Annotated in this window: 47 protein-coding genes and 2 tRNA genes (2 of these 49 running past the window's edge); 12 read left to right on the top strand and 37 right to left on the bottom strand. The window is 73.1% G+C overall.

Going from position 1 to position 57,671, the window contains the following annotated elements; translation table 11 throughout:
• The 3 genes in view from IG63_RS0115635 to IG63_RS0115625 are tightly spaced (at most 60 nt apart) and all read right to left on the bottom strand, a layout consistent with a single transcriptional unit that may run on beyond the window.
• Nucleotides 1–493: the 5' portion of a TIGR03936 family radical SAM-associated protein gene (locus IG63_RS0115635; RefSeq protein WP_084597241.1), read on the bottom strand. Its footprint begins 251 nt before the window's first position; 493 of the gene's 744 nt are visible here — the first part of the coding sequence; it begins with the start codon at nt 491–493; its stop codon lies beyond the left edge, outside the window.
• Nucleotides 494–553: 60 nt separating this feature from the next.
• Nucleotides 554–1,717 carry a winged helix DNA-binding domain-containing protein gene (locus tag IG63_RS0115630; RefSeq protein WP_030485288.1) on the bottom strand — a complete coding sequence of 388 codons (1,164 nt, stop codon included), beginning with the start codon at nt 1,715–1,717 and terminating at the stop codon, nt 554–556.
• A gap of 44 nt (nt 1,718–1,761) precedes the next feature.
• A complete protein-coding gene (locus tag IG63_RS0115625; RefSeq protein ID WP_030485287.1) occupies nt 1,762–2,085 on the bottom strand; it encodes an SseB family protein in 324 nt (107 codons plus the stop codon).
• A gap of 122 nt (nt 2,086–2,207) precedes the next feature.
• On the opposite strand from IG63_RS0115625, the gene IG63_RS0115620 reads away from it, so the two are divergent.
• The 4 genes from IG63_RS0115620 (at nt 2,208) to IG63_RS21690 (ending at nt 9,208) form a co-directional block, all read left to right on the top strand.
• A complete protein-coding gene (locus tag IG63_RS0115620; protein WP_030485286.1) occupies nt 2,208–3,419 on the top strand; it encodes an MFS transporter in 1,212 nt (403 codons plus the stop codon).
• On the top strand, nt 3,416–4,663 hold the full coding sequence (locus IG63_RS0115615) for an alpha/beta fold hydrolase (RefSeq protein WP_030485285.1): 1,248 nt from the start codon (nt 3,416–3,418) through the stop codon (nt 4,661–4,663). Before IG63_RS0115620 ends, IG63_RS0115615 begins: the two co-directional genes overlap by 4 nt.
• Nucleotides 4,664–4,790: 127 nt before the next feature.
• Nucleotides 4,791–6,887: a glycosyltransferase family 2 protein gene (locus IG63_RS21695; protein ID WP_030485284.1), complete on the top strand. Its 2,097-nt coding sequence runs from the start codon at nt 4,791–4,793 to the stop codon at nt 6,885–6,887.
• Entirely contained in the window at nt 6,884–9,208 is a 2,325-nt protein-coding gene (locus tag IG63_RS21690) for a putative bifunctional diguanylate cyclase/phosphodiesterase (protein ID WP_030485283.1), read from the top strand. The genes IG63_RS21695 and IG63_RS21690 overlap by 4 nt, the downstream gene beginning before the upstream one ends.
• Here the strand turns inward: IG63_RS21690 and IG63_RS0115600 are convergent.
• Both IG63_RS0115600 and IG63_RS0115595 read right to left on the bottom strand, forming a co-directional pair.
• Nucleotides 9,189–10,346 carry an EAL domain-containing protein gene (locus IG63_RS0115600; RefSeq protein WP_084597239.1) on the bottom strand — a complete coding sequence of 386 codons (1,158 nt, stop codon included), beginning with the start codon at nt 10,344–10,346 and terminating at the stop codon, nt 9,189–9,191. The genes IG63_RS21690 and IG63_RS0115600 overlap by 20 nt on opposite strands.
• A gap of 185 nt (nt 10,347–10,531) precedes the next feature.
• On the bottom strand, nt 10,532–12,469 hold the full coding sequence (locus IG63_RS0115595; RefSeq protein WP_030485281.1) for a TIGR03960 family B12-binding radical SAM protein: 1,938 nt from the start codon (nt 12,467–12,469) through the stop codon (nt 10,532–10,534).
• A gap of 92 nt (nt 12,470–12,561) precedes the next feature.
• On the opposite strand from IG63_RS0115595, the gene IG63_RS0115590 reads away from it, so the two are divergent.
• Nucleotides 12,562–14,583 (top strand): sensor histidine kinase, encoded by a 2,022-nt coding sequence (locus IG63_RS0115590; RefSeq protein ID WP_030485280.1) that lies wholly within the window; start codon nt 12,562–12,564, stop codon nt 14,581–14,583.
• Nucleotides 14,584–14,624: 41 nt separating this feature from the next.
• On the opposite strand, the gene mnhG is transcribed toward IG63_RS0115590, so the two are convergent.
• The 6 genes from mnhG to IG63_RS0115560 are packed head-to-tail and all read right to left on the bottom strand — an operon-like array spanning nt 14,625 to nt 21,093.
• Nucleotides 14,625–14,993: a monovalent cation/H(+) antiporter subunit G gene (mnhG, locus tag IG63_RS0115585; protein WP_030485279.1), complete on the bottom strand. Its 369-nt coding sequence runs from the start codon at nt 14,991–14,993 to the stop codon at nt 14,625–14,627.
• Complete coding sequence (locus tag IG63_RS23870; protein ID WP_211249349.1) at nt 14,990–15,433, bottom strand: MrpF/PhaF family protein; 444 nt, start codon at nt 15,431–15,433, stop codon at nt 14,990–14,992. The genes mnhG and IG63_RS23870 overlap by 4 nt, the downstream gene beginning before the upstream one ends.
• Entirely contained in the window at nt 15,430–16,005 is a 576-nt protein-coding gene (locus IG63_RS0115575) for a Na+/H+ antiporter subunit E (protein ID WP_051706964.1), read from the bottom strand. The genes IG63_RS23870 and IG63_RS0115575 overlap by 4 nt, the downstream gene beginning before the upstream one ends.
• On the bottom strand, nt 16,002–17,699 hold the full coding sequence (locus IG63_RS0115570; protein ID WP_030485276.1) for a Na+/H+ antiporter subunit D: 1,698 nt from the start codon (nt 17,697–17,699) through the stop codon (nt 16,002–16,004). Before IG63_RS0115570 ends, IG63_RS0115575 begins: the two co-directional genes overlap by 4 nt.
• Complete coding sequence (locus IG63_RS0115565) at nt 17,696–18,136, bottom strand: Na(+)/H(+) antiporter subunit C (protein WP_036195821.1); 441 nt, start codon at nt 18,134–18,136, stop codon at nt 17,696–17,698. The genes IG63_RS0115570 and IG63_RS0115565 overlap by 4 nt, the downstream gene beginning before the upstream one ends.
• On the bottom strand, nt 18,136–21,093 hold the full coding sequence (locus IG63_RS0115560) for a Na+/H+ antiporter subunit A (protein WP_036195818.1): 2,958 nt from the start codon (nt 21,091–21,093) through the stop codon (nt 18,136–18,138). The genes IG63_RS0115565 and IG63_RS0115560 overlap by 1 nt, the downstream gene beginning before the upstream one ends.
• Before the next feature lie 154 nt (nt 21,094–21,247).
• Here IG63_RS0115560 and IG63_RS0115555 point away from each other — a divergent pair, with 154 nt between their 5' ends.
• Nucleotides 21,248–23,209, top strand: a complete 1,962-nt coding sequence (locus tag IG63_RS0115555; protein WP_169741805.1) for an ATP-binding protein — start codon at nt 21,248–21,250, stop codon at nt 23,207–23,209.
• A 48-nt stretch (nt 23,210–23,257) separates the two neighbouring features.
• Here the strand turns inward: IG63_RS0115555 and rodA are convergent, their stop codons facing one another.
• From rodA to IG63_RS0115515, 8 genes are all read right to left on the bottom strand, one after another.
• Nucleotides 23,258–24,436 (bottom strand): rod shape-determining protein RodA, encoded by a 1,179-nt coding sequence (rodA, locus tag IG63_RS0115550; protein ID WP_051706963.1) that lies wholly within the window; start codon nt 24,434–24,436, stop codon nt 23,258–23,260.
• Between the two features lie 3 nt (nt 24,437–24,439).
• Complete coding sequence (gene mrdA / locus IG63_RS0115545) at nt 24,440–26,563, bottom strand: penicillin-binding protein 2 (protein ID WP_036195816.1); 2,124 nt, start codon at nt 26,561–26,563, stop codon at nt 24,440–24,442.
• 6 nt (nt 26,564–26,569) lie between these two features.
• On the bottom strand, nt 26,570–27,085 hold the full coding sequence (gene mreD, locus IG63_RS0115540; protein WP_036195813.1) for a rod shape-determining protein MreD: 516 nt from the start codon (nt 27,083–27,085) through the stop codon (nt 26,570–26,572).
• The gene (gene mreC, locus IG63_RS0115535) at nt 27,085–28,053 is read right to left on the bottom strand and encodes a rod shape-determining protein MreC (protein ID WP_245604460.1); all 969 of its coding nucleotides are present in this window, start codon (nt 28,051–28,053) and stop codon (nt 27,085–27,087) included. Before mreC ends, mreD begins: the two co-directional genes overlap by 1 nt.
• A gap of 2 nt (nt 28,054–28,055) precedes the next feature.
• Nucleotides 28,056–29,081 carry a rod shape-determining protein gene (locus tag IG63_RS0115530; RefSeq protein ID WP_030485268.1) on the bottom strand — a complete coding sequence of 342 codons (1,026 nt, stop codon included), beginning with the start codon at nt 29,079–29,081 and terminating at the stop codon, nt 28,056–28,058.
• 141 nt (nt 29,082–29,222) lie between these two features.
• Entirely contained in the window at nt 29,223–30,836 is a 1,614-nt protein-coding gene (locus IG63_RS0115525; RefSeq protein WP_030485267.1) for an amidase, read from the bottom strand.
• Nucleotides 30,837–30,917: 81 nt separating this feature from the next.
• The gene (gene ndk / locus IG63_RS0115520; RefSeq protein ID WP_030485266.1) at nt 30,918–31,334 is read right to left on the bottom strand and encodes a nucleoside-diphosphate kinase; all 417 of its coding nucleotides are present in this window, start codon (nt 31,332–31,334) and stop codon (nt 30,918–30,920) included.
• Between the two features lie 9 nt (nt 31,335–31,343).
• Nucleotides 31,344–32,894, bottom strand: coding sequence for an MFS transporter (locus IG63_RS0115515; RefSeq protein ID WP_036195811.1), 1,551 nt, complete (start codon nt 32,892–32,894; stop codon nt 31,344–31,346).
• Nucleotides 32,895–32,983: 89 nt separating this feature from the next.
• Between IG63_RS0115515 and IG63_RS0115510 the strand changes: the two genes are divergently transcribed.
• Entirely contained in the window at nt 32,984–33,586 is a 603-nt protein-coding gene (locus tag IG63_RS0115510; RefSeq protein ID WP_030485264.1) for a TetR/AcrR family transcriptional regulator, read from the top strand.
• Here IG63_RS0115510 and IG63_RS0115505 read toward each other — a convergent pair.
• Nucleotides 33,579–33,953: a DUF4233 domain-containing protein gene (locus tag IG63_RS0115505; protein WP_051706961.1), complete on the bottom strand. Its 375-nt coding sequence runs from the start codon at nt 33,951–33,953 to the stop codon at nt 33,579–33,581. The two genes, IG63_RS0115510 and IG63_RS0115505, sit on opposite strands and share 8 nt — an antisense overlap.
• Nucleotides 33,953–35,317 carry a bifunctional folylpolyglutamate synthase/dihydrofolate synthase gene (locus IG63_RS0115500; RefSeq protein WP_030485262.1) on the bottom strand — a complete coding sequence of 455 codons (1,365 nt, stop codon included), beginning with the start codon at nt 35,315–35,317 and terminating at the stop codon, nt 33,953–33,955. The genes IG63_RS0115505 and IG63_RS0115500 overlap by 1 nt, the downstream gene beginning before the upstream one ends.
• A 95-nt stretch (nt 35,318–35,412) precedes the next feature.
• On the opposite strand from IG63_RS0115500, the gene valS reads away from it, so the two are divergent.
• Nucleotides 35,413–38,040, top strand: a complete 2,628-nt coding sequence (gene valS, locus IG63_RS0115495) for a valine--tRNA ligase (RefSeq protein WP_036195840.1) — start codon at nt 35,413–35,415, stop codon at nt 38,038–38,040.
• Between the two features lie 110 nt (nt 38,041–38,150).
• Here the strand turns inward: valS and IG63_RS21685 are convergent, their stop codons facing one another.
• The 13 genes from IG63_RS21685 to metG form a co-directional block, all read right to left on the bottom strand.
• Complete coding sequence (locus tag IG63_RS21685; RefSeq protein WP_030485260.1) at nt 38,151–39,446, bottom strand: hypothetical protein; 1,296 nt, start codon at nt 39,444–39,446, stop codon at nt 38,151–38,153.
• Between the two features lie 203 nt (nt 39,447–39,649).
• Nucleotides 39,650–40,927 carry an ATP-dependent Clp protease ATP-binding subunit ClpX gene (clpX, locus tag IG63_RS0115485; protein WP_030485259.1) on the bottom strand — a complete coding sequence of 426 codons (1,278 nt, stop codon included), beginning with the start codon at nt 40,925–40,927 and terminating at the stop codon, nt 39,650–39,652.
• Between the two features lie 156 nt (nt 40,928–41,083).
• Nucleotides 41,084–41,773, bottom strand: coding sequence for an ATP-dependent Clp protease proteolytic subunit (locus IG63_RS0115480; protein ID WP_281174304.1), 690 nt, complete (start codon nt 41,771–41,773; stop codon nt 41,084–41,086).
• Nucleotides 41,733–42,335: an ATP-dependent Clp protease proteolytic subunit gene (locus tag IG63_RS0115475; protein WP_030485257.1), complete on the bottom strand. Its 603-nt coding sequence runs from the start codon at nt 42,333–42,335 to the stop codon at nt 41,733–41,735. Before IG63_RS0115475 ends, IG63_RS0115480 begins: the two co-directional genes overlap by 41 nt.
• A 137-nt stretch (nt 42,336–42,472) precedes the next feature.
• Complete coding sequence (locus IG63_RS0115470; RefSeq protein ID WP_051706959.1) at nt 42,473–43,699, bottom strand: PGAP1-like alpha/beta domain-containing protein; 1,227 nt, start codon at nt 43,697–43,699, stop codon at nt 42,473–42,475.
• 61 nt (nt 43,700–43,760) lie between these two features.
• Nucleotides 43,761–45,236: a trigger factor gene (tig, locus tag IG63_RS0115465; protein ID WP_030485255.1), complete on the bottom strand. Its 1,476-nt coding sequence runs from the start codon at nt 45,234–45,236 to the stop codon at nt 43,761–43,763.
• A 37-nt stretch (nt 45,237–45,273) separates the two neighbouring features.
• Nucleotides 45,274–45,346 (bottom strand) — tRNA-Pro (locus IG63_RS0115460).
• Between the two features lie 38 nt (nt 45,347–45,384).
• Nucleotides 45,385–45,455 (bottom strand) — tRNA-Gly (locus IG63_RS0115455).
• A 102-nt stretch (nt 45,456–45,557) separates the two neighbouring features.
• Nucleotides 45,558–46,640 carry a PP2C family protein-serine/threonine phosphatase gene (locus IG63_RS0115450; RefSeq protein WP_030485254.1) on the bottom strand — a complete coding sequence of 361 codons (1,083 nt, stop codon included), beginning with the start codon at nt 46,638–46,640 and terminating at the stop codon, nt 45,558–45,560.
• 41 nt (nt 46,641–46,681) lie between these two features.
• Nucleotides 46,682–47,509 carry an Fpg/Nei family DNA glycosylase gene (locus tag IG63_RS0115445; RefSeq protein ID WP_030485253.1) on the bottom strand — a complete coding sequence of 276 codons (828 nt, stop codon included), beginning with the start codon at nt 47,507–47,509 and terminating at the stop codon, nt 46,682–46,684.
• The gene (locus tag IG63_RS0115440; protein WP_030485252.1) at nt 47,502–47,990 is read right to left on the bottom strand and encodes a ribose-5-phosphate isomerase; all 489 of its coding nucleotides are present in this window, start codon (nt 47,988–47,990) and stop codon (nt 47,502–47,504) included. Before IG63_RS0115440 ends, IG63_RS0115445 begins: the two co-directional genes overlap by 8 nt.
• A 57-nt stretch (nt 47,991–48,047) precedes the next feature.
• The gene (locus IG63_RS0115435; protein ID WP_245604459.1) at nt 48,048–48,935 is read right to left on the bottom strand and encodes an alpha/beta hydrolase; all 888 of its coding nucleotides are present in this window, start codon (nt 48,933–48,935) and stop codon (nt 48,048–48,050) included.
• Nucleotides 48,932–50,728: a methionine--tRNA ligase gene (gene metG / locus IG63_RS0115430; protein ID WP_030485250.1), complete on the bottom strand. Its 1,797-nt coding sequence runs from the start codon at nt 50,726–50,728 to the stop codon at nt 48,932–48,934. The genes IG63_RS0115435 and metG overlap by 4 nt, the downstream gene beginning before the upstream one ends.
• Before the next feature lie 139 nt (nt 50,729–50,867).
• On the opposite strand from metG, the gene IG63_RS0115420 reads away from it, so the two are divergent.
• Nucleotides 50,868–51,683 carry an SDR family oxidoreductase gene (locus tag IG63_RS0115420; protein WP_245604458.1) on the top strand — a complete coding sequence of 272 codons (816 nt, stop codon included), beginning with the start codon at nt 50,868–50,870 and terminating at the stop codon, nt 51,681–51,683.
• 24 nt (nt 51,684–51,707) lie between these two features.
• Here IG63_RS0115420 and IG63_RS0115415 read toward each other — a convergent pair whose 3' ends face one another.
• Nucleotides 51,708–52,358, bottom strand: a complete 651-nt coding sequence (locus IG63_RS0115415; RefSeq protein ID WP_030485248.1) for a mycothiol-dependent nitroreductase Rv2466c family protein — start codon at nt 52,356–52,358, stop codon at nt 51,708–51,710.
• 65 nt (nt 52,359–52,423) lie between these two features.
• Here IG63_RS0115415 and pepN point away from each other — a divergent pair, with 65 nt between their 5' ends.
• Nucleotides 52,424–54,979, top strand: a complete 2,556-nt coding sequence (gene pepN / locus IG63_RS0115410) for an aminopeptidase N (protein ID WP_030485247.1) — start codon at nt 52,424–52,426, stop codon at nt 54,977–54,979.
• 53 nt (nt 54,980–55,032) lie between these two features.
• Here pepN and IG63_RS0115405 read toward each other — a convergent pair whose 3' ends face one another.
• Nucleotides 55,033–55,401: a DUF5130 family protein gene (locus IG63_RS0115405; RefSeq protein ID WP_030485246.1), complete on the bottom strand. Its 369-nt coding sequence runs from the start codon at nt 55,399–55,401 to the stop codon at nt 55,033–55,035.
• Nucleotides 55,388–55,780, bottom strand: a complete 393-nt coding sequence (locus IG63_RS0115400) for a hypothetical protein (RefSeq protein WP_030485245.1) — start codon at nt 55,778–55,780, stop codon at nt 55,388–55,390. The genes IG63_RS0115405 and IG63_RS0115400 overlap by 14 nt, the downstream gene beginning before the upstream one ends.
• A 61-nt stretch (nt 55,781–55,841) precedes the next feature.
• Here IG63_RS0115400 and IG63_RS0115395 point away from each other — a divergent pair, with 61 nt between their 5' ends.
• Nucleotides 55,842–56,963: a mechanosensitive ion channel family protein gene (locus IG63_RS0115395; RefSeq protein WP_084597235.1), complete on the top strand. Its 1,122-nt coding sequence runs from the start codon at nt 55,842–55,844 to the stop codon at nt 56,961–56,963.
• Nucleotides 56,964–57,030: 67 nt separating this feature from the next.
• A protein-coding gene (locus tag IG63_RS0115390; RefSeq protein WP_030485243.1) for an SCO7613 C-terminal domain-containing membrane protein crosses the window boundary here: on the top strand, nt 57,031–57,671 show its 5' end (the start). Its footprint extends 1,975 nt past the window's final position; the window shows 641 of its 2,616 coding nt (coding positions 1–641); its start codon is at nt 57,031–57,033; its stop codon lies off the right edge, out of view.

Raw genomic sequence — 57,671 nt, 5'->3', positions numbered from 1 at the left:
TGGCGTCGAAGCTGCGCAGCCCCTTCTTCGTCATCCGCTCGACCAGCACCTCGGGCGCGTCGAGCAGTGCTGCGACCGCCTCCCGCGCCCGCTCCTCCTCGACGCCGTCGAGCGCCAGCCGCCACACCGAGGCCTCCAGACGGTCGGCGAGCGACCCCCCGGCGCTCTCCACCACCTCGAGGACGTCGAGCCCGTCGGGCAGCGACGACGCGAGCGCCGCGCTGACCTCGGCGGGGTCGAGCCGGTCGGCGAGCCCGATCTCGAGGTACTCCGCCTCGCTCGCCGAGCCGGTCGGTGCCGCGCCGGCGTAGGAGATGCGCGGATGCGGGTTGAAGCCCGAGGAGTAGGCCATCGGCACCCGGGAGCGCACCAGCGCGCGCTCGAAGGCGCGGCTGAAGTCGCGGTGGCTGGTGAAGCGCAGCCGGCCGCGCTTGGCGTAGCGGATCCTCAGCCGCTGCACGGGCGGTGGTTGCTGCGGGGGCTGCTGGCGCACCCGCCGACCCTAGAGGCTGCCCACCGGGGTCGCCGACGTGGCCGTACGCCGGCGACGGGATCAGGGCAGCCGGGCGCCGCGCTGCATCGAGGAGGCGTAGACCGAGTTGACCCGGTCGCCGTCGAGCCACGTGGTGAGTCGCTCCGCCGCCACCTCGAGCGCCCGGAGCGCCTCCGCGCCGGGATCGTGCCGGAGCAGCACCTCGACCCGCCCATCGTCGTCCTGCACCCAGCACCCGACCACGCGGCCGTCCCACCAGGCGGTGGTGCCGCCGTTGCCGTTGGTGTCGAAGAGGTAGGGGACGTCAGCGGGGTCGAGGTAGAAGTCGCGCTCCTTCCAGCCCATCAGGGTGGGGTCGAGCGTCGGCAGCAGCGAGGCCACCGGCCGGGCCTCCCCCACCGGCTCCAGGTCGTCGGGCAGCAGGTAGGCGGTCGCCCCCGAGTCGAGCTGCACGGCGACCGCTTCGAGGTCGGCCAGCGCGCGGCGTACGGCGCCCTTGGTGGCGCCCAGCCACCACACCAGGTCGGTCTCGGTGCCCGGACCGAAGCGGGCCAGCCAACGTCCGACGAGCTCGCGGTAGCCCGCCGCCTCCTCCTCGGGTGCGGGGACCTCGTCGAGCCACTGCTCCGGGAGGCACCAGCGGTGGCGCGCCTGCCGCCAGCCCAGCTCGTTGGCGCCCCGCAGCAGCCGGGCCTCGGCCCCCAGGACGGTCAGCACGCGGCCGGCGATCGGCGAGCTCGCCCCCTGCCAGCCCTCGAAGCGGTGCTCCAGGTCGGGCACCCGTCGGCGCAGCTCGACGGTGGTGGCGGGGCCGTCGTCGCGCAGCGAGGCCAGCACCTGCGCGTCGACCCGCCGCAGCCAGGCGTCGGCGTCGGCGGCGATGCCGAGCTGCACCACCTCCTTGGCCAAGCGGGTGCGCTGCTGCACCGCGACCCGTCGCGAGGCGCTGCCCCAGACCGCCGGCAGCAGCCCCCGCGGGAAGGCGAAGAGGGTGCGGCGCATCGCGAGCTGCTTGACGACCGAGCGCTCGGCGTAGAGCGCGTGCTGGACCGCAGCCGGATCGACGTCGGTGCGGGCCTGGACGGCGAGGAAGACGCTGGCGGGCTCGGTCGCGTGCAGGCACACCACGGCCTCGACCGCCTGCTCGACGCTCGCCGCGGGCGCCGCCAGCGCGTGCCGCGTCACCAGCCGCGCGCGGCGCTCCTGGTCGCTGACCCGTCTCACGGGTGCTGTCTACCGCACGGCGCCGACAGCCCGGGCCGCACCGGTCAGTCGGGAGGGGGCGCGACGACCGAGAGCCGCTGCTCCGGCACCGCCGTCGGGCGCGGGTCGGCGGGCGGCCGGGGGTCGAGGTGGCAGCGGGCCACGCCCTCGGCCTTGATGAGCGCCGCCACCTGCGCCCTGCTCATTCGCCGCCAGGGCGTCGAGGTGCCGTGGAAGTGGCGCAGCAGGTCGGGGCTGGTGAAGCAGAAGAGCTCCGCGCTGCCGTCGAGGTCGCGCGCCAGGGCGGGACGCGCGTCGGGCGCACTCGCGTCGTCGGAGGTCGGCACGTAGACGACCGCGGGCAGCGTCGTGCTGAGCGGGATCGACACGTCACCTCCATGCCGCCAACTGGACATTGCGGGCAGAGTACTCGTCTCGGGCGCGCTCGGACAGTACCCGTCCCGCGTGCCCCGGCACCGGTCGTCCGCCACCCGTGGGACATCATGCGCGGGTGCCTGCGCCGTCCCCCGACCCTCGTCGCTGGCTGGTCGTGGTGGCGATCGTGGCGCTCGGCCTCAACCTGCGGCCGGCGGCCGTGAGCCTGGGGCCGGTGCTCGACGACGTCCGCGCCGACCTCGCCATGTCCGGCGCGGAGGCCGGGCTCCTGACCACGCTGCCGGTGCTCGCCTTCGCCGGCTTCGGCGCGCTCGCCCCGCGCCTCGCCCGCCTGGTGGGCCCGCACCGGCTCACGCTGCTGGCCCTGCTGTGCGTGGTGGTCGGGCTCGGCGCTCGGGTGACGGTCTCCGGCGTGCCGGCCTTCCTGCTGCTCTCGCTCCTCGCGCTCGCGGGCATGGCCACGGCCAACGTGGTGCTGCCCGCCCTCGTCAAGCGGCACTTCCCCGACCGCGTCGGCCTGATGACCTCGGTGTACACCACGTCCCTCGCCGTGGGGCTCACGCTCGCGCTCACCGTCACCGTGCCGGTGGGCGAGGCGCTCGACGGGTGGCGCGACGGCCTGCTCACCTGGGCGCTCGTCGCGGCCGTGGCCGTGCTCCCCTGGGCCGGCCTGCTCGCGCGCGACCGGCGTGACCCGACCGCCACCTCGCAGCGGGCCATCGGCGTGCTCGAGGCCGGGCGCACCTCGCTGGGCCTGCGCATGGGGGTCTTCTTCGGGCTGCAGTCGCTCCAGGCGTACGCCGTCTACGGCTGGTTCGGCGTGGTCTTCCGCGACGCCGGCTTCTCGCCGACCACCGCCGGCCTCCTGCTGGGCGTGATCGGCGGCCTCAGCATCCCGCTCTCGCTGCTCATCCCCTGGCTCGCGGCGCGGATGGACGACCAACGACCGGTCATGTGGGCCCTGATGTCGTGCTACCCGCTCGGCTACGGCGGGCTGATCCTCGCCCCGGCCGCGGGCGCCTGGCTGTGGGCCGCCCTCGTCGGCACCGGCCTGTGCGCCTTCCCGCTCGCGCTGGTGCTGATCGGGCTGCGGGCGCGCACCCCCGACGGCACCGCGGCGCTCTCCGGCTGGACCCAGTCCTTCGGCTACCTCTTCGCCGCGATCGGCCCCTTCGGGATGGGCGTGCTGCACGACGCCACCGGCAGCTGGACGGTGCCGCTGCTGGCCCTGCTCGTGCTCGCGGTGCCGCAGCTGCTGGTGGGGCTCTCGCTGGCGCGCCCCGACCATCTCGAGGACCACCTCGAGCGGCGTACGGTGACGCGGTGACCGACGCCGCCGCGACCCGGGAGCACGACGGGCTGCGCCTCGTCGAGCACCGCCTCGACGTGCCCGTCGACCACGAGCACCCCGACGGCGGGCGGCTCGAGGTCTTCGCCCGCGAGGTCACCGCCGTCGGTGGCGAGCAGCGCCCCTGGCTGCTCTTCCTCCAGGGCGGCCCGGGGCACGAGTCGCCCCGCCCCACCACCTCTCCCACCGCACCCGGGTGGCTCGACCGCGCCCTGCGCGACTACCGGGTGCTGCTGCTCGACCAGCGCGGCACCGGCCTCTCCACCCCCTACCCCTCGTCGTACGCCGCCGCGCGCGACGCCGACCCGCAGGGCGAGGCGGCGTACCTGCGCCACTTCCGAGCCGACGCGATCGTGCGCGACGCCGAGCTGCTGCGCGAGCACCTCGGCGTGCGGCGGTGGAGCCTGCTGGGTCAGTCCTTCGGCGGCTTCTGCGCGCTGCACTACCGCTCCACCTTCCCCGACAGCCTCGCCGAGACCTTCTTCACCGGCGGTCTGCCTCCCGTCGGCCTGCCGCCCGAGGAGATCTACGCCGCGACCTTCCGGCAGGTCGCCGTCCTCGAGGCACGCCACCACGTGCGCTGGCCGGAGGACGCCGCGCGACTGGCGCAGGCACTCGAGGCGTGCGCGGCCGGGGAGGTGCGGCGTCCCGACGGCACCGCCCTGACCCCGCGCCTGCTCCGCACGGTCGGCAACCAGCTCGGCCTGCACGGGGGGAGCGAGGCGCTGCACCACCTGCTCGAGCGCGACCCCCGCTCGGCGGCCTTCGCCGCCGACGCGCTCGCGCTGCTCCCCTTCGGAGCCCGCAACCCGCTCTACGCCGTGGTGCAGGAGTCCTGCTACGCCGACGGCGGCGCGACGCGGTGGGCCGCGGCGCGGGCGCAGCCCGAGGGTCACGAGGGGCTCACCGGTGAGCACGTCTTCCCCTGGCACTTCGACGACGAGCCCGGGCTGGCGCCGTACGCCGAGACGGCGCGGCTGCTGGCCGAGGAGCCGTGGCCGCGGCTCTACGACGCCGACCGGCTGGCCGACGTCGACCTCCCCGGCGCCGCGGCCGTCTACGCCGACGACCCCTTCGTGCTGCGCGAGCACAGCGAGGCGACGCTGCAGGTGCTCCCCGGGGTGCGCGCCTGGACCACGGCGGCGTACCTGCACAACGGGCTGCGGCACGCGGGGCCGGAGGTGCTCGACCGGCTGCTGGCCCTGGCGCGCGACGACGCCTAGATCGGCTGTGCGTCGCGCCCGGTCTAGTTTTCGGGGTCGGGAGTCTCGCATTTTCGTCCGTATTGGATGCATATCGCCCTAGGCTGAGCCCCACGATCGTTCCCCCCACGGTCGAGAGAGGCCTGTCATGACCGTCTGGCGCCACCGCCGACCCCGCTCCGAGGAGACCTCCGCGACCCCCGAGGTGCGCGCCACCTCGGCGAGCGTCACGGTGGACGCGACCCTGGCGGGCTGGGCCTACCTGCTGCGCCCGCCCCGGGCCGAGGCACGCAGCACGCGCACCGCGGCCCACATCGGCGGTCTGCTCGCGCTGACCTCGCTGGTCGTCTACATCGGCTGGCGCGTGCTCTTCACGCTCCCGGCCGGCGGCTACGACCTCGTGGCCGCCTGGCTGCTGGTGGGCTTCGAGGCGGTCGCCATGAGCGGCCTGCTGATCCGCATCGTGACGCTGTGGAACATCGACGCCCGCGCGCCCCGCCGGGTGACCGAGGTCGAGGACGGCCTGCGCGCCGTGGTGATGATCCCGACCTACAACGAGCCGATCGAGGTCATCGCGCCCACGATCGCCGCGGCCACCGAGCTGCAGCCCGCGCACGAGACCTGGGTGCTCGACGACGGCGACCGCGACTGGGTGCGCGCCATGTGCGAGGAGTACGGCGCCCGCTACGTCAGCCGTCCCACCCACGAGCACGCCAAGGCCGGCAACATGAACCACGCCCTGGCCCTGCTGCAGGCCGAGGCCGCCGAGGGTGCCGACCCGCTCGACGTCATCGCCGTGCTCGACTGCGACCACGTGCCGCTGCCGACCTTCCTGACCGACACGCTCGGCTGGTTCGACGACCCCGAGCTGGCCCTGGTGCAGGGCCCGCAGACCTACTACAACTCCGGGGCCTTCGACGACGACGGCGTCACCGGCGAGCAGGGCATCTTCTTCCACGTGCTCCTGGCCGGTCGCAACCACGACGGGGCGGGCCCCTTCTGGTGCGGCTCCACCTCGCTGATCCGGACCTCGGCGCTCGCGGAGATCGGTGGCATCTCCACCGCCACCATCGTCGAGGACATGCACACCACCCTCGGCCTGATCCGGGCCGGGTGGAAGACCGTCTACCACCACCAGACCCTCGCGCTCGGCCTGGCGCCCGCCACCGCCGAGCAGTACCTGCTGCAGCGGCGCCGCTGGGGCATGGGGTCGATGCAGGTGCTGGTGACGGAGAGGCTGTGGAGCGCCAAGAGGTGGCTCTCCTGGCGCAACTTCTACGAGTACCTCGGCGGCACGGTCTGGTGGCTCGAGGGCCTCGCGACGATCGGGCTCTTCATGGTGCCCGCGGTGGTGCTGCTCAGCGGCGCCGAGACCTCCACCGCTCCCCCGCTGGTCTTCGCGGTCGTCTTCGCCTCCATGCTCGCGGTGCGGATGTGGGGCACCAAGAAGCTCTTCCGCGGCCACCTGCACTGGCCCTCGGCCTTCGCGCTGCGGATGTTCCGCATCCCCGTCGGGCTGTCGTGCGCCTGGTGGCTGCTGACGCGCCGCACGCTGACCTTCGAGGTCACCCCGAAGTCCGGCGAGGACGAGCGCACCCGGGGCCGGGCGCCCCTGGTGCTGCTGGTGCTCATCGCCGTGGTGAGCGGCACCCTGCTGTACGCCGCGCTCGGCGCCTTCGGCCTCGTGCCGTGGCGCACCACGCCGTCGGCGACGGTGGCGTCGGCCGCGTGGCTCGTCCTCGCCGACGTGGTGCTGATCCTCGGCACCCGACGCATCAGCCACCCCGACTTCGCCTCCAGCCGCCGCAACGCCCACCGGGTGGCCGTCACCGCCGACGTCGAGATGGCCGGCGTCCGCGGCCAGCTCGTCGACATCTCCGTGGGCGGCGCCGCCGTGCGCTTCCCGGCAGGCAACGCACCCGCCACCGGCCAGGTCGAGCTGCGCCTTCCCGGCGCCGAGCCGGTGCCGATGGCGGTCGTGCGCGTGCGCGAGGTCGACGGCTACGACGTGGTCTCGTGCCGGCTGCTGGCCGACGACTGGGCGTCGTACCGGGTGATGTCGCGCTGGCTCTTCCACACGCCTCCGGGCGCCGTCTCCGGCATCCCCGACGGCGTCCCCGCGGTGGCGGCGACGAAGTGGCGCAAGTCCCCGGGCGCCACCAGCTCCTTCGGCGACCCCGAGTTCGACACGCTGGTCTCCCTGCCGCACACGAGCACGTCGTTCCGAGGCTCCGAGGGCGCATGAGCCCGGACACCAAGCCCTGGGTGGTCCCGATCCGCGACGCCCGCACCCGGGCGCGGCACGCCAAGGCCTGGTGGATCCACCTGCTGCTGGTGGGAACCCTCGTGGCGCTGCAGGCGTCGCTGCCGGCCGAGACCACCGCGCGCAACCTGGTCTACGCCCTGGTCACCCTCTCGGGCGTGCTCGGCACGATCGTCGGGATCCGGCTGCACCGTCCACGCCACGCGCGGTCCTGGTGGTACGTCGCCGCGGGGCTCGGCTGCTGGTTCGTCGGCACCACCTGCGCGCGGCTCGGGTCGGAGGGCGTCGCCTTCTGGGGCTTCTGGCTGCTGATCCTCGGCTACCCGGTGATCGCGGTCGGGCTCTTCGAGATGGCGCGGGCGCGTGCCCCGCGACATGACCGGGCGGGCATCATCGACGCCTGGACCGTGGCGCTCGGCCTGGGCCTGATCGTCTTCGTCTTCCTGGCGCAGCCGTCCTTCGAGTCGGTCCCGGGCCTGCTGGCCTCGCTGCAGGCCAGCGCCTTCCCGCTCGGCAGCATCCTGCTGCTGGCCGGCTTCGTGCGCGTGGCCGTCACCCCGGGCACGCTGACCCTCTCCGCGCGGCTGCTCTTCGCGGCCCTCGGGCTCAAGCTGGTGGCCGACCTGCTGCGGACCACCGGCCTGGTCTACGGCGGGGGGCAGCCCGCGTGGCTCGACACGGTCTGGCTGGTGGCGTGGGCCTGCTGGGGCGCCGCGGCGCTGCACCCCTCGATGATCCGCACCACCGAGCCCGGCGCCTCCTCCGACACCAGGCTCAACCGACCACGCCTCCTCCTGCTCGGACTGGCGGCGGCACTGCCGCCGGCCATGCTCGTCGTCCAGCACCTGCTCGGCCAGGAGATCGCCGTCTGGCCGATCGCGATCGGCTCGCTGCTCATCGTCGCGCTGGTCCTCACCCGCGTCGGCATCGCGCTCCACCGCATCGCCGAGGTCAGCCAGCAGGCCAACGAGCTGCAGGACCAGCTGGCCTTCGAGGCGACCCACGACGCGCTCACGCTGCTGCCCAACCGGGCCCACGGGTTGAAGCTGCTCGAGGACGCCCTCACCCGCGCCCGACGCACGCGCGGCACCACGACGGTGATGTTCCTCGACCTCGACGGCTTCAAGCTGGTCAACGACAGCCTGGGGCACCGCGCCGGTGACCAGCTGCTCCGCCGCATCGGTGAGCGGCTGCAGCGGGCGGTGCGCGGCAGCGACCAGGCGATCCGCCTGGGCGGCGACGAGTTCGTCGTGGTCATGGAGACCTTGACCGACGCCGAGACGGCGCTCCAGGTCGCCGGCCGCCTGATCGCCACGGTCTCCCAACCGGTGCACCTGGGCCCGCAGGGCACGGCGCACGTCGGTGCCAGCATCGGCATCGCCCAGTCGACCGCCGGTGGCACCACCGCCGCCACGCTGCTCAACGAGGCCGACCTGGCGGCGTACCGGGCCAAGCGCGCCGGCAAGGGCCGCGCCGAGGTCTTCGACTCCGACATGCGCGAGGGTCTCAGCTCCCAGGAGCGGCTGGCCGCCGAGCTGCGCGGGGCGCTGGACCGCGACGAGCTGGTGCTGCACTACCAGCCGGTCATCGACTCGGTGACCGGCGAGGTGCGCGGCTACGAGTCGCTGGTGCGGTGGCAGCACCCGACCCGCGGGCTGATGGCGCCCGGCGACTTCCTCCCCCTCGCGGAGACCTCCGAGCTCATCGCCGACATCGACCAGTGGGTGCTGCGGAGCGCGACCGCGCAGCTGCAGCGGTGGGTGGAGGAGCGCGGCTTCGACCGCCTGGTCGTGGCGGTCAACATCTCGCCCGTGACCGCGGCCCGGACGCGGCTGGTCGACGACGTCGCCGAGGCCCTCGAGCTCTCCGGGCTGCGCCCCGACCGGCTGGTCCTCGAGCTGCCCGAGCGGGTGCTGGAGGACACCGGCCGCACGGTGGTCAACCTGCACCGGGTGCGCGCCCTCGGCGTCTCGGTCAGCATCGCCGACTTCGGCTCCGGGCTGGGCGCCCTGGCGCGCCTCGCCGCGCTGCCGGTCAACGTGGTCAAGATCGGCCGCTCGGCGCTCGAGGTCGACACCCCGCTCGGCAGCCGGTTGCTGCAGCTGATGATCCAGGGAGCCCACGCCGTCGGGCTCAGCGCCGTCGCCGAGGGGGTGGAGCGCGACGAGCAGCTGGCGGCGCTGCGCTCCCTCGACTGCGAGATGGTGCAGGGCTACCACATCGCCCGGCCCATGACGGCCGACGACGTCCCGGGCTTCCACTACACCCAGAACGAGGACCGCTTCAGCGGGCTGCTGCGCTGAAGCCCACGGTCCCCGACGCCAGCACGGCGTCGATCTCCTCCGGCGGCACCGCGGGCGACCACAGGAAGCCCTGGGCGACGTCGCAGCCGAGCGCCAGTGCCCGGGTGGCGTGCTCGGGGGTGGAGACCCCCTCGATCACGGTGTCGAGCCCGAGCTCCTCGGCGATGCGCAGCACCGCGCGCACCACGCTGTCGCCGCGCCCGCCGAGCGCCTCGGTGAAGAAGCGGTCGACCTTGATGCCGTCGACCGGCATCTCCACGAGCTGGCGCAGCTCGGACCACCCGGTGCCGAAGTCGTCGAACCAGATCTTGAAGCCGTGCTCGCGGGCGGCCATCAGCTGACCGGCGCTCCGCACCACGTCGGCGGGGCGCGCCGACTCGGTGAGCTCGAGGTCGACCTGCTCCGGCGGGACGCCGGCGCTCTGCACCACGTCGAGGATCGTCTCGACCCAGTCGGGCTCGTCGAGGTGGCGCCCGGAGAGGTTGACCGAGATCCGCAGCTCGGGGCGGGTCCGCTGCCACCGCGCGAGGTGCTCCACGGCGTCGCGGATGACCGCCATGTCGAGCCGGTCGACGAGGCCGGACTGCTCGGCCAGCGGGACGAAGTCGCCCGGCCGGGCGACCTCCTCCTCCCCCACCCGCCAGCGCGCCAGCGCCTCGAAGCCCACCAGCGAGCCGTCGGCGACGTGCACGAGCGGCTGGAACCACGCCTGGATGTGCCCCTGGTCGATCGCGTCGAGCAGGCTGCTGACGGCCGCCGACTGCGGCGGCGGCACCAGCACCCGCATCAGGTCCATCTGGTCCTGCAGCACGGCCGCGAAGGCCCGCAGGGTGTCGACGTCGTCGTCGGTGGCACGGTCGGCGGGCGGCCCGCCCACGCACAGCGCCCCCGCCAGGGCACCGGTGTCGTCGTGGAGCGGCACGGCCAGCAGGTCACGCCGTACGACGGCACCGTCGCGCACCGACCCGGCCGCCTCGAGCAGCTCGGCCTGCAGCTCGGCACCCCGGGAGATGGGCAGCATCTCCTCGCCCACGAGCACGCAGGCGAGCCCGTCGCGGTAGCCCATGCTGCGCGTCGCCAGCGCCACCACCCGCCCTGCGCCACCGTGCAACGAGCGCGCGCGATCAGGCTGGGGCATGGACCTGAGCCTACGCGCCGACTCCCCTCCGCCGACCCTCCCCCGCGCCGTCCGGCACCGCTCCCCCTCCGTCGCAGACGCGCGGGCACAAGTCCCGCTCGCTGTCCGGGTTCGTCCGGCTTCGTGGGGATGTCGTCAGGACTTGTGCCCGCGCGTCTGCGAGATGTCCCGGCCCGTACGACGCCTCAGACCACGCTCAGCGGCAGCAGCTGCTGGCCGGTGGGACCGATCTGGATGTCGGTGCCCATCTCGGGGCAGACGCCGCAGTCGTAGCAGGGGGTCCAGCGGCAGTCCTCGATGTCGACGGAGTCGGGGTCGAGGGCGTCCTCCCAGTCCTGCCAGAGCCAGTCCTTGTCGAGACCGGAGTCGAGGTGGTCCCACGGGAGCACCTCGTCGTAGCCGCGCTCGCGGGTGGTGTACCACCCCAGGTCGACGCCGTACGCCGCCAGCTCGCGCTCGGCGGCACCGGCCCAGCGCTCGTAGGAGAAGTGCTCGCTCCAGCCGTCGAAGCGGGCGCCCTCGCGCCACACGGCCTCGATGACCCGGCCGACGCGCCGGTCGCCGCGCGAGAGCAGTCCCTCGATGATGCCGGGCTTGCCGTCGTGGTAGCGGAAGCCGATCGCACGGCCGTAGCGGCGGTCGGACCGGACCTCCTCGCGGAGCTTGCGCAGCCGCTCGTCGGTGGTCTCGACGTCGAGCTGCGGGGCCCACTGGAAGGGCGTGTGCGGCTTGGGCACGAAGCCGCCGATGGAGACGGTGCAGCGGATGTCGTTGTGGCCCGCGACCTCGCGCCCCTTGGCGATGACCTTCTTGGCGAGGTCGGCGATGGCGAGCACGTCGTCGTCGGTCTCGGTGGGCAGCCCGCACATGAAGTAGAGCTTCACCTGCCGCCAGCCGTGGGAGTACGCCGCCGCGACGGTGCGGATCAGGTCCTCCTCGGTGACCATCTTGTTGATCACCTTGCGCATCCGCTCCGACCCGCCCTCGGGGGCGAAGGTGAGCCCGGAGCGACGGCCGTTGCGGGAGAACTCGTTGGCCAGCGTGATGTTGAAGGCGTCGACGCGGGTCGAGGGCAGCGAGAGCGAGACGTTGGTGCCCTCGTAGCGGTCGGCCAGCCCGCTGGCGACCTCGCCGATCTCGGAGTGGTCGGCGCTGGAGAGCGAGAGCAGGCCGACCTCCTCGAAGCCGCTCTGCCTGATGCCGTTGTCGACCATCTCGCCGATGGTGGTGATCGAGCGCTCCCGGACGGGGCGGGTGATCATGCCGGCCTGGCAGAAGCGGCAGCCGCGGGTGCAGCCGCGGAAGATCTCGACGCTGAAGCGCTCGTGCACCGTCTCGGCGAGCGGCACCAGCGGCTTGCGCGGGTAGGGCCAGGAGTCGAGGTCCATCAGCGTGTGCTTGTGCACCCGGTCGGGGACGCCCGGGCGGTTGGGGCGCGTGCCCAGCAGCGTGCCGTCGGCGGCGTACGCCGCGTCGTAGAAGCGGGGGACGTAGACGCCGCCGCTCGCCGCCAGGCGGAGCAGCAGCCCGTCGCGGCCGCCGGGGCGACCCTCGCGCTTCCACTCGCGGGTCACCTCGCTGATGCCGAGCACGACCTCCTCGCCGTCGCCCAGGACCACGGCGTCGACGAAGTCGGCGATCGGCTCGGGGTTGAAGGCGGCGTGCCCGCCCGCGACCACGACCGGGTCGTCGTCACCGCGGTCAGCGGTGTGGAGCGGGATGCCGGCGAGGTCGAGGGCCGTGAGCATGTTGGTGTAGCCCAGCTCGGTCGCGAAGGAGAGACCGAACAGGTCGAAGTCGCGCACCGAGCGGTGGCCGTCGACGGTGAACTGCGGGATGCCCTCGGCACGCATCACCGCCTCCATGTCGGGCCAGACCGCGTAGGTGCGCTCCGCGAGCACGCCCTCGCACTCGTTGAGCACCTCGTAGAGGATCTGGACGCCCTGGTTGGGCAGACCGACCTCGTAGGCGTCGGGATACATCAGCGTCCACCGGACCTCGGTCGCCGCCCACTCCTTCGTCACGGAGTTGAGCTCGCCGCCGACGTACTGGATGGGCTTGCTGACGTGGGGCAAGTGGGGCTCGAGCCGGGTGAAGAGTGACTCACCAGGTGAGACGGGCATGCATGAACCTTCCACCATGGGGGGAGGGTCCACCCTACGTGTCTGCCCGGACACGTCACAAAACAACCAGTCCCGTGGGGGGTCCGCGACCGGTGGAGGCAGTCACCGCCTGGCGTCCGTCGCGACGCCTCTCCGTCCATGCCCTGTGGGCGCTGTGGACGACCTGCCTCCTGGCGACCCCGCTCACCCACGTCGTCCAGCAGGCGGCGCTGCCCGACGTCGTGATCCTGCGGCTCTCCAGCGTGGTCGCCTTCGTCTGGCTGGTGCTGGTCTGGGTCTGGGCGACGGGCCGCCCCGGCCGGCTGCTGCGGGTCGCTGCCACGGCGCTGTTGTGGGCGGCCCTGTCGGTCCCCACCCTGCTGCTCGTCGGGCTCTCCCTGGAGCAGACGGCCCGCGAGTGCGCGGCCACCCTGGTGCAGGTCGTCGTCGCGCTGGCCTGCTACCGCTGGCGCATCGGCGACGACAACCTGGCGCCCCACCGCCCCGGCGACGTCGCCGCGCTCTTCGTGTCCACCCTCCTCGGCACCGTCGCCGCCACGCCCCTGCTGCCCGGCGGGACCGCCGTGCTGACGGGCCAGGCACAGAGCCTGTCGGTGGCCTCGTGGCTGCTGACCGGCGCCTCCCACACCTTCATCGGCGCCGCCTGCCTGCTCCTGCTCGTGCAGCGGCGGCCCCGGGCCGAGGCCGTGCCCACGCGCCTGCCCGACGTCTACCTGCTGCTCCTGGCCACCGGGGCGGCCGTCGCCCTGGAGGTCAGCTTCCCGGCTCTCTCCCTGTCGTGGCTGGTGCTGCTGCCCGCCGTGTGGGCCGGCCTGCTGATGGGCCCGTGGGCCACGGCCGCCTACAGCCTCGTCACCGCCGTGACGGTGCTGGCGGCGACGTCGGCACAGGTGGCCCTCGGCATGCGCCCGCTCGACCTCGACCTGCTCCTCGACAACTGCCTGATGGCGGCCTTCGTGCTCGTCGCCCTGCTGCTCTCCCAGGTGCGCGACCAGCGTGCCCACCTCAGCCACGAGGTGGTCCGGCGCCGGCAGGAGGCGGTCGACCAGGCCGGCCTGCTCGAGACGCTGCTCGACTCGATCGACGAGGCGCTGGTGCTGGTCGACCCCAGCGGCCGGGTGCAGCTGCACAACCCCGCCGCCGCCAGGCTGCTCGGCGACGAGCGGCTGCTCAGCGAGCCGCGCAAGTGGCTGCGCGGCCCCGGCGAGCTGCCGATCCGCTTCAGCTACACCTTCCACCGCGGGCCCGGCGACGACGCCACCCGGATCCTCGCCGTGCAGCTGGCCGCCGTGCAGTACGCCGGAGCCGACGGCGTCGTGGCCGTCGCCCGCGACGTCACCCACGAGCACCGACGGATCGAGGAGCTCGCCAGCTTCGCCGCCGTCGCGGCCCACGACCTGAAGAGCCCGCTCGCCGCGGTGCAGGGGTGGCTCGAGGTCGCTGAGGAGGTCGTCGGCACCGACCACGTGCGCACCCGGCACGCCGTGCGCCGCGGTCGCAGCGCGGCCCGCCGCATGGTCGCCGAGATCGACGACTGGCTGGCCTACACGGTGGCGCGCGAGGGCGAGCTGCACCCGGAGCGGGTCGCGCTGGAGCCCGTGCTCCACGAGATCGCTGCCAGCCACCAGGACGCCGACTTCCGCTTCGAGGTCGAGCACGTGGTGCTGGCCGACCGCGTGCTGCTGCGCCACCTGCTCTCCAACCTTGTCGGCAACGCCGTGAAGTACACCCGCGCGGGCGAGCGAGCCTCCGTGCACGTCTCGAGCAGCCTCGACGACAGCGGCTGGGTGCGGCTGCTCGTCGTCGACGCCGGCATCGGCATCCCCGCCGGGGAGGAGCTGGCCGTCTTCGAGCCCTTCCGGCGGGCCTCGACCGTCGATTCCTACCAGGGGTCCGGCCTCGGGCTCGCCCTGTGCAAGCGCATCGTGCGGCGCCACGGCGGCAGCATCTCGGCGCGGCGCAACGACTCCGGACCGGGCACCGAGATCGCCGTGACGCTGCCCGCCGACCGGACCCAAGCGGTCGTCGCCGAGGCAGCCGCGGCCGAGCCGGCCGAGGAGTCGGAGCAGGTGCGGCAGCTCGAGGAGCTCGAGCGGGAGAACCCGGGCGCCTGAGCCGACGGGCGCCGGCTCGCGCCTCCGAACGGGGCCGCCGATCAGGGCGCGCCGCGCTCCTCGTCGACGCGCTCGACCACCCCGGTGAGGTCGTCGACGACGAGCAGGTCGCGGTCGACCTGTCCGGCGCGGTAGGACGCCCGGCCCAGCATGTGGCCCGCCACCGGAGCGGTCACCATCTGGGCCATCACCACCAGCCCGAGCAGCGCCGCCACGCGGGCGTCACGCAGCTCCAGCGTCAGCCCCGCGGCCACCAGCATCAGCCCGAGCACCTGCGGCTTGGTGGCCGCGTGCATCCGGGTGAGCAGGTCGGGGAAGCGCAGCACGCCGATCGCGGCCACCAGGCTCAGCAGCGAGCCGAGCAGGAGCAGCAGGGCGCCAAGCACGTCGAGCGCGTCCGGCCAGGTCATCGCGGTCCCTCCCGGTCGGCGCTGGGGCCGGGGTCGACGTCGGGGTCGGCCTCGGGGTCGGCATCGGGGTCGGCGTCGGGAGCAGGGGCGGCGTCGGAGCCCTCGTCCAGCTCCGGGTCGGCCGCTCGGGCCGGGGCGCCGTCGTCCTCGCCCCCGTCGTCGGAATCGAGGTCGTCGCTCCCCGGGCTGAAGCGGGCGACGCTGACCGAGCCGACGAAGCCGAGCAGCGTCGCGACGAGCAGCAGCGGGAGGTTCTCGGCGTCGCGCCGGAGGGCGGCGTCGAGGGCGATCCCCATGATGGTGATGGTGACGAGCACGTCGAAGGACATCGCGCGGTCGAGCATGGTCGGTCCGCGGGTGATCCGGGCGGTGACCATCAGCGCCGAGAGCGCCAGGACCATCGCGCTGGTCAGCAGCAGTGCCGTGACGAGACCGCTCATGAGGGGGTCACCGCCGGCGGCTCCGGCAGCAGCTCGGCCCCGAAGGCGCGCACCACCCGCTGCTCCTGGGCCCACACCCGCTCGCGGAAGCGGTCGATGTCGCGGTCGTCGCGGACGTCGATCACGTGCAGGTAGAGCGTGTGGCTGGCACGGTGCGCCTCCACGACCACGCTGCCGGGCACGAGCGAGAGCAGCTCGGCCACCACCACCTGCACGAAGTCGGACTCCGAGCGCAGCGGCACCCGCACGATGGCGTTGCGCAGCGGCCGGGGCGGCACCACGGTGATCCACGCGACCTGCAGGCTGGCCATCACGACGTCGCCGAGGAAGCGCGCCACCAGCACCACCACCGCGACCGGGCGCACGCGCACGCTCATCCGCAGCGGCGGCAGCGGCAGGACGAAGCACACCAGCACGGCCACGACCACCCCGCCGACCAGGGAGAGCAGGCTGTAGGAGCCCCACAGCACCCACCAGAGCAGCGCCAGCCACAGCACCATCGGCCACTGCACGGCCCGGTAGCGGGTGGGGCGCACGTTGCCGCGGCGCGTGGTCCGGGTGTAGGGGCTCACTCCCCCGCCCCCTGCTCCACGGCGGTGAGGTACGGCGTCCGGCTCGTCAGGTCGGCGGCCGCCCGGTCGGTGTAGCCGTAGAGCGGCCCGGCCAGGACGGTGAGCGCGAGACTGACCCCGATCAGGCCGGCGGTCGGCCAGGTCATCAGCCAGGGCAGCCGGTCGGGCAGCGAGCCCGCCTGGAGCTTCTGGTGCAGGTCGCGCTCGCCGGAGTCGTTGTCGTGCACCTCGCGCGCGGCCGAGACGTCGTCGCGACCGAACGCCACGGCGCCGACGTGCACGTGTCCGCGGTGGGCGACCATGGGCGGCGCGGCGTCGGGGACGTCGTCGGCCTCGGGGTCGGAGAGCAGCCGGGCCATCTCGTGCGCCTGCTCCGGTGAGCGCCAGAAGGCCAGCGCCCACGTCTTCGCGACGGCGTACAGCGTCAGCAGGCTGGTCAGGGTGCCCCCGGCCACCAGCAGCAGCGCCAGCCAGGTGCCCTCGTCGAGACCCGCCTGCAGCAGGCCCACCTTGCCGATGAAGCCCGACATCGGCGGGATGCCCGCGAGGTTCATCGCCGGCACGAAGAAGAGCACGCCGAGCAGCGGGAACAGCCTCGCCAGGCCGCCGAGGCGGAGCAGCGCCGTGCTCCCCGCGCGCCGCTCGATCAGCCCCACGACCAGGAAGAGCGCGGTCTGGATGGTGATGTGGTGCGCGACGTAGAAGATCGCCCCCGACAGGCCGGCCTCGGTGGCCAGGCCGATCCCCAGGATCATGTAGCCGATGTGGCTGACCAGCGTGAAGGAGAGCATGCGCTTGATGTCGGACTGGGCGATGGCGCCCAGGATGCCGATCAGCATGGTCGCGAGCGCCGCCCAGAGCAGCAGCCCCGAGAGCGGACTCTCCGGGAAGAGCAGGGTCTGCACCCGGATGATGGCGTAGACGCCCACCTTGGTCAGCAACCCCGCGAAGACCGCGGTCACGGGCGCGGGCGCGGTGGGATAGCTGTCGGGTAGCCACAGCGAGAGCGGGAAGACCGCCGCCTTGATGGCGAAGGTGGTGAGCAGCAGCAGCTGGATCATCAGGCTGGTCGAGGGGGGCAGCTCGTCGAAGCGCACCGCCACCTGCGCCAGGTTGAGCGTGCCCACGGCGGCGTACGTCGTGGCGATGGCGACCAGGAAGAGCATCGAGGAGAGCACGTTGACGACGACGTAGATCGTGCCCGCGCGCACCCGGGCACTGGTGCCGCCCAGGGTCAGCAGCACGTAGCTGGCGAAGAGCAGCATCTCGAAGCTGACGAAGAGGTTGAAGAGGTCGCCTGCCAGGAAGGCGTTGGCGACGCCGGCGACGAGGGTGAGGAAGGTGGGGTGGTAGATCGACACCGGCGTCTCGGCCTCGTCGCCGGTCATGCCCTGACCGAGGGAGTAGAGCAGCACGGCGAGGGTGACGATGGCCGAGACGAGCAGCATCAGCGCGGCGAGCCGGTCGGCGACCAGGGCGATGCCGAGGTCGCGCCAGCCACCGAGCCACAGCACCTGCGGCCCCTGCTGGTCGGCCGCCCACAGCAGCACCGCGGCGACCACGACGACCGCGGTGAGCACCACGACGCTGACCGTGCGCTGCGCCTTGGGCCAGCGCGACATCATCAGGGCCGCTCCGCTGCCGAGCAGCGGGAGCAGCACGGGGATCGGCACCAGGCCGGCGTACTCGTTCACGAGCCGTCCTCCTCTCCGGGGGTCTCGGCGTCGTCGTCACCGCTGGTGGTGAGGGAGTGGCTGTCGGACGTCGCGTCGCTGATCGCGAGCCGGCGGATGGCGGCGTCCTCGACGTCGTCCTGCACGTCGTCGTGCTCGTTGAGCTGCCAGCTGCGGTGCGCCATCGCCAGCACGAAGGCCACCGTGCCGAGGGTGATCACGATCGCGGTCAGGACCAGGGCCTGCGGCAGCGGGTCGGCCATGTCGGCGGGGTCGGCGCTGCCGTAGAAGGCCGACTCCCCCGCCGGCCCGCTGGCCACGATGAGGGCGAGGTTGATGCCGTTGCTGAGCAGCAGCAGCCCGACGAGCACGCGGGTGAGGCTGCGCTCGAGCATCAGGTAGACGCCCGAGGCGCACAGCACGCCGCAGGTGAGGACCAGCGTGAGGTTGACCTCCATCAGCTGATCGCCCCCTGGTCGCCCGCCTGCTGCGCGACGGCGCGGTCGCCGACCCGCTCGCCCGACCGGTCACGCGCCTGGGCGGCCTCCCGCTCGGCCCGCAGGATCTGTCGGTCCAGCCGCGACCCGAAGGTCCGCAGCAGGTCGAGCACCAGCCCGACCACGACGAGGTAGACCCCGATGTCGAAGCCGACGGACGAGACCAGGTGCACCTCCCCCAGGAGGGGCAGCGAGAGGTAGTAGTCGTTGGTCTGCAGCACCGCGCCCCCGAAGGCGACCGGCCCGAGACCGGAGAGGGCTGCGACGAAGAGGCCCGAGCCGATCAGGGCACCGGCGTCGATGGGGGCGGCCTCGTCGAGCTCGTAGCGCCCGCCGGCCAGGTAGCGCACCATCAGCGCCAGCCCGGAGACCATGCCGGCGGCGAAGCCCCCGCCCGGGAGGTTGTGACCGGCGAGCAGCAGGTAGATCGAGAAGACCACGATGGTGTGGAAGACCAGCCGGGTGACCACCTCGAAGATGATCGAGCGCCGGTCGGGGCTCAGGGTGCGGGGGCCCGGCAGCCACACCCGGCGGCCGGGGCTGGTCGACTGCTTCTGCACGCCCTCCGGGTAGGGGATGTCGAAGACACGTCGGATCGAGGCCGAGCGGGAGTCGAGGAAGATCAGGCTGGCCACGCCGGTGGCCGCGACCACGAGCACCGAGATCTCCCCGAAGGTGTCCCAGGCCCGGATGTCGACCAGCGTGACGTTGACGACGTTGCGGCCGTAGCCGAACTCGTAGGCCGCCTCGGCGAACCTCTCCGAGATCGGTCGCCCGACGCGGTCGCTGCCCGCGACGAGCAGGAAGCCGGCCACCGCGGTCCCGACGCCGGCGGACAGGGCGATCCGCCAGTAGCGGGTGACACTCAGCGGACGGTCGGTGAAGTAGTCGGGGAGCCGGCGGAGCACCATCACGAAGACGACCAGCGTGACGGTCTCGACGAGCACCTGCGTCATGGCGATGTCGGGGGCTCCGTGCAGCAGGAAGAGCACGGCGCAGCCGTAGCCGGAGACGCCGGCCAGCACGACCGCACGGAGCCGTCGCCGCGAGCGCACCGTGAAGATCGCCGCGGCCACCATCACCATCGCGACCATGGCCTGCGCGGGCCGGTCCCACAGCCGCACCGTCAGCCGCTCGGCCCCGCCGTCGAGCAGCCCCAGGACCAGCGCGGAGCCGGGCAGCAGCAGGACCACGCCGAGGATGACCGTGAGGTAGAAGGGCACCGAGCCGCGCTGGAAGAGTCCGGTGACCTCGACGGCCGCCCGGTCGACGGCGCGCATGACGTAGCGGTAGAGGCCCTCGGCGGTGACGGGCGGGGCGGTGCGCGCCTGCAGCCGGCACACCGCCTCGCGCCACCGGAAGAGCGCGAGACCCCCGAGCACCGTGAGCGCCGAGAGCAGCAGCGGCAGCTCCCAGCCGTGCCACAGCGCGAGGTACTCCTCGTGGGCGCCCGCCGGGAGCAGCGCGTCGTACGGCGCGATGGCGGCGGTGAGGGCGGCTCCCGCGAAGCCCAGCAGCAGGCCCAGCCCGGAGAGCACCACCGGGGAGTGCGCGAAGCCCGTGCCCAGGGGCTGCTTCAGCACGGTGTCGGCGACGCCGCGCTTGGCGGCGAAGGTGCCCCAGTACCAGCGCAGCGTGTAGGCCGCGGTCAGGGCCGAGCCGACCACGAGGCCGACGAGCACCAGGGTGCCCGCCCACGGGGCGACGCCGGCGGTCTCGCCGTCGGCGAGCTCGAGCAGCGCCGCCCAGACGGTCTCCTTGCCGACGAAGCCGAGCAGCGGCGGCAGCCCGGCCATCGACAGGGCGGCGAGCCCGGCGGCCACGGCCAGCACCGGCATCCGCCGGCCGAGACCGGAGAGCTGCTGCAGGTCGCGGGTGCCCGAGAGCTTGTCGACGATGCCGACGCAGAGGAAGAGCGTGGCCTTGAAGAGCGCGTGCGCCAGGAGCATCGCCAGGCCGGCGAGCGCCGCGGTGCGGCTGCCGATCGAGAGCACGACGGTGAGGAAGCCGAGCTGGCTGACGGTGCCGTAGGCCAGCAGCAGCTTGATGTCGTTCTGTCGCAGCGCTCGCCAGCCGCCCACCAGCATCGTCAGCGTGCCCAGCGTGAGCAGGGTCAGGTGCCACCCGGGCACCCCGGCGAAGGCGGGGGCCAGCAGGGCGATCAGGTAGATGCCGGCCTTCACCATCGACGCGGCGTGCAGGTAGGCGCTGACCGGGGTCGGCGCCGCCATGGCGCCCGGGAGCCAGAACTGGAAGGGCACCTGGGCCGACTTGCTCAGGGCGCCGACCAGGATCAGCATCACCGCCACCGTCGTGGCGGTGCCGGTCGGTGGGTCAGCCAGGATCGCGCTGAGCCGCAGCGTGCCCGCCTCGAGCCCGAGCAGCAGCATGCCGACGAACATCACCAGACCGCCGAGCGTGGTGACCACCAGTGCCTCGATCGCCGCCAGCCGGCTGGCGCGCGAGGTCGGGTCGATGCCGATCAGCAGGAAGGAGAAGACGGTGGTGAGCTCCCAGAAGACGAAGATCAGCATCAGGTCGTCGGCCAGCACCAGGCCGAGCATCGCCCCGACGAAGGAGGTGAAGTGAGCCGTGAAGGCCGCGAGTCCTGGGGAGTCGTCGCCGAAGTACCAGGCGCAGTAGGTCATCACGAGCACGCCGATGCCGGCCACGACCAAGGTCATCAGCCACTGCAGGGCGCCCAGGGAGAAGGCCAGCTCCATCCCGAGGCCGGAGATCCACGGCACCACCTGGGTGACGGCACCGCCGTCGAGGACCGTGCCGGTGTGGCGCAGCGCCCAGATCACGGCCGTCAGGGGCGCGAGCGCCAGCAGCAGGAAGGCGCGGCGTCCGAACTGACGGACCAGGACGGGGGCGCTCGCCGCCGCGATGGCGTGCAGTGCGACGAGCGCGAGCAAAGAGCGGCCTCTCGGTCGGCGGGGGGAGGTCGGGCCTCCATCCTAGTTCGGACCGTGCGGACGCCGGACGCTGGCGTCGATTCCGCCGACAGGACGGGGCCCGCGCCCTACACTTTGACGCGGAGAGGGACATATGCGATATTCTGCCCAACACGTGCCGTCCCCGTCGGGAGGCGGGGCGCTGTCGCGCGGGCAGGTGGCCTTCGCCCTGGTCGCCCTTGCCGTGGCGCCGTACGCCGGCCTCGACAGCTTCACGGTCGACCCGCGCATCGCCGAGGTCTGGCCGCTGGGCGGCGTGGGCTTCGTGCTGCTCTCGACCGTGTGGGCCGCCGGGCGCCGGGCGATCGGCGCCGCCTGCGCCGCCATGGTGCTGGCGACCGGCGTGACCGCGCTCGCCTTCGACTACTCCCCCGCGGCCGCCGGGTGGATCGCGCTGTGCGGTGCGGCGCAGCCGCTGCTGATGATGCTCGCCTACCGCCGGCTGCGCGGGGGCGTGGGCTGGGTGCCCGTGCGACCCGCCGACCTCTTCGGGCTGCTGCTGGCCAGCGTCGGCTCCTCGCTGCTGGTCGGACTCGTCGGCGGCTTCCCGCACCTCGCCGTGGGCGACCTCCCCAGCGTGGTGCTGCTGTGGTGGGTGCTGCGCACCACCGTCTTCTGCTTCACCGTGGCCGTGATCTTCAGCATCCTCTTCCACTCCCCCGCCTCGGAGGAGGTGCTCGAGCCCAGCCCCTGGGCCAACCGGCTCGCCCTGGTGCCCGTGGCCGCCCTGTGCGTGGTCGGCACCTACCACGACCCCTCGCTGCCGCTCTCGTGGCTGCTGCTCGTCCCCGCCGTGTGGGGCGGGCTCACGCTCACCATGCGCGGCGTGGCCTACGTGCTGCTGCTGGTGGCGGTCATGGCCGCCGGGCTCACCTACCTGCCCCAGAACCAGTTCGGGTACGCCGGGTGGCTCCCGGCCGCCTCCATCGTCGACACCCTCATCACCGCCGCCACCTGCTTCGCCGTGCTGCTGGCGCTGATGCGCCAGCAGCGGGCCAGGCTCATCGCCCAGCTCGACCAGCGCGGGCGCGAGGCCGAGCACCAGCGCGAGCTGCTCTCGACCGTGGTCGACTCCATGACCGAGGGGGTCCTGCTCATCGGCGCGGAGGGGGTCCACACCCGCAACGCCGCGGCCCGCCAGCTGCTCGGACGCCCCATCCCGACCGACGGACGTGCGTCGTGGGTCGAGACCTTCGGGCTCACCGGCCCCGAGGGGCAGCCGATGACCGACGAGGAGCTGCGGGCCCGCATGGCCCGCGCCGACGGCGTGGTCTCGGAGGTCCGCGTCGGCAGCGGCCCCGACGCCCGGGTGCTCGAGGTCGTCTCCAAGCAGCTGTCGCGGGGCGACGAGGGCGCGGGACGCGTGCTGCTGCTGCGCGACGTGACCGCGCAGCGCGCCCGGCTGCGCGAGCTCACCAGCTTCGCCGGTCACGTGGCCCACGACCTGCGCGGTCCGCTGACCGTGCTCGACGGCTGGCTCGAGGTGGCCTTCGACGAGGACTCCGACCACGACGACATCGCCGGGGCCCTCGCCAGGGCGCACGAGGCCAGCCAGCGGATGCGGCAGGTCATCGAGGACTGGCTCGGCTACACCGTGGTGCAGCAGGGGCGCATCCGTCCCGAGCCGGTCAAGCTCGCCGAGATCGCCCGCAGCCTCGTGGAGAGCCGCATCAGCACGGTCGCGGACGACGACCGCCCCCGCATCTCCCTCGACCTCACCCACCACGTGCTCGCCGACCCCGGCCTGCTGCGGCAGCTGCTCGACAACCTCGTCGACAACGCGATCAAGTACACCGAGGCCGGCCGGGCGCCGGTCGTCACCGTGCGCTCCCGCGACGACGTCGAGCCGGGCTGGGTCCGCGTCGAGGTCGTCGACGAGGGCATGGGCATCCCCGTGGGCCAGGAGGAGGCGATCTTCGAGGAGTTCCACAAGGGCCCGGTGCACGGCCGCTCCGAGGGCACCGGCCTCGGACTGTCGCTCACCCGTCGCATCGTCGCGCTCCACGGCGGCGAGATGACCGCCCACCGCAACCCCGGGCGCGGCTCGACCTTCAGCTTCACCCTGCGCAGCGCCTGACCCGGGCGACCGCCCGTCGCGCGCGTGGTGCGGCCGCCCGTGCCCGGCTCAGCGGGCGCGGACGCCCCAGGCGGTGCCGCGGCCACGCACCGCGATGTTCTGCAGCAGCCCGATCGCCATCAGGGAGACGAACATCGAGGAGCCGCCGTAGGAGACCAGGGGCAGCGGGACGCCGGTGACGGGCATGATCCCCAGGCACATCCCGATGTTCTGGAAGGCCTGGAAGGCGAACCAGCTGGCGATGCCGGCCGCGGCGACGCGGCCGAACATGTCGTCGGCGCGCTGGGCGACCATGAGCGCGCGCCACAGCAGCAGCGCGAAGAGGGCGATCAGCACCCCGGCCCCGACCAGCCCGAGCTCCTCGCCCGCGACGGTGAAGACGAAGTCGGTCTGCTGCTCGGGCACGAAGCGCGAGCGGGTCTGCGAGCCCTCGAAGAGCCCCTGGCCGAAGAGTCCGCCGTTGCCGATCGCGATGCCGGCCTGGGTGACGTTGTAGCCCGCGCCCCGGGGGTCGAGCCCGGGATCGGTGAAGGCCAGGAAGCGGTCGACCTGGTAGGGCTTGAGCAGCCCGGTGGCGACGACCAGCGCGGCGAGCGCGACGGCGCCCCCGACCAGCGCGACCAGCCAGCGACGCGGCACCCCGGAGACGGCGAGCACCGCGAAGACCGTCGCCGCGAGCACGAGCATGGTGCCGAGGTCGGGCTGGGCGATGATCAGCACCGCCGGCACCCCGGCGATCGCGCCCATGATGCCGACGTCGGCCAGGCCGACGCGGCGGGTGCGGGAGTTCTCGACGCGCTCGGCGACGACCATCGCCATCATGATCACCACGGCGAGCTTGGCGAACTCGGCCGGCTGCACCGACATGCCGCCGATGAGCAGCCACGAGCGCGAGCCGTTGATGGTCGAGCCCATCACGAGCACCAGCAGCAGGCCGACGATCGAGCCGGCGTACACCAGCGGCGTCACGATGCGGACCCAGCGGTGGTCGATGGAGAAGACGACGAGCATCAGCACCAGCCCGATCGCCACGTTGACCAGGTGGCGGTGCAGGTACGCCGTGGAGTCGCCGCCCGTCAGGACGTCGTTGGTGGCCGTGGCCGACCACACCAGCAGCGTGCCGATCGCGACGATCAGGCCGGCGGCCCCCAGCATCACCCAGTCGAGCGAGGGGACGACGACGCGGCTCCGGGCCACGGAGAGGCGGGGCAGGGGCAGCACGGTCACGGCTCAGTCCCTCCTGGTGGACGCCGGCGGGAGGATCGAGCCGTCCTCGGCGAAGGTCGGCAGCCCCTTCGGCGGGGTGCTCCCGGGGATCGCCGCGTCGGCCTTGACCACGCGGTCCTCGTCGACGCCGTACAGCGCCTCCCAGATCTTGCGGATGGCCGGGCCCGAGGTGCCCGAGCCGGTGCCGCCCTGGCTGACCATCATCACCACGGCGTAGTCGTCGTTGTACGACGCGACCCAGGAGGTCGACTGCTTGCCGTAGACCTCCGCCGAGCCGGTCTTGGAGCGCACCTCCAGCTGTCCGGGGAAGCCCTCCATGCGCCACGCCATGGTGCCGTCGGTGGTGACAGTGCGCAGCGCGTCGTCGATGTAGTCGAGGATGTCCTGCTCGACCGGCACCTTCGCCTGCACCTTGGGCTTGATCTCCCGGCGCAGCTCGCCGTCGGGGCTGACGATGGCCTTGGCCACCCGCGGCTCGTAGAGCACGCCGCCGTTGACCAGGGCGCCGTACGCGCGGGCCAGCTGGAGCGGCGTCACCGTGGTGTCGCCCTGACCGATGGAGAAGTTGACCGCGTCGCTGACGCGGTACTTGTAGCCCTCGACGCAGAACTCCCGGGCGAAGCGGTGCTGGAAGTCGGTGCCCGACTCCTCGCCGAGCTCGCAGTAGTAGTCCTTCATCTGCTCGTAGTAGGCGAGCTTCCACTTGCGGTCGGCGATGCGGCCGCTGGCCTCGCTCGGCAGGTCGACGCCGGTGGGCTTGCCGAAGCCGAACTTCTTGGCCATCGAGACCAGCGGGTCCTTGGCGTCGACGTCACTGCTGTCGCTGCCGAAGCGCTGCCAGAAGTCGTAGCCGATCCGGTAGAAGAAGGTGTTGCACGAGACCTCGAGCGCCTTGGCGAAGCCGATGTAGCCGTGCGAGCTCGACTCCATGTTCTTGAAGGTCCGGTTGCCGACCTGGAAGCCCGAGGAGCAGGCCAGCGAGGTGGCGGTGGAGTAGCCGTTCATCAGCGCGCCCGCGCTCATGAAGGACTTCCACGTCGAGCCGGGGGCGAACTGGCCCTGCGTGGCCCGGCTCAGCAGCGGCGTGCCGGCCTCCTCGGAGTAGAGCCGGGAGAGCTCCTTCTGACTGATGCCGCCCGACCAGACCTCCGGGTCGTAGGTGGGCTGGCTGGCCATCCCGACGATGCGCCCGGTCTTGACGTCGAGCACCACGGCAGCGCCGCTGTCGGCGACGTAGGGCCGTCCGGTCACGGTGTCGACGGTGCCGCGGGCGGTCGAGATGGTCTCGGCCAGCTGCTTCTCCACGACGCTCTGCACCTGCGCGTCGATGGAGGTGACCAGGGTGTCGCCGGGGGTCGCCTCGACCTCGCCCGACTCCCCCAGCACCCGGCCCAGGGAGTCGACGGTGACGCGGGTGTAGCCCGGCTCGCCGCGCAGGAAGGCGTCGTAGGACTTCTCCACCCCCGAGCGGCCCACGACCGAGGCGCCGTTGACCGAGGTGTCGCCGTCGGCCTCGGCCTCCTCGAGCTCGCCGCCCGTGATCGGGCTGAGGTAGCCGAGCAGGTGCGCCGCGTTGATGCCGTACGGCGAGGGGTAGGCGCGGACGTTCTCCTGCTGCGCCAGGACGCCGGGGAAGTCCTCGGTGCTCTCCAGCAGCCGCACCGCGACGCGCTGCTCCACGTCGCGGGCCACGGGCACCGGCTGGTAGGGCGAGCCGTTCCAGCAGGTGCCGGCCTCGGAGCCCTCCTGGCCGCACAGCAGCATCCGCGCGGTGATGGCGTCGTAGGAGACGTCGACGACCTTGCCGAGCCGGGTGAGCACCTGCTGGCGGCGCTCCTCGTCGAGCTTGCCGATCAGGGTGCGGTCGACGCTGACCACCCAGCTGCTGCGGTTGGCCACCAGCGGGCGGCCCATGTCGTCGACGACGAGTCCGCGGGCGGGCTGCACCACGACCTCGCGCACCGACTGCTCGGCGGCCGCGGCCTGGTAGCCCTCGCCGGTCAGCACCTGCATGTACCAGAGCCGGGCGAAGAGGGTGACGAAGAGCGCGAGCACGAGGGCCTGCACGACGAGCAGGCGCAGCCGGGACTTCTCCGAGGCCTCGCGCCGGATGAGGACAGCAGCCATCGGTCGTCAGGCCGCCAGCTCGTGGGTGGTGGGCCGGTGGAAGACGGGCATCAGCAGCGGCACCACCAGGGGCGCGACGACGACGTCCCACAGCAGCGCGATCAGCACCACCTGCACCATCTGGCCGGCGGGGAGCGCGTGGTCGCCCAGCAGCGCGCCGGTGAGCGCGAAGACCGAGGTGGCCACGAAGCTGCACACCGCGACCAGCCCGACGACCGCGAGGGGCGAGTGCCGCGCCTCGGTGCGCACCCGTCCGGCGAGGGCCGCGACCAGCACCAGCGCCAGCGCCCACTGCCCCGCCACGTGGTCGGCGGGGGGCGCGAGGTCGAGCAGCAGCCCGCCCGCGAAGCCGACGACGGCACCGTAGCCGGGACCGCGGACGACGCTCGCGGCGACGACGACGAGCAGGACCAGGTTGGGCACGACGCCGTTGACCGAGACCACCGGCAGGGCCGCGACCTGGAGCACCACGGCGAGGACCACCACGGCCGCGGCGAGCAGCACGCGCAGCAGGCCACTCATCACTGGTCCACCTCTCCGTTGAGCACGATCCGGTCGCCCTCGGTGTCGCGCGGCACCACCACGCCGACCACGTCGAGGGAGGTGAAGTCGACGAAGGGGGCGATCACCGCCTGCTTGGAGAGCTCGCGCGGCGTCGAGTAGACCGACTCGACCCGGCCGATCGGCACGCCGGCGACGTACGGGCGGCCGCCCTGGCTCCCCCAGGTCACCACGACGTCGCCCTTGGCCGGGGTCACGGTGTTGTCGGCGAGGTCGAGGTCGAGGCGGCTGCGGCCGTCGGTGACGCCGCGACCGCGCAGGAAGCCGATCTCGCGGTTGGAGCCGAGCCGGCCGCCGACGACCGACTCGGTGTCGACCACGAGCAGCACGGTGGCGGTGCTGCGGGTGGTGCGCACCACCCGGCCCACCAGGCCGTCGTTGTTGAGGACCGTCATGTCCTTGCGGACGCCGGAGGAGCGCCCGGCGTCGATGGTGACCGTGCGCGAGAAGGACTGCATCGGGCCGACGGCGACCACGCGCGAGGCCACCAGCGCCTGGCCGGTCTCGTTGGCCGAGCGGGTCAGCCCGTCGAGCTCGGCGAGCCGCTGGCGGTCGAGCGGCGTCTGGTCGGCCTGGTGGCGCAGCCGGGAGTTCTCCGAGCTCAGCGTGGCGACCTCGTCTCGCAGCTCCTTGTTGGAGCTCATGTAGGCCATCGCCTCGCGCACCGGGCGGGCCAGCGCCGCGGTGGCGGTCTCGACCGGGCCCACGACGGCGCCGACGCTGTCGCGCGCCGCCTCGACCGGCGCGTCGCCCTGGCCGCCCGCGTCGAGGGTGAGCACCACCACCGAGGCGGTGATCATCGCGCCGACGACGAGGCCGGAGCCGCGCTTGCGCTGCCGGCCGAAGCCGCCCCGGTCGGCGGTGTGGATGGCGGGGCGCCCCGACCCGCGGGGGGTGGGCGCGCCGCGACGGAGGCGTCGTACGGCCACGTCTACCGCCCGCGGTCCGCGACGAGGACCTGCTGCAGCACCTCGAACTCCTCCACGCACTTGCCGGCGCCGTAGGCGACGGAGGTGAGCGGGTCGGAGGCGATGTGGACCGGCATGCCGGTCTCGTGGCGGATGCGCTCGTCGAGGCCGAGCAGCAGCGCGCCGCCCCCGGTGAGCACGATGCCGCGGTCCATGATGTCGCCGGCCAGCTCGGGCGGCGTCTGGTCGAGCGTGGTGCGGACGGCGTCGACGATGCTGTGCAGCTGCTCCTCCATCGCCCGGCGGATCTCGGGGCTGGAGACGGTGACGGTGCGCGGGAGTCCCGAGACCATGTCGCGGCCCCGCACCTCGGCCTGGCGCTCCTGCGGCAGCGGGAAGGCCGAGCCGAGGGTCATCTTGATCTCCTCGGCGGTGCGCTCCCCCAGCATCAGGGAGTGCTCCTTCTTCATGTAGGCCACGATCGCGTGGTCGAGCTCGTCGCCCGCGGTGCGGACGCTCAGCGTGGTCACGATGCCGCCCAGGGAGATGACGGCGACCTCGGTGGTGCCGCCGCCCACGTCGACGACCATGTTGCCGGTGGCCTCGTGCACCGGCAGGCCCGCGCCGATGGCCGCGGCCATCGGCTCCTCGATGATGTAGACGCGGCGGCCGCCGGCCTGGTAGCCGGCCTCCTTGACGGCGCGCTGCTCGACGGCGGTGACGCCGCTCGGCACGCAGATGATCATCCGGGGCTTGGCGAAGTAGCGCCGCTTGTGCACCTGCTGGATGAAGAAGCGCAGCATCTCCTCGGTCGCGTCGAGGTCGGCGATCACGCCGTCCTTGAGCGGCCGGATGGCGGCGATGCCGTCGGGGGTGCGCCCGACCATCCGCTTGGCCTCGTGGCCGACCGCGAGCACCTCGTGGGTCTGCTCGTTCATGGCGACGACCGACGGCTCGTCGACGAGCACGCCCCGACCCCGCACGTAGACCAGGGTGTTGGCGGTGCCGAGGTCGACCGCCATGTCGCGCCCGATGAGACTGCCTGCCATGTGTACGCCTCGCTGGTCGAGAACCGGGGGAAGCGGGCGGGCGTCCGGCTCGACACCCCTCCCGTCCCTGCGAGGGTAGGAGCCACGCGCCGCGCGGCTGCGCAGACACGCCGCCGGGTGCCGACCCGGCCGAGGTCCGGCTCAGCGGGTGGGCAGGGTCCGCAGGTAGCGGGGGGTGCGGCGCACGTCGGTGGCGCGCTCCCAGGCGTGGCCGAGGGAGAGCAGCTGCTGCTCGCTCCAGCGGGGCCCGAAGAGCGACATGCCCACCGGGAGGCCCTCGACGTAGCCGGCGGGGACGGTCAGGTTGGGGTAGCCCGCGACGGCGGCCGGCGTGGAGGAGCCGAGCAGGAAGCTGTCGCCGTTGACCAGGTCGGTGGTCCACGCCGGGCTGTTGGTCGGGGCGAGGATCGCGTCGAGGTCGTGCTCGGCGACGGCGTCGTCGATGACCCGCTGGCCGGTGGAGGTGGCCAGCTCGCGGGCCTCGACGTACGCCGGGTCGGTGAGCGGCCCGCGCGCCTGGGAGGCCTCGAAGGTCTCCTGCCCGAACCACCGCAGCTCGCGCCGGGCGTTGGCCTGGTTGAAGGCGATCAGGTCGGCCAGGGTCTTGGGGAAGCGCCGGGCGGCGAAGGTGCGCAGGTAGTCGGCGATCGCGGCCTTGAACTCGTACTGCAGGGCGGTGGTCTCGGCGTCGTACGCCGGCTCGATGTCGAGCTCGACGTCGTCGACGACGGTGGCACCGAGCCGCTCCAGGCGCCGCACGACGCGCTCCATGACCCGGTCGGTCTCCGGCGAGACGCCGAAGGAGCCGCGCCACAGGCCGATCCGGGCGCCGTCGAGGGCATCGGCGTCGAGGCCGGCCGCGTAGTCGCGGCGCACCTGGCCGCGCTGCTCGCGGGTGACGGGGTCGGCGGCGTCGACACCGGTGAGCGCGCCCAGGACGACCGCGGCGTCGGTGACGTTGCGGGTCATCGGTCCGGCGGTGTCCTGCTCCGGGCTGATCGGCACGATGCCGGTGCGGCTGGCCAGGCCCAGGGAGGGCTTCAGGCCCACGACCCCGGTCTGGCCGCTCGGGCAGACGATCGAGCCGTCGGTCTCCGTGCCGATCGCGAAGGTCGCCAACGAGGCCGCGACCGCGGTGCCGCTGCCGGAGCTGGAGCCGCACGGGTTGCGGTCGAGCACGTAGGGGTTGCTGGTCTGGCCGCCGACGGCGCTCCAGCCGCTGGAGGACTGGTCGCCGCGGAAGTTCGCCCACTCGGAGAGGTTGGTCTTGCCGATCACCACGGCCCCGGCCCGCTCCAGGCGGCGGACGACGGTGGCGTCGGGCGGGGTGCTCCCCCGCAGCGCCAGCGACCCGGCCGTGGTGGGCATGCCGTCGGTGCCGATGTTGTCCTTGACCAGCACGGGGATGCCGAGCAGCGGCTTGTCCACGCCCCGGGCGCGCGCCCGGTCCGCGGCGCGGGCCTTGGCCACGGCCCGGCGGTCGACGGTCACCACGGCGTGCAGCCGACCGTCGAGCCGCTCGATGCGGTCGAGGTAGAAGCGGGTCAGCCGCACCGAGCTCAGCCGGCCGCGGTCCATCGCGCGCTGCAGCCGCGGGATGGTGGCGGCGTCGACGTCGATGCCGCGCACCGTGGTGGAGCCGCCCGGCACCGGCCGCCGCTCGGGGGCCGCCGCGGCCGGAGGGGCCCCGAGCAGGGTCAGGGCCAGCAGGCCGGAGCAGAGCGCAGCAGTGGGCGCGGCGAGCGGACGGGTCATCTCAGACTCCCGAGTGTCGTGAGGACGAGTGCCCCACCTCATCCCGGCGGCCCGCACCCGGTCAAGCACCGGCCGTCGGTGTCAGGCGTCGGCGAGACCGGGGAACCAGAGCGCGATCTCGCGGGCGGCGCTCTCCGGGCCGTCGGAGCCGTGCACGAGGTTCTCGCGGTTGGAGAGGGAGAGGTCGCCGCGGATGGTGCCGGGGGCGGCCTTGCGGCCGTCGGTCGCACCGTTGAGCGCCCGGACCACCTCGATCGCCTCGTCGCCCTCGAGCACGGCCGCCAGCAGCGGGCCGCTGGTCACGAAGTCGCGCAGCGGCGGGTAGAAGTCGCGCTGCACGTGCTCGGCGTAGTGGGCGTCGGCCTCGGCCGCGGTGATGTGGCGCAGCTCGAGCGCCACGAGGGAGAGGCCCTTGGCCTCGAAGCGGGAGAGGACCTCGCCGACCAGGCCGCGGCGTACGGCGTCGGGCTTGAGCAGGACCAGGGTGCGCTGCGACATGGGAGCAACCTAGGGCACGAGCGCCCGGTCGTCGTGGCCGGCCGCTGCCTCCGCGAGCGCCCAGCGGCCGGGCAGCCAGCGCCATGCCGCGGCCGCTCCCAGGAAGCACACCGCGGAGACCACCACGCAGGCCGTGGCGAAGGCGTCCATGAAGGAGTCCTCCAGCACCGCGGCGAGGCGGGGGTCGGTGGCGGCCATCGTCCAGGCCGCACCCACGGAGTCCTGGGCGGCGTCGAGCGCGACCGCCGGGAGCGCGGCGTACGCCGAGGAGGCCAGCCTGTCGGCGAAGATCGACGCGAAGAGCGAGCCCACGACGGCCACGCCCAGGGTGCCGCCGACCTCGCGCGTCGCGTCGTTGACCGCGGAGCCGACGCCGGCGCGGGCGGGGGGCAGCACGAGCATGATCGACTCCGTGGCCGGCGTGGAGATCAGCCCCATGCCCAGCCCCATGAGCACCATCTGCGGCACCACGACCGAGGCGTACGGCGCGTGGGCGGCGTTGGTGGAGATCCACAGGAAGGACGCGCCGAAGGCGAGCATCCCCGTGGTGACGACCGCCTTGGTCCCGATCCTGGTGGCGAGCACGGCTCCCACCGCGGAGGCGGCGCCGATGCTCAGCGCCACCGGCAGGATGCGGGCACCGGTCGAGAGGGTGCCGAAGCCGCGGACGAACTGGAAGTACTGCGTCACCAGGAAGATGAAGCCGAAGAGGGCGAAGAAGCTGAGCACCACCGCACCGGCGGCGGCGCCGAAGCGTGGGTCGCGGAAGAGCGCGACGTCGAGCATCGGGTGCGGCGTACGGCGCTCGCGGACCACGAAGGCGACCAGGGCGACGGCCCCCACCGCGAAGCCGGTCAGCGTCGTCGCCGAGAGCCACCCGTGCGCGGGCGCCTCGATGATCGTCCACACCACGGTGCCGAGGAGCACCACCGAGAGCACCAGGCCCGGCACGTCGAGCGGCGGCACCTGCGGGTCGCGGCTCTCCGGCACCACCGCCAGGGCGACGCCCGCAGTCAGCACCGCGACGGGCACCAGCGCCCAGAAGATGCTCGGCCAGGCGAAGTGCTCGAGCAGGAGCCCGCCGGTGACGGGTCCCGCGGCCACCCCCACCCCGACGACGGCTCCCCAGGCACCGAGCGCGACCGCGCGCTCGCGGCGCTCGGGGTAGGCGTTGGCCAGGATCGAGAGCGTGGTGGGGAAGATCAGGGCCGCGAAGGCGCCCATGGCGAAGCGCGCCGCGACCAGCGCCTCGGCCGTGGTCACCAGCGCTCCCACCGCGCTGGCCGCGGCGAAGCCGAGCAGGCCGACCACCAGCGCCGGGCGGCGTCCGAGCTTGTCGGAGAGGCTGCCCATCACCAGGACGAGCCCCGCGAAGGCGAGGTTGTAGCCGTCGACGATCCACTGCAGCGTCCGGGTGCCGGCGTCGAGCTCGGTCGAGAGGGTCGGGAGGGCGACGTTGACGATGGTGGTGTCGAGGTTGATGGCCAGGACGGCGGCACACACCGTCAGTAGGACGGCGAGGCGGGGGACGCCGGTCGTCGGGGTCGAGGTGCGTGGCATCAGGCGCTCCCGGCACTAGATGTTGACAGTGGACACATGCAGCATGCGGCCGAATGTGTCCACTGTCAACATCGGTCTAGACTCGCGCCGTGAGCACCTACCACCACGGCAACCTGCGGGCGAGCCTCATCGACACCGGGGTCGAGCTCGCCCGCAGCGAGGGCCCCGGGGGCGTGTCGCTGCGCGAGGTCGCCCGCCGCGCCGGCGTCTCGCACAACGCCGCCTACCGGCACTTCGCCGACAAGGACGCCCTGCTCACCGAGGTCGCGCGCGTGGGCATGCAGCGGCTCGGCGAGGCGATGGTCGAGGCGGTCGAGGCGGCCCGCCCGGGAGCGGGAGCGACGACGGCCCTGGCCCGGCTGCGCGCGACCGGGAAGGTGTACGTCGGCTTCGCCTTCGCCGAGCCGGGACTCTTCCGCACCGCGTTCGCCTCCTGCCCCGACCCGACCGACACGTCACCGGCGCTGACGGACCCGGACCCCTTCGCGCTGCTCGTCGAGACCGTCGACGGCCTGGTCGCGGCGGGCCTGGTCGAGGAGGACCGGCGCGACGCGATGGTCCTGATGTGCTGGACCACGGTGCACGGCTACGCCACGCTCCACCTCGACGGTCCGCTGCGGGGGGTGCCGGGCGACGAGCGCGACGCGGCGCTCGAGCGGCTGCTCGACGAGGTCGAGCACGCACTCACGTAGGCGGCGCGTCCCCGACGGTCCGCCCGGGGTACTGCCCGGTGCGCTCCCACTCCGCGCGCTCGCGCTCGATCCGCTCCCCCATCAGGTACGCCGTCGCCCACAGCGCCAGGAAGACGCCGCCGAGCAGCACCATCGCCGGCACGAGCAGCCCGACGGCGATGGCGGCCACCTGCAGCGCCCAGCCGACGGCGTACGCCCAGCGGTGGCGGAGCAGGCCGGCGACCAGCAGGCAGCCGAGGGCGAGCCCGAGCCCGATCAGCAGCGCGGGTGCGACGGCGACCTCCGCGACGGCGATGAGCACCGGCGTCACCAGACCGAAGGAGACCGCCTCGAAGGTGAGGATGGCGGCACAGAGCCGGCGCTGCATCAGGACCGCTCCCGCACGATGAGGGCCCGGGCCTCGCCCACGGTGACCACCGAGCCGGTGACCAGCACGCCGCCGGAGCCGATCGCGTCGCCGAGCGCCCCGCCCGCCTCGGCCAGCGCGGCGGCCTGGTCGATGGCGTCGGCCAGCGAGTCGGTCTCGGTGACACGGTCCTGGCCGAAGATGCCGCGCGCCACCTCCGCCAGGTCGGCGACGGGCAGCGACCGGTCGGTGGAGTTGCGGGTGCACACGACGTGGGCGAGCTGCGGCTCGAGCTCGGCGAGCAGCCCCTCGGCGTCCTTGTCCTCCATCACGGCGACCACGCCGATCAGCGGGTTGAAGGTGAAGGAGTCGTCGAGCGCCGCCACGAGCGCCGCGGCCCCGTGGGGGTTGTGCGCCGCGTCGAGCACGATCGTGGGCGAGCGTCGCACGATCTCGAGACGCCCGGGCGAGGTCACGTCGGCGAAGGCCTGCGTCACCACCTCGGCGTCGAGCGGGTCCTCACCGCCGACGAAGGCCTCGACGGCCGCGATCGCCAGCGAGGCGTTCTGCGCCTGGTGCGCGCCGTAGAGCGGGATGAAGAGGTCCTCGTAGGTGCCGCGCAGCCCCTGCACCGTGACGACCTGCCCGCCGACGGCCGGCGTGCGGTGGGTGACGCCGAAGGCGAGGCCCTCGAGGGCCAGGGTCGCGCCGACCTCCTGGCAGCGCGCGGCCAGCACGTCGGCGACGCCCGGCTGCTGCTCCGCCGAGACCACCGTGGCGCCGGGCTTGACGATGCCGACCTTCTCGCGCGCGATCTCCTCGGCGGTGTCGCCGAGGTAGCGGCTGTGGTCGACCGCGACCGGCGTGAGCACCGCCACCGCGGCGTCGACGACGTTGGTCGCGTCCCAGGCGCCGCCCATGCCGACCTCGACCACGGCGGCGTCGACCGGGGCGTCGGCGAAGGCGGCGTACGCCATGCCGACCACGGTCTCGAAGAAGGAGAGCGGGTGGGAGTGCTCGGCGTCGACGAGGTGGGTGTACGGCGCCACGTCGTTGAAGGCGCGGACGAAGGCCTCCTCGTCGAGGGGCTCGCCGTCGAGCACGATCCGCTCGGTCATCGACTGCAGGTGCGGGCTGGTGAAGCGCCCGGTGCGCAGCCCGAGCGTGAGGAGCAGCCGCTCCACCATGCGCGCGGTCGAGGTCTTGCCGTTGGTGCCGGTCAGGTGCACCACGGGGTAGGAGCGCTGCGGGTCGCCCAGCAGCGCGCAGAAGGCCTCGATGCGCTCCAGCGTCGGGTCGAGCCTGGTCTCGGGCCACCGGCTGAGGAGGGCGTCCTCCACCTCGGCGTAGGTCTCGGCGGGACGCGCCTGGGGTGCGTGTGTCATGGCACCCCCGAGTCTAGGTGCCGGCACCCCCGTCGCCTCCCGCGCAGGGGGAACTGGTTCGCGGAGGCGGTGGGGCGCTCCGTAGCATGCGCGGCATGACTGACGCCCCCCGCCACGACCTGCCTGAGCCCGGTACGACGACCGCTGCCGGCGCGGTCGCCGTACCGGACAAGGTGGCGCTGGAGGGCCTGGAGCAGAAGTGGTCGCAGCAGTGGAAGGCCGACGACACCTACGCCTTCGACCGCACCCAGCCGCGGGAGCGGGTCTACTCCATCGACACCCCGCCGCCCACGGTGAGCGGCAGCCTGCACGTGGGTCACGTCTTCTCCTACACCCACACCGACCTGGTCGCCCGCTACCAGCGGATGCGCGGCAAGTCGGTCTTCTACCCGATGGGCTGGGACGACAACGGGCTGCCCACCGAGCGCCGGGTGCAGAACTACTTCGGCGTCCGCTGCGACCCGTCGCTGCCCTACGACCCCGACTTCACCCCGCCGGAGAAGCCGGACCCCAAGCGGCAGGTCCCGATCAGCCGCCCCAACTTCGTCGCGCTGTGCGAGCAGCTGGTCGAGGAGGACGAGCAGGTCTTCGAGCAGCTCTGGCGCACCCTGGGCCTCTCGGTCGACTGGAGCGAGACCTACACCACGATCGGGCCGGTGGCGCAGACGGTCAGCCAGCGCGCCTTCCTGCGCAACGTGGCCCGGGGCGAGGCCTACCTCCAGGAGGCGCCGACGCTGTGGGACGTCACCTTCCAGACGGCCGTCGCGCAGGCCGAGCTCGAGGCCCGCGAGTACGCCGGCCACTACCACCGCGTCGCCTACCACCGCCCCGACGGCACCCCGGTGCACATCGAGACCACCCGCCCCGAGCTGATCGCCTCGGTCGTGGCGCTGGTCGCGCACCCCGACGACGAGCGCTACCAGCCGCTCTTCGGCACCACCGTCACCTCCCCCGTCTTCGGCGTCGAGGTGCCGGTGCTGGCGCACCCCGCGGCCGAGCCCGACAAGGGCGCCGGCATCGCGATGTGCTGCACCTTCGGCGACCTCACCGACGTGACGTGGTGGCGTGAGCTGCAGCTGCCCGTCCGCACCGTGGTCGGGCGCGACGGACGGCTGGCGCGGGAGACCCCGGAGTGGCTGGCGCGCGCCGACGCGGCGTACCAGGAGCTGGCGGGCAAGACCGTCTTCAGCGCCCGCGAGGCGATGGTCGCGCTGCTCCGCGAGAGCGGCGACCTCGACGGCGAGCCGACCCCGACGCAGCGCATGGCGAACTTCTACGAGAAGGGCGACAAGCCGCTCGAGATCGTCGCCACCCGGCAGTGGTACCTGACCAACGGCGGTCGCGACGCCGACCTGCGTGCCGAGATGATCGCGCGCGGCGAGGAGATCACCTGGGTGCCGCGGCACATGCAGCACCGCTTCACCAACTGGATCGAGGGCCTCAACGGCGACTGGCTGATCAGCCGGCAGCGCTTCTTCGGCATCCCCTTCCCCGTCTGGTACCCGCTCGACGACGAGGGCGAGCCCGACCACGCCCACCCGCTGCTCCCCCGCGAGGACCAGCTCCCGGTCGACCCCTCGACGCAGGCGCCGTCGGGCTACTCCGAGGACCAGCGCGGCAAGGCGGGGGGCTTCGTCGGCGACCCCGACGTCATGGACACCTGGGCGACGTCGTCGCTGAGCCCGCAGTTGGTGTGCGGCTGGGAGCGCGACCCCGACCTCTTCGCGCGCACCTTCCCCATGGACCTGCGACCACAGGCGCACGACATCATCCGCACCTGGCTCTTCGCCACCGTCGTGCGCGCGCACCACGAGAACCAGGTCGCGCCCTGGAGCCACGCAGCCATCTCGGGCTTCGTGGTCGACCCCGACCGCAAGAAGATGTCGAAGTCCAAGGGCAACGTCGTCGTCCCCACCGAGATCCTCGACACCTACGGCGCCGACGCCGTGCGCTGGCGTGCGGCGATGGCGCGCCCGGGCCTCGACTCCCCCTTCGACGAGACCCAGATGAAGGTCGGCCGGAGGCTCGCGCTGAAGGTCCTCAACGTGGCGAAGTTCGTGCTCGGCAGCGTCGGCGCCACCGACCCGGACGCCGCGGCCGTCACCGCGGGCGTCGACCGGGCGCTGCTGACGCGGCTCGCCGGCACCGTGCGCGAGGCCACCACGGCCCTCGACGCCTACGACTACACCACCGCCCTCGAGGTCACCGAGCGCTTCTTCTGGGACTTCTGCGACGACTACGTCGAGCTGGTCAAGGAGCGGGCGTACGCCGCCGACGGCACGAGCGAGGCCTCGGCGTCGGCCCGGGCCGCCCTGGCGACGGCGCTGCACACCCAGCTGCGCCTGCTCGCACCCTTCCTGCCCTACGCGACCGAGGAGGTCTGGTCGTGGTGGCAGACCGGCTCGGTGCACCTCGCCGCCTGGCCCGACCCCGAGGAGCTCGGCGAGGCCGGACGCACCGGCGAGCCCGCGGCGCTCGCCGCCGCGGCCACCGTGCTCGCCGGCCTCCGCGGAGCCAAGTCGACCGCCAAGGTCGGCATGCGCACCCCCGTCGAGCACGCCACGGTGACCGGTCCGGTCGCCACCCTCGACGCCGTGCGCGACGCGGAGGGCGACCTGCGCGCCGCAGGACGCGTCACGGGTCCCCTCGACCTCGTCGTCGCGGACGACGCCGTCGAGCTCACCGTCGACGCCACCCTGGGCGACCCCCCGCCGCGCCGCTGACCTGGCGAGGCGGCGGCGGTTTCACCGGTCGGCTGGTGACACCGCCACTGGCGACCCGAAGTATCGGCGCTCCAGTGGCAGGTTCGACGCTCCGGTGACCGGTACGTCGCTCAGGCGCGGCGGCCGCGGCGGCCCTGCTGCTGGGCCTGGGCGCGCTGCTGGAGCACGCCGTGCTCGCCGTCACCGTGGGGATCGTCGGCGGGTGCCTCGTCGTCCGCGCCGTCGCTCGGCGGCGCCGGCTCGGTGTCGGGCTCGGTCGGCTCCTGCGCGACGGTGGGGGTCGGCGTCGGCTCGACGGTCTCGGTCGGGCTCGGCTCGACGGTCTCGGTCGGGCTCGGCTCCACGGTCTCGGTCGGCGTCGGCTCCACGGTCTCGCTGGGCGTGGGCTCCACGGTCTCCGAAGGCGTCGGCTCGACGGTCTCGGTCGGCGTGGGCTCCACGGTCTCCGAAGGCGTCGGCTCCACGGTCTCGGTCGGCGTGGGCTCCGCGGTCTCCGAAGGCGTCGGCTCCGCGGACTCGGTGGGAGTCGGCTCCGCAGTCTGGCTGGGCGTGGGCTCCGCGGTCTCGCTGGGCGTCGGGCACGCGGTCGGGGTGCTCGGGGGACGGCGCGTGGTGGTCCAGGCGGTCAGCAGTGCCGTCGCCGGCTCGGCCGAGTCGGTCGGGTCGGCCGACGGCGTCGGCTCGACGGGCGCAGGCTGCGTGGGCTCGGCCGGGTCGGACGGCGTGGGGTCCGCCGGGGTGACGCACGGACCGCCCGCGCCGGGTCGCGTCGTGGGGAGCGGCCGTGGGGTGGTGGTGGGACGCGACGTCGGGCTCGGCCCGGTCGTCGGCTCGCCACCCGAGCCACCCGAGCCGGATCCACCCGAGCCGCCGCCGGGAGCGGTGGGCTCGCCACCCGGGGTGCCGGGGTCGCCGCCGCTGCCGTCGCTGCCGCCACCGGTGCCGAGGCTGGGGTCGGCGCCAGGGTCCCCGGCGCCGCCGGGACCACCACCGGCGCCACCGGAGCCGGCGTCACCGCCGGCGCCCGCGGGCCCGCCTGCACTACCGGCGGGGCCGACACCGACCTCGCCGGGCTGCACGCCGGTCTGGGCGACGTCGTCGCCGTCGTCACCGAGGCCGGGCACGGTGGCGGAGCCCTCCGTGCCGACGCCACCGAAGACGCCACCCTCACCCTCGCCGCCACCGGAGCCGCCGGCCCCATCGGAGCCCCCGGAGCCGCCGGGCTCGGCCGCCGGCGCCGGGGCGATCGGCTCGCCGAGGAGGAGGGTCGGACCGGACGCGGCGGCGGGCGTCGTCGGCGTGAAGATCGTGACCGCCTGCTGGGAGACGGCGTGCAGGACGAAGCCGAGGGCACAGACCATCATCGCCACGAGGGCGAGCAGCGGTCGCCTGTGCTCAGCGGTCATGCGAGGGTCCCCCGAAAAGAAGCTGCCGCGCCGACCGGCGCGAGGTGAGGCACCAGAATACGGGCAATAAGTCCGTTTCACCCCAGTGGTCTACCGAACTGCCCTACTGGTCTATTTTCGGGCTCCGACCTGGGGTTTCTCGCATGCCGGACAGCACAGGAGTCGCCCGAATTCCCCTCGAAACGGGCACGAGCGCGAGGGGGTCAGGCGGACTTCTTCTTCTTCGCCTCGGGACGCGGCACCAGGGTCGGGTTGACGTTGTCGGAGACGACCTCGCCGGTCACGACGACCTTGGCCACGTCGCCTCGCGAGGGCACGTCGTACATCACGTTGAGGAGGACCTCCTCGATGATCGCGCGGAGACCACGCGCACCGGTGCCACGCTCCATCGCCTTGTCGGCGATGGCCTCGATGGCGTCGGTGGTGAACTCCAGCTCGACGCCGTCGAGGTCGAAGAGCTTCTGGTACTGCTTCACCAGCGCGTTGCGCGGCTCGGTGAGGATCTGCACCAGGGCGGCCTGGTCGAGCTTGTTGACGCTCGCGATGAGCGGCAGCCGGCCGATGAACTCCGGGATCAGCCCGAACTTCACGAGGTCCTCGGGTCGGACCTGGGAGAACATCTCGTCGGCGTCGGTCTCGTTGGAGCTGCGCATCTCGGCGGTGAAGCCGAGCGACTTCTTGCCGACCCGCTGCTCGACGAGGTGCTCGAGCCCGGCGAAGGCACCACCGACCACGAAGAGGATGTTGGTGGTGTCGATCTGGATGAACTCCTGGTGCGGGTGCTTGCGCCCGCCCTGCGGCGGCACCGACGCGGTCGTGCCCTCCAGGATCTTCAGCAGGGCCTGCTGCACGCCCTCGCCGGAGACGTCGCGCGTGATCGAGGGGTTCTCCGCCTTGCGGGCGACCTTGTCGATCTCGTCGATGTAGATGATGCCGGTCTCGGCCTTCTTGACGTCGTAGTCGGCCGCCTGGATCAGCTTGAGCAGGATGTTCTCGACGTCCTCACCGACGTAGCCCGCCTCGGTGAGCGCGGTGGCGTCGGCGATCGCGAAGGGCACGTTGAGCATCCGGGCCAGCGTCTGGGCCAGGTAGGTCTTGCCGCAGCCCGTGGGGCCGATGACCAGGATGTTGGACTTGGCGACCTCGACGGCGTCCTCGCGGCTCGGCTTCGTGGCGCCGGCGACCCCGGCCTGCACCCGCTTGTAGTGGTTGTAGACCGCCACGGCGAGCGACTTCTTGGCCGTCTCCTGGCCGATGACGTAGGAGTTGAGGAACTCGAAGATCTCGCGCGGCTTGGGCAGCTCCTCGAGGCCGACCTCGGAGGTCTCGTTGAGCTCCTCCTCGATGATCTCGTTGCACAGGTCGATGCACTCGTCGCAGATGTAGACGCCTGGTCCCGCGATGAGCTTCTTGACCTGCTTCTGGCTCTTTCCGCAGAAGGAGCACTTCAGCAGGTCGCCGCCATCACCGATCCGTGCCATCCGTCTCCTCGATCCTCGGGCTCGTGGCCCGACTCTCCCGGTGTATGTCGTCTGTCGTGCGTGTGCCGCGGGGTGCGCCTCGTGGGAACGGTACTCCGAAGTCCGCTCCCGTGTGGCCGGGACACGACGACCCGTCGTCGTGTCCCGGACCGGCGGCTAGACCAGCTGGGCGGCCTTGCGGGACTCCAGGATGGAGTCGATCAAGCCGTAGTCGAGCGCGCCCTGCGCGGTGAGGATCTTGTCGCGCTCGATGTCGGCGCTGACCTCCTCGGCGGACTTGCCCGAGTGCTCCGCGATCATCGTCTCCAGCAGCTCACGCATCCGCAGGATCTCGTTGGCCTGGATCTCGATGTCGGAGGACTGGCCGTAGGTGCCCTCGGTGTAGGGCTGGTGGATCAGGATCCGGCTGTTGGGCAGCGCCATCCGCTTGCCGGGAGCACCGGCCGCGAGCAGGATCGCCGCGGCCGAGGCCGCCTGACCCAGGCACACCGTCGACACGTCGGGCTGGATGAAGCGGATCGTGTCGTAGATCGCCGTCATCGCCGTGAAGGAGCCGCCGGGGCTGTTGATGTAGATGCTGATGTCGCGCTGGGGGTCCATCGACTCCAGGCACAGCAGCTGCGCCATCACCGCGTTGGCGATGTCGTCGCTGATCGGGGTGCCGAGGAAGATGATGCGGTCCTCGAACAGCTTGGCGTAGGGGTCGATGCGACGCACGCCGTAGGACGTGCGCTCCTCCCACTGGGGGATGTAGTAGTTCATCGCTGGCTCGTCTTTCGCTGGAGGCGGCTGGTGGTCTGGGTGGTCACTTGCCGCGGGCGGGGCGGCCCTCGTCGGCCGCCTCACGCGCGCTGCTGATGACGTTGTCGATGAAGCCGTACTCCTTGGCCTGCTCGGCGGTGAACCAGCGGTCGCGGTCGGAGTCGCGCTCGATCTGCTCGAGCGTCTGGCCGGTGTGCTGCGCGATGAGCTCCTGCATGACCTTCTTGATGTGCAGCGACTGCTCGGCCTGGATCCGGATGTCGGAGGCGGAGCCGCCCATGCCGCCCGAGGGCTGGTGCATCATGATCCGCGCGTGGGGCAGCGAGTAGCGCTTGCCCTCGGTGCCGGCGCACAGCAGGAACTGGCCCATCGACGCTGCAAGGCCCATGGCGACGGTGGCGACGTCGTTGGGGATGTAGTTCATGGTGTCGTAGATCGCCATGCCCGAGTCGACCGAGCCGCCGGGGCTGTTGATGTGCAGGAAGATGTCGGCCTCGGGGTCCTCGGCCGAGAGCAGCAGCAGCTGGGCGCAGATCGCGTTGGCGTTGGCGTCGCGCACCTCCGAGCCGAGGAAGACGATCCGCTCGCGGAGCAGCCGCTGGTAGATGTGGTCGTCGAGGCCGTAGCCCGCCGCCGCGCCGTTCATCTGGTGGTCGAGCTGCGCCAGGTGCACGCCGGGGGAGCCCGCCGGGTTGTAGTCAGTCACGGCTCCGACCCTAGACGTCGGGACCGTCAATTCCAGGCCCCGCCCCCACTGTTCGCCCACGGCTGATCCCGCCAGGCTCAGGACGTGGCCGATTCCGCCCGGGTCGGGACGTCGTCGCGGTCGGCCAGCCACTGCTCCAGCGCCGCGTGCACCCGGTCGTGGTTGAGCAGGTCGAAGTGGTCGCCCTGCACGTGCAGCGTCTCGGCGCCGGGGAACATCTCGGTGCCGTCGCGGCCGCGGCCCATGGCCGAGGCGAAGGGCACCAGCAGATCGCCCAACGTGCCCGACCCGGGGCCGTCAGGGCGCTTGGAGAGCGTGGCGCCGACCAGGCGGTAGCGCGCGTGCGGCAGGTTCTGCACGTCGGGCGAGAGGCCGTGGCGCAGGTCGAGGATGCCGACGGAGCGGAACTCCAGGATGCGCCCGAAGGGCGCGGCCTCGGGCAGCCGGCCGAGCGCCCGGACGCCCCAGTCGACGACACGCTCGAGCGGCGCGCCCAGGTGCGGCGTCCCCAGGCAGACGACGTCGGTCACCAGGTCGGTCCACGACCGCTGCCGGTCGCTGCTGACCGCGCCCGCCGCACGCACCACGAGACCGCCCATCGAGTGGCCGACCAGCGCGAGCCGGTCGACGGCGACCGGCCACTCCTCGGTGAGCCGCTGCAGCAGGGCCGAGAGGGCCGCGCCGTTCTCCCCCACCGGCAGGCCGGTGTTGACCCGGAGGTAGACCGGGGTCCAGCCCTGGGCGACCAGGCGGTCGCCGTAGCTGCGCCGGGGCGGCTCCTCGCGGCGGGGGCACTCCGGGCGCCACCAGACGTCCTCGACCTCGCAGAGCCCGTGCACGAAGACGACGACCTTGCCGCCGGCCGCGGGGTACGCCGCCGCGAGGGCCTCGCGCGTCGGCGACACGTCGCGGCCCTCGTGGCGCACCGCCATGTCGAAGTAGACCGGGTGCGCCTCCTCGCGCAGCTGGTCGCCGATGAGCCCGTTGACGGCGCCGCTGAGGAAGCGTCCGGCCGGGGAGGCGTCGAGGGCTCCCCCACCTGCGCCGTGGCGCGAGGCGAGCCGCAACCCGGCCGAGCCGAGTCGCAGGCCCCCGCTCACCCCGGCGAAGACGCCGTCGGCGATGCCGCGGTGCACGCACCGGGTCACCGAGGCCACGCCGCCACCGAGCGCGCCGCCGACCGTCCCGTGCACCCGCGCGGAGACGGCGTCGTGCACGCCCCGCACCGTGCCGAGCACCACGTCGTCGGCCGCCTGGGCGGCCAGCGCGAGGGCGTCGAGACGGGTGGCGGGAGCGACGGTCACAGTGCACAAGTGTTCACTGTGACCGTCGCGGGGTCAAGACCTCCGCGGTGTCGCGTGCCGCTCAGGCCTTGGTGCTGTCGGCGCTCTCGGTGCTCTCGGTGCTCTCGGCGGCCGCGTCGTCCGAAGACTCGGCCGAGTCGGGCTCGGCCGCGGTCGACGTCTCGGGCTCGACGTCGAGCTCGGCGTCCGTCTCGGGCTGCGGCTCCCCCAGCGACCCGTCGGGCTGCAGGTTCTTCAGGTCGACGGCGTTGCCGGAGGCATCGGTGACCGTGGCGGCCTCGACGATGCGCGCCAGCGCCTTGCCCCGCACGACCTCGGAGACCATCTCGGGGATGTGGTTGTGCTCCAGCATGTGCTGGATGAACTCCTGCGGGTTCTGGCCCGACTGCTGCGCACGACGCATCAGGTGCGCCTGCAGCTCGTCCTGCTCGACCCCGATCTCCTCGGCCTTGGCGACCTCGTCGAGGAGGAACTGCGAGGCGACGGCGTCGCGGACCCGCTTCTCCAGCTCGGCCTCGAACTCGTCGATGGTCTGCTCCTCGGAGTCGAGGTAGGACTCCATCGTCATGCCGGCGAAGCCGAGCTGCTGCTCGATCTCCTGGCGGCGCGCGGTGAGCTCCTGCTCGACCAGGGAGTCGGGCAGCGGGATCTCGGCGCTGTCGAGCAGCTTCTCGAGCACCGCGTCACGGGCCTCGGCCGCCTGCTCGAGCCGCTTGCCGCGCTCCAGCCGGGTGCTGACGTCGTCGCGCAGCTCGGCCACGGTGTCGAACTCCGAGGCGGTCTGGGCGAAGTCGTCGTCGAGCTCGGGGAGCTCCTGCTCCTTGACAGCCGACACCTTGACGGTCACCGAGACGTCCTGGCCGGCGAGGTCGCCGCCGACGAGCTGGGAGGTGAAGGTCGCCTCCTCGCCCGCCGAGAGACCGACGAGGGCCTCGTCGATGCCGGGGATCATGTCGCCGGAGCCCACCTTGTAGGAGTAGTCCGACACCTCCCCGCCCTCGAGCGCCTCGCCCTCGGGCGTGGTGGCCCGCAGGTCGATGGTGACCAGGTCGCCGTCCTGCGCCGCGCGCTCGACGTCCTTGAGCGTCGCGAAGCGCTCGCGGAGCGCCTCGACCTGCTCGTCGACGTCGTCGTCGCTGACGGTGAGGTCGTCGACGCTCACGGCCAGGTCGTCGTACGCCGGCAGCTCGATGGCGGGGCGCACGTCGACCTCGGCGGTGAACTCGAAGACGTCGTTGTCCTCGAGCCGGGTCACGTCGATCTCGGGCTGCGCCAGCGGCTGCAGCTCGTTGTCCTGCAGCGCCTGCACGTAGAGCTGGGGCAGCGCCTCGTTGATGGCCTGGTCGAGGACCGCGCCGCGGCCGACCTGACGGTCGATGACCGGCGGGGGCACCTTGCCCTTGCGGAAGCCGGGGATGTTCACCTGCTTGGCGATCGCCTGGTAGGCGGCGTCGAGGCTCGGCTTGAGCTCCTCGAAGGGCACCTCGACGGTGAGCTTGGCCCGGGTCGGGCTCAGGGTCGCAACGGTGCTCTTCACGAGTCTGGGATCTCCTTGATCGGTTGCTGCTGACGTGTCGGGGCGACAGGACTCGAACCTGCGGTCTCCTGCTCCCAAAGCAGGCGCGCTAGCCACTACGCTACGCCCCGCCAAGAGGCCCTCCGCGGGGTGCGAGGGACCCTTGCAGAGCGGATGACGGGAATCGAACCCGCGTCATCAGTTTGGAAGACTGAGGCTCTACCATTGAGCTACATCCGCGCACGCCGCACCGAGAGCGACGTACGACGCGCATCCCCCGGCTGGCCGGCCCCATCGTGCCACAGCGACCCGGCGCCCTCCGAACCGAGGCGGCCCCGCGGCCTACCAGCGCCGGTGCACGAGCACCAGGGCGCGGTCGTCGTCGGTGGCCTGCATGCCCTTCATGACGTACTCGGCGCCGTCCTCGAAGCCCTCGGCGAGCAGCCGCGTCCCGAGGCCGGCGAGCTTGTCGATGCCCAGCGACATGTCGCGGGTCGAGCTCTCCACGAGGCCGTCGGTGTACATCATCAGGCCGTCGCCCACGGCCAGCCGGCCGGAGACGCACTCGAAGTCGGTGTCGGGCAGCAGCCCCAGCGCGGGCCCGTCGGAGCTGACGACGCTCCACCGGCCCGAGCCGGCGTGCACCCACACCGCCGGCGGGTGCCCCGCCTTGCGGAGCTCGAAGTCGCCGGTGGCCAGGTCGAGGTGGAGGTGGATCGCGGTGGCGAAGCCCTCGTCCCAGTCCTGGCGCAGCAGGTAGGCGTTGGCGGCCGGGAGGAACTGGCCACCGGGCAGCGCCGAGACGATGCCGTTGAAGGCGCCGGAGAGGAAGAGCGAGCGGGCCCCCACCTCGACCCCCTTGCCGGAGACGTCGACGACCACGAGCTCGAGGTGCTGGTCCTGGGTGCGCTGGGCGACCACGAAGTCACCGGCGAAGGAGGTGCCGCCCTCCGAGCGCGTGATCGTCTCGACCAGCCAGCGCTCCGGGAGCTGCGGCAGCGTGCCCTGCCGGGCGATCCGGTCGCGCAGGTCGACGAACATCGACTCGCCCCGGGGTCCGGAGACGCCCAGCCGGCTGCGGCGGAAGGACGCCGCCATGATCAGCAGCGCGATGGCGAAGGTCGTGGCGAGCCGCACGATCGAGCGGTTGCTGATCTCGGTCTCCAGGAAGAGCACCAGGCAGGTGCAGCCCGTGACGAGCACCACGAACCACGGCAGCGTGCGGGGACCCAGCAGCAGGCTCCCCAGGAACATCGGCACCAGCAGGGTGGTGAAGGGGACCCAGGTGGGCCACACCAGGCCCGCCGCCGTGAGCAGCAGCGTGAGCAGCACCAGCGACGCCAGCGAGAGCCGGTCGGAGACCGCGAGCTCACGGCGCATCCGTCGCCACAGCGAGCTGGGGGACAGCGACTGACGTCGGGGCACGTGGAGGCCTTCGGAGGAGTCGGAGGGACGGGCTCGGGGGCTTACAGTACGGCGCGCGAGCGGAAGACAGGCTGACAACGCGGACACCAGAAGACGTTGCGCTGCTGCAGCGGCTCGGTGCGCACCGTGGCCCCGCAGACCAGGCACGCGCGGCCCTGCCGGCGGTAGACGTAGTTGCGGACCCGGACGCCGTCCTCGGTCTCGGATCGGCGTGCCGCGGGCTCGTCCTCGGGGCGCAGCGTGAGGATCCTGCCGGCACGGACGCCGTCGTGCAGCAGGCCGACGAGGTCGAGCCACAGCGCCTCCAGCCGCGACCGCTGCAGGGTCCTGCCCGGCCGCAGCGGGTGCAGCCGGTGCCGGAAGAGCACCTCGGCCCGGTAGACGTTGCCGACCCCCGCGACGACGCTCTGGTCCATCAGCAGCCCGCCGATCGGCGCGCGGCTGCGCCGGATCCGCTCGTACGCCGGCTCGGGGTCGGCGTGGGGGTCGAGCGGGTCCGGGCCGAGGCGGTCGAGGATGAGCCCCCGCTGCTCCGGCGTGACCACCTCGCAGGCGGTGGCGCCGCGCAGGTCGGCGTACGACCGCTCCGACTCCAGGCGCCAGCGCACCTGCCCCACGGGCGCGGGAGCGGGGGCACGACCGACGTGGAGCTTGCCGTAGAGCCCGAGGTGCACGTGCACCGCGAGGTCCTGGTCGAAGTCGACGAAGAGGTGCTTGCCCCGGCTGCTCGCCCCCGTCAGCACCAGGCCGTCGAGCACGCCCGCGGAGGCGGCGAAGCGGCCCTGCGGGCTGCTGCTGGCGACCACGTCGCCGGCGAAGGCGCCGTCGACCGCGCGCGCCAGTCGGAAGAGGGTGTGGCCCTCAGGCACCGCCGAGCGCGCTCTCGGGCAGGGGCGGCAGCTCGCGGGTCGTCTCGTAGGCCGACATCATCGCGATGCGCCGGACGTGGCGCTCCTCGCCGCTGAAGGGCGTCTCGAGGAAGACGCCGACGAAGCGGGTCATGTCGTCGAGGGAGTGCATCCGGCCGCCCACCGAGACCACGTTGGCGTCGTTGTGCTCGCGGCCGAGCCGCGCGGTCTCCTCGCTCCAGGCCAGCGCGCAGCGCACGCCGAGCACCTTGTTGGCGGCGATCTGCTCGCCGTTGCCGGAGCCCCCGATGACCACGCCGAGGCTGCCCGGCTCCGCCGCCACGGCCTCGGCCGCGCGGAGGCAGAAGACGGGGTAGTCGTCCTGCGCGTCGTACTGGTGCGGACCGTGGTCGACCGGCTCGTGGCCCTGCTCCTGCAGCCAGCCGATCAGGTGGTCCTTCAGGTCGAGCCCCGCGTGGTCGGAGCCGAGGTGCACGCGCATGGGGCAAGGCTAGAGCGCGACCCGGCGACCGCCGGACCGGGGAGCCGGAGCACGGGGTCAGCGACCGCCCCGGTGCAGCCCGAGGAAGCCCGCGACCTGGGCGGTCAGCGGATCGGCGGCGTCGAAGACCGCGGGGTGGCGCCAGAAGCCGTGCACCTGGCCGAGGTAGCGGGTCGCGGTGACCCGCACGCCGAGACCGGCGAGGCGGCGCGCCAGCAGCTCGCCCTCGTCGCGCAGGGGGTCGCCCTCGGCGGTCGTCACCAGCGTGGGCGGCAGCGTGGCCAGCCGCTCGTCGGAGGAGCGGAGGGGCGCGAGGTCGGGGTCGTCGAGGTCCGCCGGCGAGGCGGCGTACTGCTCCCAGTACCAAGCGGCCTCGGCCGGCCGGAAGCCGACGTCCTCCAGGGCGTACGACGCCCCCTCGGCGCGCGGGTCGAGGAAGGGGTAGGTGAGCGCGAGCGCGGCGAGCGTGCCGGGGTGGCGCAGTGCGGCGACGAGGGCGAGGTTGGCGCCGGCGCTGTCGCCGTGGGCGTAGAGCGGCCCGGCGAAGCCGTCGCGGGCCCAGCGGACGACGGCCGCGGCGTCGTCGGCCGCCGCCGGGAAGGGGTGCTCGGGCGGCCGGCGGTAGTCGACGCTGAGCACGGCGACGCCGCTGGCGACCGCCAGTCGCCGCGCGGCGTTGTCGTGCACCTCGACGTCGTGGAAGACGAAGCCGCCGCCGTGCAGGTGCACGACCGCTCCCGGGCGGGCGGACTCGGGCACGTAGAGCCGGCAGGGCACGCCGTCGGCGACGACGTCCTCGACCCGGGCGACGGGGACGCGGGGCTCGGCGGCGGCCGCCGCTCGGGCCTCCTCGCGTCGCCGTGCGACGTCGGCGGCGGTCGGCGGGGGCTCCCCCGCCGCTGCCTCGACCTGGGCGCGCGCCTGCGGCCACAGCACCTCGCTCACGACGACGCCAGCCGGGCGAGCTCCTCGTCGACGACCGACGGGTCGAGCTTGACGAAGACCGGGGTGGGCCGGGCGACCGGCGTGCCGGTCACGAGCTCGACCCGCCGCCACGGGGCGGCCCCGGTGTAGTCGCCGGTGATGACGGGGTAGCCCGCTCCCCCGTCGAGGTCGTCGACCTCGACCAGCGAGGGCATCGGCTGCACGCTCCCGGTGCCGCCGAGCACGGCGTGCACGGCGTTGGCCGAGAAGGGCAGGAAGGGCGAGAGCACGACGTTGAGGTCGGCGACGCACTGCGCCGTGACCCGCAGGACGGTCGCGAGCCGCTCGCGCTGGTCGTCGCTCTTGAGGGTCCACGGCGCGGTGTCGGTGACGTAGCGGTTGACGTCGGCCACGGCCCTCATCGCCTCGCCGACGGCGGCTTTCTGCCGGTGCCGGCCGATCAGGTCGCCCACCGTCTCGAAGGTCGCGCCGACGCGGTCGAGCAGGGCCTGGTCGGCGGCGGTGAGCTCGCCCGCCTCGGGGATCTCGCCGAAGCTCTTGGCGATCATCGAGGCGGTGCGGTTGACCAGGTTGCCCCAGCCGGCGACCAGCTCGTCGTTGGTGCGCCGCACGAACTCCGCCCAGGTGAAGTCGCTGTCCTGGTTCTCCGGCCCGGCCGCGGCCACGAAGTAGCGGAAGGCGTCGGGCTGGTAGCGGCTGAGCAGGTCGCGCACGTAGATCACGACGCGCTGGGAGGAGGAGAACTTCCTGCCCTCCATGGTCAGGAACTCGCTCGAGACCACCTCGGTCGGCAGGTTGAGCACGCCGTACTCCCCCGGCTCCCCGCCCTTGTCGCCCAGGCCGGAGTACGCCAGCAGCTCCCCGGGCCAGATCTGGCTGTGGAAGGTGATGTTGTCCTTGCCCATGAAGTAGTACGACAGGGCCTCCGGGTCGCCCCACCACTCGCGCCAGCGCTCGGGGTCGCCGGTGCGGCGGGCCCACTCGATGCTGGCCGAGAGGTAGCCGATGACGGCGTCGAACCACACGTAGAGGCGCTTGGTGGGGTTGTCGCGCCAGCCGTCGAGCGGCACCGGGATGCCCCAGTCGATGTCGCGCGTCATCGCCCGCGGGCGGATGTCCTCCAGGATGTTCTTGGAGAAGCGGATCACGTTGGGGCGCCACAGCCCGCTGGCCTCCCGCTCGTCGAGCCAGCGGCCGAGCGCCTCGGCCACGGCGGGCAGGTCGAGGAAGAAGTGCTGGGTCTCGACGAACTCCGGGGTCTCGCCGTTGATCCGCGACCGGGGGTCCTTCAGGTCGGCGGGGTCGAGCTGGTTGCCGCAGTTGTCGCACTGGTCGCCGCGGGCCTTGTCGTAGCCGCAGATCGGACAGGTGCCCTCGATGTAGCGGTCGGGCAGCGTGCGCCCGGTCGACGGCGAGATCGCGCCGTAGGTCGTCTGCTCCAGGAAGTAGCCGTTGGCGTGGACGCCGGTGAAGAGCTCCTGCACGACGGCGGTGTGGTTGCGCGTCGTGGTGCGCGTGTAGAGGTCGTAGGACACCCCGAGGGCGACGAGGTCCTCGGCGATCACCCGGTGGTTGCGGTCGGCCAGCTCCTGGGGCGTGATCCCCGCCTCGTCGGCGGCGATCAGGATCGGGGTGCCGTGCTCGTCGGTGCCGGAGACCATCAGCACGTCGTGGCCGGCCATCCGCATGTACCTGCTGAAGACGTCGGAGGGCACGCCGAAGCCGGCGACGTGCCCGATGTGACGCGGGCCGTTGGCGTAGGGCCAGGCGACGGCGGACAGGACATGTGTCATGCAGGAGAGGTTAGTGATCTCGCTGGCGCTGCCTCGACCGGGATTCCTACGGTGGACCCGTGAGCACCCTGATCGCCGAGGACGACCTGCTGCTCCTGCACCACGACGAGCGCGGCACGCTGCACGCGACGTGTGGCCTGTGACCGCCCACGAGACGCTCCCGCTCGCCGGGCGCAGCGCACTCGTCACCGGTGCTGCCCGCCGTGGCGGCATCGGGCACGCCATCGCGACCCGGCTGGCCGACATGGGGGCGAGCCTGTGCGTGCAGCACCTCGCCGCGCACGACGCGGCGCAGCCGTGGGGTGCCGACGACACCGCCGCGGCCCTCGACGCGCTCCGGGAGCACCTCGCCCCCAGCGCCGTGCTGACCGACCTGGAGGCCGACCTGGCCGAGCCCGACGCCGCCGAGCGGCTGGTGGCGCACGCCGCCGCACGCCTGGGTCATCTCGACGTGCTGGTCTGCAACCACGCCCGCAGCGGCGGCGACGGCTCGCTGCTCGAGCAGACGCCGGAGACGCTCGACGGCCACTGGCAGGTCAACACCCGCGCGACGCTGCTCCTCACCGCCGCCTTCGCCCGCCGTCACGACGGGCGCGCCGGCGGGCGCGTGGTGTGGCTGACCTCGGGCCAGGGCCTCGGCCCGATGCGCGGGGAGGTCGCGTACGCCGCCTCGAAGGCCGCGCTGGCCGGGGTGACCGCGACCGTGGCCGACGAGCTGGTCGACCGCGGCATCCTGCTCAACACCGTCAACCCGGGACCGGTCGACACGGGCTACCTGTCGGCCGACACCAGCGACCGGCCCGAGCAGCTGGAGTGGGTCCGCGCCCACTTCCCGGCGGGCCGCTTCGGCGAGCCCGACGACCCCGCGCGGCTCGTGGCGTGGCTCGTCTCCGACGAGGGCCGCTGGGTGGTCGGCCAGGTGCTGGACACCGAGGGCGGCTTCCGGCGCGCGTAGGCGCCGGGCCGCCCCCGGCGGGGCTCAGCTGAAGTCGAGGTCGGCGCTGCGGCTGCGCTTGAGCTCGAAGAAGAAGGGATAGGCGGCGGCCTGCACGATGCCGTCCCAGAGCTGCCCTGCCTCCTCGCCACGGGGCGCCTTGGTGATCACCGGGCCGAAGAAGGCGGTGCCGTTGACGTGGATCGTCGGCGTGCCCACGTCGTCGCCGACGGCGTCCATGCCCTCGTGGTGGCTCGTGGCCACCGCCTCGTCGAGCGAGCTGTCGTCCCACGCCTCGATGAGCTCGGCGGGCAGGCCTGCGTCCGCGAGGGCGTCGACGCCGACCTGGCGGTCGAACTCCTGCTGCTGGACGTGGATCCGGGTGCCGAAGGCGGTGTAGAGCGGGGCGAGCACCTCGTCGCCGTGCTCCTGCGCCGCCTTGATGCACACGCGGACGGGGCCCCACGCCGTCTTGAGCATCTCGCGGTAGTCGTCGGGGATGTCCTTGTCCTGGTTGAGGTAGGCCAGGCTCATGACGTGCCAGCGCACCTCGATGTCGCGCACCTGCTCGACCTCGAGGATCCAGCGCGAGGTGATCCAGGCGAAGGGACAGCGGGGGTCGAACCAGAAGTCGGCGACGTCCTTGGACGCGGTGGACCCGGGGCTTGTCTCGGGGGATGCGGTGTCGGTGCTCATGGTTGGTCCAAGTACCCCTCCGGGCCCGGCATTCCCGCGGCCCGGGTGATGACATGATCATCGGCATGCCTGGCACCAACCTGACCCGCGACGAGGCGCGCACCCGCGCCCGCCTGCTGGACGTCGACTCCTACACCGTCGAGCTCGACCTCACCACCGGAGAGACCCACTTCGGCTCCACCACGACGCTGCGCTTCCGCTGCAGCGAGCCCGGGGCCGAGACCTTCGCCGACCTCGTCGGCGCCGAGTCGCCCGAGATGACCCTCAACGGGCGCCGGCTCGACCCGACGGCGTACGCCGACGGCCGGATCGCGCTGACCGACCTGGCCGCCGACAACGAGCTGGTCGTCGCGGCGTCGCTGCCCTACTCGCGCACCGGCGAGGGCCTGCACCGCTTCGTCGACCCCGTCGACGACCGCGTCTACACCTACTCCCAGTTCGAGGTGCCCGACGCACGACGCGTCTTCACCACCTTCGAGCAGCCCGACCTCAAGAGCCGCTTCGGCTTCGCGGTCACGGCGCCCGACTCGTGGACCGTGGTCTCCAACTCCCCCACCCCCGAGCCCGAGCCGGCCGGTGACGGCGTCGCCGTCTGGCGCTTCGCCGAGACGCTGCCGATGTCGACCTACATCACCGCGATCATCGCCGGCGAGTACCACGCGACGCACGACGTCTACCGGGGGCGCTTCGAGGAGATCCCGCTCGGCCACTACTGCCGGCAGTCCCTCGTGCCCTACCTCGACGTCGACAAGCTGGTCGAGGTCACCCGCCAGGGCTTCGCCTACTTCGAGGACGCCTTCGACATGGCGTACCCCTTCGGCAAGTACGACCAGCTCTACGTGCCGGAGTACAACATGGGCGCGATGGAGAACGCCGGCGCCGTGACGCTGCGCGACGAGTACCTGCCGCGCGGCCGCCAGGACGCCTCGTTCTACGAGTTCCGCGCGACCGTGATCCTGCACGAGATGGCCCACATGTGGTTCGGCGACCTGGTGACCATGACCTGGTGGGACGACCTCTGGCTCAACGAGTCCTTCGCCGAGTGGGCCTGCCACCAGGCGGCCGTCGAGGCCACCGAGTTCGACGAGGCCTGGACCGGCTTCGCCAACGTGCGCAAGAACTGGGCGCTGCGCCAGGACCAGCTGCCCAGCACCCACCCGATCGCGGCCGACAACCACGACCTGCGGGCCGTGGAGGTCAACTTCGACGGCATCACCTACGCCAAGGGCGCCTCGGTGCTCAAGCAGCTCGTCGCCTGGGTGGGGCTCGACAACTTCCTGGTGGGCCTGCGCGACTACTTCCGCGACCACGCCTTCGGCAACACCGAGTTCGGCGACCTGCTCCGGGCCCTCGAGGGCCCCTCGGGTCGCGAGCTCGACTCGTGGGCCAAGGAGTGGCTGCAGACCAGCGGCGTCAACACGCTCACCCCGCGCTTCGACCTCGACGCCGAGGGCCGCTACACCTCCTTCGCGGTGATCCAGAGCGCCTCGGTCGAGCACCCGACGCTGCGGCGCCACCGCCTCGGCATCGGCCTCTACGACGCCGTGCCGGACGGCGAGGGGGGCGAGCACCTGGTGCGGCGCACGGCCGTCGAGGTCGACGTGCACGGCGAGTCGACCTCGATCCCCGACCTGGTCGGCGAGCGGCAGCCCGACCTGCTGCTGCTCAACGACGGCGACCTGACCTACGCCAAGATCCGGCTCGACGAGCGGTCGCTGGCCACCGTCGTCGCCGGGCTCTCCCGGCTCGACGACTCGCTGTCCCGCGCGCTGTGCTGGACCGCCGCCTGGGACATGACCCGAGACGCCGAGATGCGGGCCCGCGACTTCGTCGAGCTCGTGCTCGGCAACATCGCGGCCGAGACCGACCCCACCGGCTCCAGCCGGATCCCGGCGTACGCCGCGCAGGCCGTGGCCCACCTCTCCGACCCCGCGTACCGGCCGCAGCTGCGCGCCCGGTGGGAGCAGGGGCTGCGCGCGCTGCTCGAGCAGGCCGAGGCCGGCAGCGACCAGCAGCTGACCTTCCTGCGCGCCCTGGCCGGCGCAGCCCACTCCGAGGCGGCGCTCGACCTGCTGGCCTCGCTGCTGGAGGGCACGGGCTCGCTGCCCGGGCTCACCATCGACGCCGACATCCGCTGGACGCTGCTCAGCGCCCTGGCCCGGGAGGGCCGGGTCGACGCCGACCGCATCGAGCAGGAGGCGGCCGCCGACCAGACCATCTCCGGCCAGCAGCGGGCGGCTTCCGCCCGCGCCGCGCGACCCACCGCGGAGGCCAAGGCCGAGGCGTGGGAGATGGCGGTGGTGCGCGACGACGTCCCGAACGAGACGCAGCGCAGCACGGTCATGGCCTTCATGCAGCCGGGGCAGGAGGAGGTGCTCGCGCCGTACGTCGAGCGCTACCTCGAGGCCGCCGCGACGCTGTGGGAGGAAAAGGGCACGCAGCGTGCGTCGACCGCCCTGGAGGGACTCTTCCCCCGGCCGCTCGCCTCAGCGGCGCTGCTGGAGCGCGTGACGCAGTGGCTCCGCGAGACCGACGCCGACCCCGCCGCGCAGCGCTACGTGCGCGAGGGTGCTGCCGACGTGGAGCGCTACCTCGCCGCCCAGGCCTGCGACGCCTCCTGACGAAGGCACCTGACGACGTCTCTCGAAGGGCGGGCCGGGGCCCGGCCCCCCCGTCAGGCGCGCGAGCGGGAGGCGGCGTCGGCGAGCCGACCGATGCCGTCGGTGAGCCCGCCGACGAGGTCGCCCTCGGCGAAGGCCGACTGCATGCCGGAGGCAGCGAGGCCGACGGCGTCGTCGTCGAGCGCGTGGCGCACCTCGGCCCCCGTGACGATCTCGAGCACCCGCGCCGCGGGGTCGACCATCACCAGCACGCTGCGGGCGGGGCTGGTCAGGGCGGCGTGCAGCCGCCGGGCGTAGTCGCGCGAGGGACCCTGGGCGTGGCCGACGAAGACCGAGAACTCGAAGCGGCAGGTGGTCTCGGCCCGGCGCATCGCCCGGTCGATCTCGGCCTGCTGGCGAGCGCTCAGCTCACCAGCTGGCACTGGTGCCCCCGGAGCCCTTGCTGCTCGCCTCGAGCTGCTCCGGGGTGACGGAGTCGGCTGCGCCGACGCCCTTGGTCGGTGCGCCGAACCACTCCGCGTCGCCGCGCCAGCCGCCTCCCTCGTAGTCCTTGTCGCCGGCCAGCGACGGGAGGACCGAGAGCAGCGCGATGACGAGCGCGAGGCCGACCGGGAGGATCACCAGCACGAGCAGGAAGCCCAGCACGGAGACCTCCGGCGGCTGCTCCCAGGCGGTCGGGGTGTCGGCCGCGGCGGGCGCCGCCGAGGCGGCCAGCACGAGCGTCGTGGCGGTGGCCGTGAGGCCGGCACGCAGCCCTCGGGCACGACGGCGGGCGGGGGTCGGGCGCTCGTGAGTGAACACACAGGAAGGATAGCCCGCGCGCGCTTTGGTCTCGCGCAGGCGTCCTCGTAGCCTCGCGGGCATGCCTGAGCTCCCCCTGGGCCCGATCCCCGACCTCCTCACCCCCGCCGCGACCGTCCCGATCTCCCTGCTGGCCTCGCTGCTGGGCCCGCTCCTGGGCTGGCTCCGCGTCCCCCTGCTCGTCGAGGTGCCCGTGCCGCCCGGACTGGCGAGGTGCGACCGCGACGAGAGCCTGACCTGCGACGCGGTGCTGAGCTGGACCGGCAACGAGACCGCCGCCGGCGTCGCCACCTGGCTGATCGGGGTGCCGTCGAAGATCCTCGGCATCCTGCTCGTCGCCGCGCTGATCCGGTGGGTCGCGAGCAAGGCCATCGACCGGGTCATCGCCCGCGCCGAGAGCACGCCGCTCCCGGGCCGTCCGCACACCAACACCCGGCGCGCCCAGCGAGCCCGCAGCCTCGGCACCCTGCTCAAGAGCATCACCACCACCGTGGTCTTCGGCGTCGCCTTCGTGATGGTGCTCTCCGAGGTCGGGATGGACGTCGCCCCCATCCTGGCGAGCGCCGGCGTGCTCGGCCTGGCCATCGGCTTCGGCGCGCAGAACCTCGTCAAGGACTTCCTCTCCGGCGTGATGATGATGATCGAGGACCAGTACGGCGTCGGCGACGCCGTCGACCTCGGCGAGGCGATCGGCACCGTGGAGGCGGTCGGGCTGCGCGTGACGCGCGTGCGCGACGTCGACGGCACGGTCTGGTACGTCCGCAACGGCGAGATCCTGCGGGTCGGCAACCAGAGCCAGAACTGGGCGCGCACCGTGCTCGACGTCACCGTCGGCTACGGCGAGGACCTGGTGCGGGTCAAGCGCGTGCTCTCGGAGGTCGCGCACGACCTCTGGGGCGACGAGGACTTCCGTGACGTCGTCATCGAGGAGCCCGAGGTGTGGGGCGTGCAGGACCTCGGCCCGCAGGGCGTCGTGGTCCGGGTCACGCTGAAGACGGCGCCGCTGGAGCAGTGGGCCGTCGCCCGCGAGATGCGGCAGCGGATCAAGGCGCGCTTCGACCACGAGGGCATCGAGATGGTGCTGCCCCAGCGGATGGTGTGGCAGCAGCCGCCCGGCGCCGAGAGCACCCGGGCCACCGGCGACAGCAACGAGTCGCAGGCGCCCCAGCGCGGCACTGAGTAGGCCTACTCAGGCACGTTGAGCGTGCCGACCGAGGCCAGGGGGCCCGCGACCCACGATCATCGGTGGCATGAGCCGACTCGCGGACCCCACGATCTGCCCGGACTGCCGCGCCGCGCTCGACGCCGCCGGCACCTGCCCCGACTGCGGCCTGCGGCTCCGGGGCCCGGTCGCCGCCGAGCTGTGGCAGACCATGCTCACCGCCGACCGGCTCGTCTCCCGGCTGCGGCAGGCAGCGACGGTGCCTCCCGCCACCCCCGCACCCGCGTCCGTCACCTCGCCGCCCGCGCCCGTCCCCTCGCCCCCCGTCCCCTCGACACCGGTCCCCCCGACGCCCGCTCCAGCGCCCGCCCCGGCGCCGTACCCGAGCGCACCTCCGCGCCCTGACGAGCCCGCCTCGCCCCGCCGTGGCCTCGCGGCGGCGTCGGTCCCGGTCGTCCTGCTCTCGCTCGGTGGACTGTGCCTGGTCGTCTTCGCCGCGATCTTCCTGGGAGTCGCCTGGGACGTGCTGGGGCTGTGGGGCCGGAGCCTGGTGATGCTGGTCCTGACCCTGCTGCTCGGACTCAGCGCCGTGCTGGTCACCGTGCGTGGCCTGCGCGCCTCCGCCGAGACGCTCTGGCTGGTCGTCGGCGTCACCCTCGCGCTCGACCTGTACGCCGCCTCGGCGGCCGACCTGCTCGTCACCGACCTCTCGGGCCGCTGGACCAGCAG

The sequence above is a fragment of the Nocardioides aequoreus genome (assembly GCF_000720335.1).
In the GTDB taxonomy this organism is placed as follows: domain Bacteria; phylum Actinomycetota; class Actinomycetes; order Propionibacteriales; family Nocardioidaceae; genus Marmoricola; species Marmoricola aequoreus.
Note: the sequence above shows the minus strand (reverse complement) of the source record. Positions and strands in the feature narration are given on the sequence as shown.

What these genes read in the sequence shown, in the direction of transcription:
- IG63_RS21695 (WP_030485284.1), top strand. Translation starts at nt 4,791, where the DNA reads ATGACCGTCTGGCGCCACCGCCGACCCCGCTCCGAGGAGACCTCCGCG.
- IG63_RS21690 (WP_030485283.1), top strand. Translation starts at nt 6,884, where the DNA reads ATGAGCCCGGACACCAAGCCCTGGGTGGTCCCGATCCGCGACGCCCGC.
- IG63_RS0115600 (WP_084597239.1), bottom strand. Translation starts at nt 10,346, where the DNA reads ATGCCCCAGCCTGATCGCGCGCGCTCGTTGCACGGTGGCGCAGGGCGG.
- IG63_RS0115595 (WP_030485281.1), bottom strand. Translation starts at nt 12,469, where the DNA reads ATGCCCGTCTCACCTGGTGAGTCACTCTTCACCCGGCTCGAGCCCCAC.
- mnhG (WP_030485279.1), bottom strand. Translation starts at nt 14,993, where the DNA reads ATGACCTGGCCGGACGCGCTCGACGTGCTTGGCGCCCTGCTGCTCCTG.
- IG63_RS23870 (WP_211249349.1), bottom strand. Translation starts at nt 15,433, where the DNA reads ATGAGCGGTCTCGTCACGGCACTGCTGCTGACCAGCGCGATGGTCCTG.
- IG63_RS0115565 (WP_036195821.1), bottom strand. Translation starts at nt 18,136, where the DNA reads ATGGAGGTCAACCTCACGCTGGTCCTCACCTGCGGCGTGCTGTGCGCC.
- mrdA (WP_036195816.1), bottom strand. Translation starts at nt 26,563, where the DNA reads ATGGCTGCTGTCCTCATCCGGCGCGAGGCCTCGGAGAAGTCCCGGCTG.
- mreD (WP_036195813.1), bottom strand. Translation starts at nt 27,085, where the DNA reads ATGAGTGGCCTGCTGCGCGTGCTGCTCGCCGCGGCCGTGGTGGTCCTC.
- IG63_RS0115530 (WP_030485268.1), bottom strand. Translation starts at nt 29,081, where the DNA reads ATGGCAGGCAGTCTCATCGGGCGCGACATGGCGGTCGACCTCGGCACC.
- IG63_RS0115525 (WP_030485267.1), bottom strand. Translation starts at nt 30,836, where the DNA reads ATGACCCGTCCGCTCGCCGCGCCCACTGCTGCGCTCTGCTCCGGCCTG.
- ndk (WP_030485266.1), bottom strand. Translation starts at nt 31,334, where the DNA reads ATGTCGCAGCGCACCCTGGTCCTGCTCAAGCCCGACGCCGTACGCCGC.
- IG63_RS0115515 (WP_036195811.1), bottom strand. Translation starts at nt 32,894, where the DNA reads ATGCCACGCACCTCGACCCCGACGACCGGCGTCCCCCGCCTCGCCGTC.
- IG63_RS0115505 (WP_051706961.1), bottom strand. Translation starts at nt 33,953, where the DNA reads ATGCAGCGCCGGCTCTGTGCCGCCATCCTCACCTTCGAGGCGGTCTCC.
- IG63_RS0115500 (WP_030485262.1), bottom strand. Translation starts at nt 35,317, where the DNA reads ATGACACACGCACCCCAGGCGCGTCCCGCCGAGACCTACGCCGAGGTG.
- valS (WP_036195840.1), top strand. Translation starts at nt 35,413, where the DNA reads ATGACTGACGCCCCCCGCCACGACCTGCCTGAGCCCGGTACGACGACC.
- IG63_RS21685 (WP_030485260.1), bottom strand. Translation starts at nt 39,446, where the DNA reads ATGACCGCTGAGCACAGGCGACCGCTGCTCGCCCTCGTGGCGATGATG.
- clpX (WP_030485259.1), bottom strand. Translation starts at nt 40,927, where the DNA reads ATGGCACGGATCGGTGATGGCGGCGACCTGCTGAAGTGCTCCTTCTGC.
- IG63_RS0115475 (WP_030485257.1), bottom strand. Translation starts at nt 42,335, where the DNA reads ATGAACGGCGCGGCGGCGGGCTACGGCCTCGACGACCACATCTACCAG.
- IG63_RS0115440 (WP_030485252.1), bottom strand. Translation starts at nt 47,990, where the DNA reads ATGCGCGTGCACCTCGGCTCCGACCACGCGGGGCTCGACCTGAAGGAC.
- metG (WP_030485250.1), bottom strand. Translation starts at nt 50,728, where the DNA reads ATGACACATGTCCTGTCCGCCGTCGCCTGGCCCTACGCCAACGGCCCG.
- IG63_RS0115415 (WP_030485248.1), bottom strand. Translation starts at nt 52,358, where the DNA reads ATGAGCACCGACACCGCATCCCCCGAGACAAGCCCCGGGTCCACCGCG.
- pepN (WP_030485247.1), top strand. Translation starts at nt 52,424, where the DNA reads ATGCCTGGCACCAACCTGACCCGCGACGAGGCGCGCACCCGCGCCCGC.
- IG63_RS0115395 (WP_084597235.1), top strand. Translation starts at nt 55,842, where the DNA reads ATGCCTGAGCTCCCCCTGGGCCCGATCCCCGACCTCCTCACCCCCGCC.